The organism is Bradyrhizobium sp. USDA 3240 (genome assembly GCF_054063295.1).
Window position 1 is genome coordinate 5,663,605 of the sequence record NZ_JBSSGD010000002.1, and the last position, 57,671, is coordinate 5,721,275.

The following is a 57,671-nucleotide window of genomic DNA, read 5'->3' on the forward strand; positions in this document are numbered from 1 at the left end:
TTACGCGCGGGTGAAGTCATTGCTGCGAGCCAAGGCGCTAGGCGCTGACATTCGGATGGTTTTACTCGACGATCGACGCTATTCGGCTCGCCGAACAGGCACCGAGCCGGGACGTGGTCTTCTTTGCCACTGGATTTGAGACTACGACGCCACCGACGGCGGTGATGATCCGGATTGCCGAGAAGAAGCGGCTGAAGAGCCTCAGCGTGTTCTGCAACCACGTGCTTACACCGTCCGCCATGCACAGCATTCTCGATAATCCGAAGATCCGCAATATCGGCGGGGGCGCAATTGATGGCTTCGTCGGGCCTGCACATGTCAGCACCATCATCGGTACGCGACCTTACGAACCTCTGGCAGAACAATTCGGTAAGCCGATCGTGATCGCGGGATTTGAACCGCTCGACGTCATGCAGGTGATCCTGATGCTGGTGCGGCAAGTGAACGAAGGCCGCTGCGGCGTGGAAAATCAATACAGCCGTGCGGTTACGCGCGAAGGCAATCCGCGCGCCAAGGACGAGGTCTCTCGCAGATATTCGGACTGCGTGAGCGGTTCGAATGGCATGGACTTGGACTCGTACCCAAAAGCGGACTGAAGCTGAAGCGGGCATGCGCGAGATTTGACGCCGAGGCGCGTTTTGCGGTGCACGAACTGCTTGTCGCTGACAATCTAGCGTGCGAGTGCTGCGCAATTCTGCGCGGAGCCACCGGCCGGTCGACTGCAAGCTGTTTGGAACTGCTTGCACGCCGGAAAATCCCATACGAGCCTGCATGGTCTCATCGGAAGGCGCTTGCGCCGCGTATTGGACGTATGGCCGAGTTCGCGATGATCAGCTGGGACGGTTCATGAGCGTAAAGGCCCATCAACGCAGACTTGATGTCGAGAACGGACGCATTGATCTTTCTCACGGGTCCGGGGGCCGTGCCATGGCGCACCTAATCTCGGACATTTTTCACCGAGCCTTCGGTAACGAATGGCTCGCCCGCTGCAATGATCAATCGGCGTTTGATGTTGCAACAGGCAGAATAGTGATGACGACGGACGGCTATGTGGTTTCATCGCTGTTCTTTCCTGGCGGCAATATCGGGTCACTCGCTGTGAACGGCACGATCAATAATGTCGCTATGGCCGGCGCGCGTCCGCTCTATCTATCGGCTAGCTTTATCATCGAGGAGGGGTTCCGATTTTCGGATCTGCAAACGATTGCGGATTCGATGGGCTTAGCGGCGCGCGACGCCGGCGTTTACATCATCACTGGGGACACCAAGGTCGTCGAGCGCGGCAAGGCGGACGGTCTGTTCATCTCCACGACCGGGCATTGGGGTCCTGGCCGATGCGCTCGATCTCTCGGCCGACAAGGCAAGGGTTGGCGACCGTGTCCTGATTTCCGGTAGCCTCGGCGATCATGGGGTGGCGATCATGTCAAGGCGCCAGAACGTCGCCTTTCAAATAGAGATCGCGCTCGGATTCAGCCGCGCTGCACGACCTCGTAGCCGCCATGGTTGCGGCCGGTGGCCGCGGTATCCGGGTGATGCGTGACCCCACGCGTGGCGGCCTTGCCGCCTCGCTCAACGAGATTGCGCATCAATCGGGCCTCGGCTTCCGTCTGCAGGAAGCCGCCATTCCTGTGAAGCCTGCGGTTGCGGCGACCTGCGAACTCCTTGGGCTTGATCCGATCCATGTCGCTAACGAGGGCAAGCTCGTTGCGATCGTCGCGCCTGATTCTGCCGATGCTGTGCTTGCAGCCATGAAGGCGCATCCGCTCGGGTGCGATGCAGCTGATATTGGAGAGGCGGTAGCTGACGATCACAAGTTTGTGCAGATGGCGACCAGTTTTGGTGGCGGACGAGTTGTCGATTGGCTGTCGGGCGAACAATTGCCTCGGATGTGTTGAACATGTCACGCCCAACTGCGGCGGGCATGAGGGGGCACGCATCAGCGGTTATTAGTCATTCAAAAAATGAGCTAAAGTCTACGACCTGCCCTGCTGGCGGACTGTGATGCTCGCTCTTCCAGAAATTCGGCAAGGCTGGATTTTCATTTGTGGCATTCCCAAGCCGCGAACCCGGTCCCAAGCGTTTTATTCATGCGCCATTCGTCGCTCACCCAAGGTCGTTGCCCCCACTTGACACTTCGAGGTTAAGGTGAGGCGAAAGGCGCTCTTACGAGGCTCTTTACAGCGCCTTGGCTCAAGTCGCGCCGCTTAGTTTGTAGACTAGTGTGGCACAAGAGCAGCTTAGAAATAAGAAATCCTCGATCTGCTCCCCTGAATCTCGGCGGCTTAGGAGAAGGCACTGACACCGAGGTCCGTGCATTCGCCGACCTCGTGCATAGCCAACGCGTGATTCGCAGGTAATGAGATGAGAATAGGTTTGGTCCAGAGCGGAAGGACCCTGTCATCGCGGCGAAGGCAGTTCTGTAGACGTTTTCAAGACGCCCACGGATCCGTTATATGATTTTTCTTCAGCGCGGGTGCCATTGCGGTCGAGAGCCTGTTCGCGTCGGCTGCGGAGGGCTCGATCGTTGAGCTCAGCGAGTATGGTTATCTTAGCCACTCAGCATCTTGCCGCATCTTGTTTGAAATCCTGCGCAGCTGGTCAAAGATCGCTGAATTCCTGCGCTATTGTGGCACTCGCGTCGCAATATCGTTACGCATTTCGGATTAGAAAGCCCCTCCAGGCAGGGAGTTTTCAAATGAAGGTCGGAGTCCTCAAGGAAATCAAGGCGCACGAATATCGCGTGGGCCTTACCCCTGGAGCTGTCCGCGAATACGTGGCGGCGCGCCACCGCGTGATGATCGAGACCGATGCTGGCGCGGGCATTGGGGCGGCGGATGAAGATTATCGCAACGCCGGCACAACGATTCTGGCGTCCGCAGTCGAGGTATTCGCGTCGAGCGAGATGATTGTAAAGGTTAAGGAGCCTCAGCCGTCCGAATGGAGCCAGCTGCGGGAGAGCCAGATCCTCTTCACTTATCTGCATCTGGCCCCGGACCCGAGGCCAAGGGGCTCCTAAAATCTGGGTGGACCGAGATCGCCTATGAGACCGTAACTGATGAGCAAGGTGGCCTTCCGTTGCTGGCGCCCATGAGCGAGGTCGCGGATAGGCTTGCGATTGAAGGGGCGGGTAGCGCCCTGAGGCGTACTGCTGGCGGACGAGGGCTGTTGATCGGTGGAGCGCCCGGTGTTCAGCCGGCCCGGATCGTGGTGATTGGAGGTCGCCTCGTTGGTACGCACGCGGCGCACATGGCGATCGATTTGGGTGCAGAGGTCACCATCATCGACCGCTCGATACCCCGGCTCGAACTGGACGAGCTTGCGCGTTCGGGCCAGAATCTCGACCATCGACGCGGTGGAGGAAGAGGTATTTGCGGCCGATGTTGTGATTGGTGCGGTACTTGTTCCAGGTGCGAGCGCGCCGAAGCTCGTTCGGCGGGGTATGCTGAGTTCGATGCGTAAGAGGGCGGTGATCGTGGACGTCGCTATCGATCAGGGCGGCTGCTTTGAGACATCGCACCCAACCACTCAGGCTGATCCAACCTGCGAAGTGGATGGCGTCATTCATTATTGCGTGGCCAATATGCCCGGCGCGGCGCCGCTGACCTCAAGCCAGGCACTGACTAACGCCACGCTGCCGTTTGGTTTGGCACTGGCCAACAAGGCGTTTGCCGCCGCGCTCGAAAATCCGCACCTGCGCGCGGGCCTCAATGTCCATCGGGGCCGGCTAACTTACAAGGCCGTGGCCGAGAGCCTAGGGTTGCCTTTCTCATCGATCGAACAGGCTGCGGCCTGATCCCGGAGACCCTTACGGGCGTTTCCTCCCTGACTTGGGCCACCCTTCGGGGTGGCTTTTTTCGGCTCGATCAATTTGCTAACCAGCGCGGGCGGATGTTTTGAAACGCGAAGCGAAGCCGGGGAACACCAGATGATCGCGCTTGGCTTTCAGTTGCCCCATGAAGCGAGGCAATGTGCCTTTGCTCGTACAGGCATATGGATGCAGGTTACCGGTCATCTTCGGGGCTTGAAAGCGGGTGCCGCGGCACCTAAACGCCGCGATCATCGGCGTGACTTTGTCTGGCGCGATCGCCGCGACAGTTTCTGGCTCTGCGGTGGAGATGTGCGTCGTTCCGGTGTGACCCCCGCCGGGTGTTCATCGTGGCGCTTTAGTCGAATCCGCCGCCATTCCGGTGAGCAGAACCAATAACATGGGGCCCGGCCGACCTGGCGGCGGAGCACTCGGGAAGAGGCGACCCGATCGCAGCCGCGTGACCGCGGCCATGGGAAGGATCGCGCCATAGGGCTGGCGGACGCAGTTCACGTGGTTGGCTGACCGCCGTCATTGATCGTGCGCCACGGCACCGAGATCAAGCCACTATGATTCCGAATGTAGAGTTTGCGACACGCCGTCGAGGCGGCGACATGCGCTCTGAAAGATAGCCGAGACAAATCAGCCCAGACTGATTGGCACGAGACTTGAAGGCAAGACGCGGTCCCGCACCTTCTGCTTATGGAACCGCAGTGATGGCCTACAAGATAATCGCGTCCCAGTGCACCGTCTGCGGTGCGTGTGAGTTCGAATGTCCCAACGCTGCGATTAGCCTGAAGAACGACATATATGTGATCGATCCGACCAAGTGCTCCCAATGCGAAGGAAATTCTGACGCGCCGCAGTGCGCCGTCGTTTGCCCGGTGCCCGAGACCTGTGTGCCGGCATAGGGAATTAGCTGATGAGTGGGGCCCCGACGCGAAACAGAATGAAGACACCACTGAGAGCGGCAGCCTACCGGCTTCGTCGACCGATTCTCTTACGCGCTGGCCCCGAGTTGGTCCTAACTTGTGGGATCGGTTCGGAGAGGGGGCGCCGGAACTGGTTGGAGTTGTCTTTGCGCGAGCGGAGCAGGCAATGGTAGCTGCAGAAGAGACGGTCGAGCGCGTCCGGCGCATCGACGTCGACCAGTATCGATATGGGTTTGAGACTCAGATCGAGTCCGACAAGGCCCCGAAGGGGCTGTCGGAAGATACCGTCCGCTTCATCTCCGCAAAGAAGAATGAACCGGCCTGGATGCTGGAATGGCGCCTCGAGGCGTATCGCCGCTGGCTGACCATGACCGAGCCGACCTGGGCGCGCGTCGACTATTCGAAGATCGACTACCAGGACATCTATTATTACTCGGCGCCGAAGCCGAAGAAGACGCTGTCCTCGATCGACGAGATCGATCCGGAAATCCTCAAGACCTACGAGAAGCTGGGCATTCCGCTGCGTGAGGTCGCAATCCTCGAAGGCGTCGAGCCGCCGCCCGGTGGACCGCCGTCGCCGAGCCGCAAGATCGCGGTCGATGCCGTGTTCGACTCGGTGTCGGTCGCGACCACCTTCCAGAAGGAGCTGAAGGCTGCCGGCGTGATCTTCATGCCGATCTCGGAGGCGATCCGCGAGCATCCCGAGCTGGTGCAGAAATATCTCGGCACCGTGGTGCCGACCTCGGACAACTACTTCGCAACGTTGAACTCGGCTGTATTCTCCGACGGCTCGTTCGTCTACGTGCCGCCGGGCGTGCGCTGCCCGATGGAGCTGTCGACCTATTTCCGCATCAACGAGCGTAACACCGGCCAGTTCGAGCGCACGCTGATCATCGCCGACAAGGGCTCCTACGTTTCCTATCTCGAAGGCTGCACCGCGCCGCAGCGCGACGAGAACCAGTTGCACGCCGCCGTGGTCGAGCTCGTCACGCTCGATGACGCCGAGATCAAGTATTCGACGGTGCAGAACTGGTACCCCGGCAATTCCGAGGGCAAGGGCGGCATCTACAATTTCGTCACCAAGCGTGGCGACTGCCGCGGCAAGAACTCCAAGATCTCCTGGACCCAGGTCGAGACGGGATCTGCGATCACCTGGAAGTATCCGAGCTGCATCCTGCGCGGCGACAATTCGAGCGGCGAGTTCTACTCGATCGCGATCTCGAACGGCTACCAGCAGGTCGATAGCGGCACCAAGATGATCCACCTCGGCAAGAACACGTCGAGCCGGATCATCTCCAAGGGCATCGCCGCCGGCAGGTCGCAGAACACCTATCGCGGCCTCGTCAGCGCGCATCGCAAGGCCACCAGCGCGCGCAATTACACCGCCTGCGACTCGCTCCTGATCGGCGACAAATGCGGTGCGCACACCGTGCCCTATGTCGAGGCCAAGAACTCGTCGGCGACGTTCGAGCATGAGGCGACGACGTCGAAGATTTCCGAGGACGTGCTGTTCTACTGCATCCAGCGCGGGCTCTCGCAGGAAGAAGCCGTCGGCCTCGTCGTCAACGGCTTCGTGAAGGACGTGCTGCAGCAACTGCCGATGGAGTTCGCGGTGGAAGCGCAGAAGCTGATCTCGATCTCGCTCGAAGGGGCCGTCGGATAGCCAACCGTCCCGCGGGACCTCCCGAGTGCGGCTCACCCGGGATGATGCATTTCAGGAGATAGATCAGAATGGCGCTACTCGAAGTTCGAGATTTGCATGCCGGCACGGACGAGCGCGAAATTCTTCGCGGATTCGATCTTGCGGTCAACGCGGGTGAGGTACACGCGATCATGGGGCCGAACGGCTCCGGAAAGACTACGCTCAGCCACGTTATTTCCGGCAAGCCCGGGTATCAAGTCAGTGCAGGCCAAATCTTGTTCAAGGATGAAGATCTTCTCGCGATGGAACCGGAGGAGCGCGCTGGCAAGGGAATATTTCTTGCATTTCAGTATCCGGTGGAAATTCCCGGCGTGACCACCATGAACTTCCTGCGTACGGCGTTGAACGCTCAGCGTAAAGCGCGCGGGCAAAAGGAATTCTCCACGCCCGATTTTCTGAAAAGGGCCGGCGAGATAGCCAAGTCGCTCAACATCCCACAAGGCATGCTGAAGCGCGGCTTCAATGTCGGATTTTCCGGCGGCGAGAAAAAGCGCAACGAGATTTTGCAGATGGCGCTATTCGAGTCGAGCCTGTGCATCTTGGATGAGATAGATTCCGGCCTCGATATCGACGCGCTGCGCATCGTCTCCAACAGTATCAACGCTCTGCGTTCGCCGGAACGGGCGATGATCGTGATCACCCACTATCGGCGGCTTCTCGACTATATAACACCGGATTTTGTGCATGTGATGTCCAAAGGGCGGGTAAGGAAGCGCGGCGGCAGAGAACTCGCGCTGGAGCTCGAGGCTTGTGGCTACGCTCAATTCGAAGGTGCGGCCTGACATCTCAAGAGATTTCCTGATGAAGCAAGTTTTGGCAAGAGAAGCCGACGCCGGACGTGCAAAGAGCAATCTCTTCACCGCGGCGCACGGACGGCTGCCTGGCTGTGGGCCTGTCGCCCATATCCGTGCGAGGGCATTCGAGGCCTACGAGCGTGCCGGCCTCCCGCATCGGCGCATCGAGGCTTGGAAATATACAGATCTATGCGCCTTGATCGGCGAGGTACTGCCACTCGCTCCGCGACCAGATGCAGCTGCGCTGGTGCGCGCGAAGTCGTCGGTCATGCAAGCGGCTGCCGATCAAGCAGTCAAACTGGTTTTGGTGGATGGAATATTCGCACCCGAGCTATCCGACGTCGGTAGCCTCGAAAATGGGGTCGATGTGCGGTCGTTGCGAGAGATTCTGGAGAATCCGGCCAACAGTGCAATGGCCGGCCTGGTGCTTTCGACCACAACTGATGCGATGATCTCGCTCAATGCCGCGATGGCGACCGACGGCCTGGTGATTACGATCGCCGAGGGCCGCGCTATTAAGCGCTCCATTCAGATCGTTCACGTTGCAACCTCATTGTCGGTGTCCGATTTTACCCGTTCCTACCTGCAGCTAGGTAAGGGAGCGCACGCGGCTGTGGTGGAAACATTCGTCGCGGCTGATGGCGCGAGCCGATATCAAACCAACGATGCGATAATCGTCCTGGTTGGTGACGAGGCGAGCCTTTCGTATATCCGGGTGGCAGCTGATGCCGCTGACGCCGTGAACCTTTCGTCGGGAATCATCGTAGTCGGTACCAGAGCGAGCCTCAATCTCTTCAGCATGACCTGCAGCGGCTCCATCGGTCGCTATCAGGTATTCGTCACACTGGCCGGCGAGGGATCCAGGCTCTCGGCGAACGGGGTCAATCTCATCAGGGAAAAACAGCACGCCGACACAACAATCGTAGTCGACCACGCCGTGCCGCATTGCATGAGTCGGAATAAGTTCCACGCGGTCGTTGACGATTGCGGCCGCTCGGTGTTCCAGGGCCAAGTCGTCGTACGTCCCGCATCGCAGAAGACGGATGCCGCGCTGATGACGCGAGCGCTGCTCCTGTCCGACCAGGCCGAGGCGGACAATAAACCCGAACTCGAAATCCTTGCCGACGACGTGACTTGCGGGCACGGATCGACTTCAGGTGCGCTGGACACCAGTCTCATATTCTATCTGCGCGCTCGAGGTTTATCAGAGAAGGATGCGCAGGCGTTGTTGATTAGAGCATTCATTGGCGAGCCGATCGAGGAGATCCCCGCCGGCAATCTGCGCGAATTTGTGACCGCGCGAGCTGAACACTGGCTGCGGGCGCGATGAGTGTGCACCCCGCGATAGGCAACGGTAGTTACCAGGTCAGCCGTCTACGCGCGGACTTTCCTGCGCTGTCCATGACGGTGTACGACAAGCCGCTTGTGTACCTTGATAACGCCGCATCCGCGCAAAAGCCGAATGCGGTTCTTGACCGCATGATGCATGTATACTCCAATGAATACGCCAACGTACATCGCGGCCTGCACTATCTGGCGAATGCGGCGACGGAGGCGTATGAGGGCGCCCGTGCTAAGGTGGCGCGGTTTGTGAACGCACATCTGAACGAAGAGATCGTCTTCACCCGCAGCGCCACGGAGGCCATCAATCTGGTCGCCCAGACCTTCGGCCGTGAACGGGTCAGCGCCGGTGACGAGATCGTTCTGTCGATTATGGAACACCACTCCAACATTGTGCCGTGGCATTTTTTAAGAGAACGGCTCGGCGCAGTCATCAAGTGGGCGCCGGTTGATGATGACGGCAATTTCCTGCTCGATGCATTTGAGCGGCTCTTGACCCCGCGCACCAAGATGGTTGCGATCACTCAGATGTCGAACGTGCTGGGTACCGTTTTGCCAGTGAAAGACGTAGTGAGGATCGCACATGCACGGGGTATTCCCGTACTGGTCGACGGCTCGCAAGGATGTGTCCATTTGACCGTCGACGTCTGCGACATCGATTGCGATTTCTACGTAATGACAGGCCATAAACTCTATGGTCCGACAGGGATCGGCGTGCTTTACGGCAAGTCAGAGCATCTTTCGTCAATGCCGCCCTTCAATGGTGGCGGCGAGATGATCCGTCAGGTCTCGCGTGCCGGCGTCATCTATGGTGAACCGCCGCACCGGTTCGAGGCGGGGACGCCGCCGATTGTCGAGGCGATCGGTTTGGGGGCGGCTTTAGATTACATCAATTCGATAGGCAAAGAACAGATCCGCAAGCACGAGAACGCGCTGCTCGCTTACGCAAATGAGAAGCTAGGGGACATCAACGCCGTACGAATCATCGGGACGCCGGCCGAAAAGGGGCCGATCATCTCCTTTGATATGAAAGGCGCGCATGTACATGACATTGCCACGGTCGTCGACCGCGCCGGAGTTGCAGTGCGGGCGGGTGGACATTGCGCGATGCCGCTGCTCGAGCGCTTGGGTGTGCTGGCGACGTGCCGTGCGTCTTTCGCACTTTACAACACAAGTGAAGAGATTGATACGCTCGTGCGGGCACTTATCAAGGCGCGACAGCTGTTCTCGTGAGCCCGCGAGCTTGCGGCGTCTGGGCGGTGGAGCATCGAACTCGCGACGATGACGACGTCATAACCGTTGGCATCATCGTCGTCGCTGAAGGCAAGTATCTGTAGATCTCAACAGGCATGGATGGCGTAGGCAAACCCGGGCTCGATCAGCCGGCCTTTGCCGCTCGGTTCGCTTGTTCGGGCGCTCTCTCGAGCGCGGAGCATCGCGATCGGCAGCCGCACATCTGGAATCGTGCGGTGCTACTTCACATATCGCCGCCCCTGTTCCATTTCGAACAGGACCAAACAAAGGGTTCTCCGGGCAAAGCGCGATGTCGCGTTAGCCACAATACCCCGTGCTGCACCACCGAGCGCGCTAACTGATTTCAATCGTTCCGCTTTTTGTGCTCGCGCCGCACTGGCATGCTCATTGCAAAACTCTAGGGCACGAAGCCGCTCTCGCAACAGCTAACCCTCGAAGGACCTCAGCATGAGCCTCGCCTCGACCCAGAGCATCGCAGAAATCAGGGCTCGCAACAAAGAGCTGATTGAGAAGGTGCTGAAGGTCTATCCGGAGAAGACCGCAAAACGGCGCGCCAAGCATCTCAACGTGCACCAAGCCGGCAAATCGGACTGTGGGGTCAAGTCCAACATCAAATCCATCCCTGGTGTGATGACAATCAGAGGCTGCGCCTACGCAGGATCCAAGGGCGTGGTCTGGGGGCCGATCAAGGACATGGTCCATATCAGCCATGGACCGGTGGGCTGCGGTCAGTACTCGTGGGGCTCGCGTCGTAACTATTACGTTGGCACGACCGGGATCGATAGCTTCGTGACCCTGCAATTAACCTCCGACTTCCAGGAAAAGGATATCGTATTCGGTGGCGACAAGAAACTGGTCAAAGTTCTTGACGAAATCCAGGAGCTTTTCCCACTCAACAACGGCATCACCATCCAGTCGGAATGCCCGATCGGATTGATTGGAGACGACATCGAGGCTGTGTCAAGAGCGAAATCCAAGGAGTATGGCGGCAAGACCATCGTGCCGGTCCGCTGCGAGGGCTTTCGCGGCGTCTCGCAGTCGCTCGGCCACCACATTGCCAACGACGCCGTGCGCGATTGGATTTTCGACAAGTTCGAGCCAGATGGTAAACCGAAGTTTGAGTCGACGCCGTACGATGTTGCGATCATCGGAGACTACAATATCGGTGGCGACGCCTGGTCATCGCGAATTCTTCTGGAGGAAATGGGCCTGCGGGTGATTGCGCAGTGGTCTGGTGACGGTTCACTCGCTGAGCTCGAGGCAACGCCGAAGGCAAAGCTCAACATTCTGCATTGTTACCGCTCCATGAACTACATCTCCCGCCACATGGAAGAGAAGTTCGGTATTCCGTGGTGCGAGTATAACTTCTTTGGACCTTCAAAGATCGCAGAGTCGCTGCGCAAGATCGCGGGCTACTTCGACGATAAGATCAAAGAAGGCGCTGAGCGGGTGATTGAAAAGTACCAGCCGCTGGTGAACGCCGTAATAGCAAGATATCGCCCGCGCCTGGAGGGCAAGACGGTGATGTTGTACGTCGGCGGTCTTCGCCCGCGTCATGTGATTGGCGCATACGAGGACCTCGGGATGGAAGTCGTGGGTACCGGATACGAGTTCGGCCACAACGACGACTATCAGCGCACCGCCCAGCACTACGTCAAGGACAGCACGCTCATCTACGACGACGTCAATGGCTACGAGTTCGAGAGTTTTGTCGAAAAGCTCCAGCCCGACCTAGTCGGATCGGGCATCAAGGAAAAATACGTTTTCCAAAAGATGGGTATACCGTTCCGGCAGATGCATTCCTGGGACTATTCAGGTCCATATCACGGCTATGACGGCTTTGCGATCTTCGCGCGCGACATGGACATGGCTGTCAACTCGCCGATCTGGAAGAAGATGAAAGCTCCTTGGAAAGAAGCTTCGAAGGCGAAGCTCTTGGCGGCAGAATAAAGCAATGTATCTGGCTCTTCGTGGAGAGTCGGGACGATCCAATTTCGATAGTGAAGGATCTCAAAAATGGCGCAGAGTGCAGAACACGTGCTCGATCATCTCGAACTGTTTCGCGGTCCAGAATACCAGCAGATGCTGGCTAACAAGAAGATGTTCGAGAATTCCCGCGATCCAGCCGAGGTTGAACGCATCAAGGAATGGACGAAAACGCCTGAATACCGCGAGAAGAATTTTGCGCGGCAGGCGCTGGCGGTAAATCCGGCCAAAGCCTGCCAGCCGCTTGGCGCCGTGTTCGCCTCGGTCGGTTTTGAGGGCACGCTGCCCTTCGTCCACGGCTCGCAAGGCTGCGTGGCCTACTACCGCAGCCATCTGTCGAGGCACTTCAAGGAGCCGAGTTCCTGCGTCTCTTCCTCGATGACGGAAGACGCCGCGGTGTTCGGCGGCTTGAACAACATGATCGATGGACTTGCCAACAGCTACAACATGTACAAGCCCAAGATGATTGCGGTTTCCACGACCTGCATGGCCGAGGTGATTGGCGATGATCTCAATGCGTTCATCAAGACATCGAAGGAAAAGGGCTCTGTTCCGGCGGAGTTCGACGTGCCGTTTGCACACACGCCGGCGTTCGTCGGTAGCCACGTCACCGGATATGACAACGCACTCAAGGGTGTTCTGGAGCATTTCTGGGACGGCAAGGCCGGAACAGCGCCGAAGCTGGAGCGCAAGCCAAACGAGTCGATCAACATCATTGGTGGGTTCGATGGCTACACCGTCGGAAACCTTCGTGAGATTAAGCGCATCTTGGCGCTGATGGGTATCCAATACACCATACTGGCCGATAACTCCGACGTCTTCGATACCCCGACTGATGGCGATTTCCGGATGTATGACGGCGGCACCACGCTGGAAGACGCAGCTAACGCGGTTCACGCCAAGGCGACAATCTCAATGCAGCAGTGGTGTACCGAAAAAACGCTGCGGCTCGTCTCTGAGCATGGCCAGGACGTCGTCTCTTTCAATTACCCGGTGGGCGTCTCCGCAACAGATGAATTTCTCCTGGCGCTATCACGCATCAGCGGCAAGCAGGTCCCGGAGCAACTCGCGCGAGAGCGGGGCCGCTTGGTTGATGCCATCGCTGACTCCAGCGCGCATATCCATGGCAAGAAGTTCGCAATCTATGGCGATCCGGATCTCTGCTATGGGTTGGCCGCCTTTCTGCTCGAACTCGGCGCCGAACCAACCCATGTGCTGTCCACCAACGGCAATAAGGCGTGGCAGGACAAAATGCAGGCGCTGTTTGCAAGCTCACCGTTTGGGCATGCCTGCCAGTCCTATCCGGGCCGAGACCTCTGGCACATGCGCTCGCTCTTGTTCACCGAGCCGGTCGATCTTCTGATTGGCAACACCTATGGCAAGTACCTGGAACGTGACACAGGAACGCCACTGATCCGCATGGGCTTTCCGGTGTTTGATCGGCATCATCATCACCGCTCCCCTGTGTGGGGCTATCAGGGCGGCCTGAATGTGCTGGTGAAGATTCTCGACAAGATATTCGACGAAATCGACCGGAAGACCAACGTTCTTGGCAAAACTGACTACAGCTTCGACATCATTCGTTGATGACGGACAATGCACGTGCCGTCGCCGAAAACACTGGCGATAGCACGAGCGCACGATGGCTCAACTTGCAATTAGTTCGGCTAAGAGGAGAACGGATGAGTTCGCTGTCAGCTACGGTCCAGAATATTTTCAACGAGCCGGGCTGCGCCAAGAACGGCAGTAAGTCGGAGGCTGAGCGCAAGAAGGGATGCACCAAGCTACTGCAGCCGGGTAGTGCGGCGGGCGGCTGCGCCTTCGACGGTGCTAAGATCGCGCTACAGCCGTTTACCGACGTCGCTCATTTGGTGCATGGTCCGATCGCTTGCGAAGGCAACTCCTGGGATAATCGCGGCGCGGCGTCTTCCGGTTCGAATCTATGGCGCACCGCATTCACAACCGATATGAACGAAACCGATATCGTATTTGGAGGTGAGAGGCGGCTCTGGAAGGCGATCAAGGAGATCGTCGACAAGCATGACCCGCCCGCCATTTTCGTCTATCAGACCTGTGTTCCCGCGATGATCGGCGACGACGTCAGCGCGGTCTGTAAGGCCGCCTCGCAAAGGTTCGGCAAACCGGTCATCCCGATCAATTCCCCGGGGTTCGTTGGCTCCAAGAACCTCGGCAACAAGCTCGCCGGCGAGGCTTTGCTGGAACATGTGATCGGAACGCGGGAGCCAGACCGCACCACACCTTACGACATCAATCTGATCGGAGAATACAATCTTTCGGGGGAGCTCTGGCAAGTCAAGCCTTCGCTCGATGAGCTTGGAATTCGGATTCTCTCATGCATCTCGGGCGATGCCAAATATCGTGAAGTCGCGTCATCCCATCGCGCGCGGGCGGCGATGTTGGTGTGCTCAAAGGGCATGATCAACGTCGCGCGCAAGATGGAGGAACGCTACGGAATCCCGTTCTTCGAAGGCTCGTTCTACGGTGTCCAGGATTCAAGTGATTCGCTGCGCCAGATTGCCCGCTTATTGGTTGAGCGCGGCGCACCGCAAGATCTGCTCGGGCGCACCGACGCGGTGATCGCGCGCGAGGAGGCACGGGCCTGGGCCGCGATCAAACCGTACAAGTCACGCTTCAAGGGAAAGAAGGCTTTGCTGATTACCGGCGGGGTCAAGTCATGGTCGGTCGTTGCGGCACTACAGGAGGCCGGGCTCGAATTGGTCGGAACCAGCGTGAAGAAATCGACAAGGGAGGACAAAGAGCGCATCAAGGAGCTCATGGGACAGGATGCGCACATGATCGAGGACATGTCGCCGCGTGAAATGTACGAGATGTTGAAGGGCGCAAAAGCGGACATCATGCTATCGGGCGGCAAATCGCAGTTCGTCGCGCTGAAAGCAGCGACGCCTTGGCTCGATATCAACCAGGAGCGATGCCATGCCTATATGGGCTATGTCGGAATGATCAAGTTAGTGGAGGAGATCGACAAGTCGCTCTCAAATCCGATGTGGGAGCAGGTACGTCGACCGGCACCATGGGAGGCCTTGGCCAGGGCGAAGCTGCATATGCAGTCGCCGGCGGCCGAGATCGCCTGCGAACCGGCGCTCGCCGAAACGGCGCGCCGCGCGAGGAAGATTTGCCACTGTAACACGGTCGATCTCGGCACGATCGAGGATGCGATCTACGGGCATGGTCTGAGAAGCGTCGAGGAAGTCAAAGAGCACACCGATGCGGTCGGTGGTTGCTGCAAGAGGCGCATCGAGGACATCTTGGTGTCCTCGCCATCTGCCATGCTGCAGGCCGCAGAATAGGGGGAATGATGGCCCTCACCACGGTGCCAACAAAAGCCTGCGCGGTCAACCCGCTGAAGATGAGCCAGCCGATTGGCGGCGCATTCGCCTTCATGGGGCTGCGCGGGGCGATGCCGCTTCTGCATGGCTCGCAAGGATGCACTTCTTTCGGGCTCACGCTCTTTGTGCGGCATTTCAGGGAGGTGGTACCGCTGCAGACCACCGCGATGAGCGAGGTCGCGACCGTGCTCGGCGGCTATGAGAACCTCGAGCAGGCGATACTCAATATCTACAACCGAGCCAAGCCAAAGATCGTCGGAATCTGCTCGACCGGCATCACCGAGACTAACGGGGACGATGTGGAAGCTTACCTCAAGCTAATCCGAAAAAAGCATCGGCAACTTGCGAAATTGCCGCTGGTCTATGTCTCGACACCCGATTTCAAGGGCGCGTTCCAGGACGGCTGGGAGAAGGCTGTGACGCGCATTGTGGAGTTGCTGGTGGATGGGCCCAACGTCAACGGCCTGCGCGATTCCTCGAGAGTGAACGTTCTTCCAGGATGTCACCTCACGCCGGGTGATCTTGACGAACTCCGTGCCATCTTGGAGGATTGTGGGTTGCGGCCATCCTTCCTGCCTGACCTGGCAGCGTCGCTCGATGGGCATATCCCCGACGAGTTTACGTCAACGACCATCGGCGGCATCGGCGTCGACGAGATCGCGAGCATGGGCCGCGCCGGGTGGACCATTGCAATCGGCGCGCAGATGCGCCGAGCGGCAGAGGTCATGCAGGCCAAAAGCGGCGTTCCATTTCGCCTCTTCGAGCGGCTGTGCGGCCTCGGTCCGTGCGACGAATTCATGACGTTTGTGAGTGAAATCAGCGGCCGTCCCGTGCCACCGAAATATCGGCGGCAGCGCGGCCAGCTCACGGATGCAATGCTGGACGCGCACTTCCATATTGGTGGTCGCAGACTTGCGATCGCCGCTGAGCCAGACCTCCTATATGATCTCTCCAGTATGCTGTACGAGATGGGGGCGCAGGTGCGTGCGGCCGTAACGACCACACAATCGGCGGTGATCGAGCGGATCAAGACCAACGAGGTGCTAATTGGTGATCTTGAGGATCTCGAAGAGCTTGCCAGAACCGAGAATTGCGACTTGCTGATCACGCATTCGCATGGCAGGCAAGCGGCTGCCCGGCTGAAAATTCCGTTCTATCGTGCGGGTTTTCCGATGTTCGATCGACTTGGCGCAGGGCACCAACTATCGATTGGTTATCGTGGTACCCGCGATCTGATCTTCGATATCGCCAATCTCGGGATCGCGGACCGCGAGGAGAACCATCAACCTACGCCCGATCGATGGCGGGCTCCGGTCGCGCTGCCATCAAGGTCCAGGCATCTCAGTTCCATCGGTGCAGCCGAGAGGTCGACTGCATGAAGGTCGCATTCGCCACTCAAGATCTAAGGCGCGTCGATGCTCATTTTGGTTGGGCAAAGAATATTGCTATCTACGAGGTCGCGCCAAGCGGACACGTGTTTCTCAAAGCGGTTGAGTTTGAGGGCGATCTCAAGGAAGACGGTAACGACGACAAGTTAGCGCCGAAGATCGAGGCGATTAAAGATTGCGCAATTCTTTACGTTGCTGCCATCGGCGGCGCCGGTGCTGCCCGGGTGGTCGCCAACAAGATCCATCCGATCAAGGTAAACAAGCCAGAAAACATTCTGGTGTTGCTCGAAAAGCTCGAGGACGTCCTAAGAGGCACACCACCTCCCTGGCTACGCAAGGCAATGGCAAAGGACCAGCGGAGCACATTCGAGTTCGACGAATGAGATGAAATGACAGCAGAAATAGGGCAGCAGGACAGCTCCGCCGATGCGCTGTTCATCACGGAGCTAGTAAAGATTTGGCGCGCTCAGGACACCACGGGAGCCTGGAAGGCCAGGAGCGATCTCGACCTTCTCGAGCCCTATGTCTTGGACAAGGAAAAGCGGCGTGCGTTGCCGATTGTCGGTGATCCTGGCCCCGATACGCTGTGGCGGCTGGAGCTGTTCTTCAACGCGGTCGCGCTCGCGGTCGAGAGGGAGGCCAGTGTGATGATCCAGCCGATCTTGAAGCTGCATCATGAAGGATTTGGCCGTATCGTGCTGATCGGAGGCCGGCTGATCGCCGTGAACAAGCGGCTGCGTGATGTGCATCGCTTCGGGTTCGATAGCCTCGCAAAGCTCGCGCAAGAGGGAGGCAAATATGTCAGGGAGGGAATCGACCTGATACGGAAGTGTCCGGACGTGGCGAACTATTGAGGATACTGATGAGCGAACGTGAAACACTGAAGGCTGAAATAAAGAAGCTATCCGCCAAAGCGCTACAAGCCAAAATGGATCTGCACGACCTTTCGGAGGAATTGCCCATCAACTGGACCTCGATCATGGTGTTTGCGCAGAAGGCGCACGATGCCTATGCCGAACTTGAGCGCAGAAACCATGATTTGAAGGCGTTGGAAAATACTTAGGAGGGGCCGACTCATGTCACTTACAGCGCGCGATGGCCGCGACTGGACGCCAGACTACCTGACGTCGATTGACGCCAAAAAATGCATCGGCTGTGGCCGCTGTTTCAAGGTGTGTGGCCGAGGTGTCATGGCGTTGAAGGGAATCAGCGAGGACGGCGAACTTGTTGATCTTGACGATGACGATGAGATCGAAAAGAAGATCATGGTTCTGAATGATCAGGGCGCCTGCATCGGCTGCGGCGCGTGCGCCAGGGTGTGTCCGGCCAATTGCCAGGTCCATGTTTCAGCCCCAGCCGAAGCTGCCTGACCGGTGGCCTAGCCCGCTTGCGGCAGGCGCTATATTTGCAATGGAATAGATCCATTGTTGATCACTTGATCTGCGATGGAGATCAGACCCGCATGCTCTGACGGCTTCGGTTATTAAGACACAGCAGCGGAGACGTTGCAGCTAAGACTGTTTGATCGGCAAGGCAAGCGCATACCCTTGGGTGACAACACCGTCTCGAAGATCAGTCTCTTAGCAGTGGGGTCAGCGTTTCGTGCAGGTGTATTGCGATTCAGGTCATAACGCATTGCGCAATGCTGATCCAGATGAGGGAGCACGCTCCTCGGGTGAACGGTACCGTCTTTATTTGTTTGCCTGCTCCCTTGAGGATTGGAAGAGCCTAAATTGGTCGCCTATGCGTCAGGTTATGGTCAGCTAACCTGTATATCATCCTCCGCAGAGCTCGTGCGGCACGAGCTCATACAGCGTGCAATTATGCCGAGAGGAGAGCGAATCTGATGTATGGCAGAATCGTCGGATCGTCCAGCCAGTCTGGAAGCGCCAGCCACGTTGATGAGTCTGGAGGTGAGGGAGAGAGCCCGCGATTTGCGGACACAGTTGCCGGCATGGAGCCCGGTGCGTCGTCGTCGGTGACAACGACGCCATACTCTCTGGCTTCCGATCCGCCGATCATAGAGATCGATCGATCTTCCTTCACGGAGGGTGTGAGGAGATTTTTGGGCGGTGACATCAGGCACATCGCCAGTAACCCAGAAGAGTACTCGGATTTCGTGTCCGGGAAGGCTCGGCGCGCAGGAATGGTTGCTGGAAGCTACCTCCACACTTACGATGATCCAAGCAAGCCAGCACGATTCTACAGCTATCAGTTGGGTGACGAAACTGTCGGGCTTTTAAGAGCAGGTGGGCCGGCTCGAATCAAGGGGGAGCAGTTTCGGCAACAGTTTGGACGCAATGATATCACGTCCGTGGTTGACCTTCGGGTTACTCATCCGTTGGTCGAGAACGCGGGCGATATTCTGCTGGAGCATCAACTGCGACAGGACGGCGACCATCCCTTGGTCTTGTCACGTCCTGGCTTGGAGGGCATGGAACCTCGTCTGGCCGAAATGGGTTTTGTTCACATGGGGCGTAATTATTGGGCGCTTGATCCTAACCAGCACCCCGAAGTGTGGACGAAAAACGAGAGCAACGAGTGGCAGCGAGTAGACAAACCTACGAAGTATCTTACTAAGGTCGAGGATGGTGACACCGCTTCTGAAGCAAGTGTCGAAAGTGCCGAAGCGGCCTCTTCAGATGATGATCCGTCATTCTACTTGGAGCAAGCTCTCGAAGGATTGCGCATGGAGTAGAGCCGCCGCAATAAAGAGACCTGGGCAGGAAATGACGGCTGTTTCGTGAATAGACGCGCCGCCGCGAAGGTCCTAGCGTTACACGAGGGGGGGCGTTCGTTAGCAGCGTGCGGCCCCATTCGCCTGCCTATCCTATTCAGAAAGTAATGATATTCTCGCGCTTGCGGGCCGTGCAGCTGGAATCGATGCAACGAAGATCGAGTACGAATCCGCGCCCCAATCGTGTAGCCAATGCAACGGCGCGTCATGATATGAGCGGGTTGAGGGCGGTATATGCTCAAGGAAGCTTCGGATCAAACTATATGCCAAGGTGACGATCGCGACACAATTCGCCGCGTCATTTGGTCTAGTTGGCGCAAGTGGAAAGGCTGTGGCGATCAGTGAGCAACCACTGCGTTTAGTTCAGTAAGGTGTCGGAGAAGTTGGCGCGCGAAAGTTGCAGCTGCGAATGGGCAGGGAGTAGGCAATAATCCTCGATGCTCGCGCGGAGCCGACCCAATCGTGCATCTGCGCCAATCAGCTGCGCTGCACTGACGAAGCATTAAGGTCGGATCGTCAGAAAGCCGAGCGGTTCTGGCTCTTCTACGGTTCTTGCATGTTTGATCGTCCCACGAAATGAAGAGCGTCCTGCAATAAACGAGCAATGAATGCAGCCAGATGCAATCTATGCGATTTGTGGCATTAACGACATTCCAAGCCGCCGGGCCATGGGTTTCCATCTGATGGTCGTCGATGACGAGGGCGGTCACCGGCCGTGGTCTATCGTTGTAGTGCGGTGGGGCAAGCAGGTGTTTGGTTATGCCAATAAATGCCCGCACAACAGCGTCAATCTGGACTGGAACTGGAACGAATTCCTGGATCCATACGGCATCCGGCTGATGTGCGGCAAGCACGGATCGACCTTCGAGCTCGCCACGGGACGGTGCGTCGAAGGTCCATGTAAGGGGGGCGCGCTCACGCCGATCGCGTTGACGGTTCTGGATGGTGATATCTGTGTCGTCGGTATGCCTCTTGTCGAAGACGATGCGCTTCCCAACGAATGAAGGCTGCGTTCAGACCGGCCGGTTTTCGTTACGGTTTTTCACGGGTTCCATCCTCTTGAGCCCGTCTTCGTACGAGATCTCGTCATAGGATAGCTCAAGATCGGACAGCTCGATGTCGTTTGCCGCATCGAGCAGGTAATCAAGCTTGCCGCCCGCATCGAGCTTCTTGATGTCGTCCTTGCTGACCCCGACCAGGTCCATCATCTCCTTCCAAACGGTGGATTCATCACACGGTAAGACGTGGAAGGTAATATCACCGAGCTTGATTCGGTATTTCGCCAGCAAATCTATGTTGTTGCAGAATATGAAATAGCTGCCATTCGGGCTTAAGGCGCCGTCAAGGACGGCTGCGACGTCAGCCAGATACGCGAAGGAATGCAGATACCCTGCCAGCACCGGAATAGTGCCTTCCTGCGCGATCGTTAGAACCTGCTCGATGGAATAGTCCGGCGGTCGCTTCTCGTCGGCGACCTGGGTCTGGAATTTCAGTGCGACATCGCCGCGAAAGCCGAACCGGCCCGGCTTGGTGGTCCCGCCTTTGAGTACGGCATTGAGCAGGCGCCCCTCCTTCTCAAGTCTGCCGAGTGCGGTGTTTTCGATTGCAGTCATTAAAATCGTCCTCGATCTAAGCTCCTCACCGACGACTTGGCCGGTGCGAATGCAATGCAAAATGCTTGCCGTCGCATGCGTGGCGGCCTTCGGCGTATCTTAGATAAGAAAGGCGTAAGTGGGCTGCGATTGCCTCAAGTAGCTTTGAAAGAAACCCGACACGAGTTCAAAAGCCAACAGGTGCGATCCGGAAAGGTAAGCATCATCAAGCGTCCTCTCGCTGGCACATGACTTGCCCTTCAGCAGGCAAAGCTAAGCAGTTGAGAGAGGCCATGATCAAGCTAACGGATAGCGCAGTGAATGCGGTCAGGGGCGCAATGTCGTCATCGGCGCAGCCAGCAAACGGGTTGCGCATTATGGTCGAGGCAGGCGGCTGCAACGGACTCAAATACATGATGGGTCTGGCCGAGGAGCCGAAGCCTGACGACACGGTGATCGAGTGTGACGGTGTGAAGGTGTTTGTCCACAACAAGAGCCATGACCATCTGGTCGGCACAACCATCGATTTCGTGATGGCGCTGGAGAGCCCAGGCTTCACTTTTAATAACCCAAACGCCACTTCGAGCTGCTCCTGCGGCAAATCGTTCAGCTGATAAGAAAAGGCGTCAAAACATGCTGGCGGAACCCGAACAACTGACGCAATTGACGGCGATCTCGGCCGGCCGAGCGGGACGCATCCCCGCTGTAATTGAGGAGATCCGTGCGAATCTGCAACGCAGTGGCGCCGACTATCAGTTGATTGGAATTGATTGCAGCAAGATCATGGTAGGCGCAACCCGTGCCTGCGCGCTCTTTAAGCTCTTGAGGATGACGCTGGAAGGCGTTCAAGTGCAGCTGGCCGACAGGCTCGTCGAATTCGTCCGCCTGATCACGGTTGTTGTTGCAGGTAAGACGCGGGATTGAATGGGGATCAAATGCCGGTTTATCTAGACAACAATGCGACGACGCGGACCGATCCGTCCGTCGTGCAAGCCATGTTGCCGTTCTTTACCGAGCAGTTCGGAAATGCCTCCTCGGCCCACGCCTTTGGCGGCGAGGCCGCGGCCGCGCTGAAGCAGGCGCGGCGTAGCTTGCAGGCTTTGCTAGGGAATGCCTACGATCATGAAATCGTTTTTACCTCCGGTGGAACCGAGGCCAATAATGCCGCCATTCTTTCTGCGCTTGCCACCCAAGATGGTCGCGACGAGATTGTCACGACCTCGGTTGAGCATTCCGCCGTGCTTGCGCTGGTCGAGCAACTGGCGACAAGAGGTGTCAAGACGCATATCATACCCGTAGATGCCCACGGCTGGCTTGACGTCGAGGCCTTTCGCTGCGCGCTCGGGCCACGCACAGCGATCGCCTCGATTATGTGGGCGAACAACGAGACCGGCACCATTTTTCCCGTGGAGTTTTTAGCCGGCTTGGCACGTGAGGCGGGCGCACTGTTCCATACCGATGCGGTCCAGGCCATAGGCAAGCTGCGCGTCGACCTAAGGGACAGTGCGATCGATATGTTGTCGCTGTCCGCACACAAATTGCACGGTCCCAAAGGAATGGGCGCGCTCTACCTGCGCAAAGGGACAAAATTCCGACCCCTGATCTGGGGCGGATCACAGGAAAGGCGGCGCCGCGGCGGAACGGAAAATATTCCCGGCATCGTCGGTCTTGGAAGGGCTGCGGAGCTTGCTGTGGAGCGGCTCGAGCCGGAGCGCGTTCGCATTGGTGCATTGCGCGACCGTCTGGAGCAGGGGATCTTACATAATGGCGAATGCTTTGCGCTCGGCGATGTCAACAACCGGTTAGCGAACACAGCCAATATCGCTTTCGATCATCTCGAAGGCGAAGCAGTCGTCCATCATCTCGATCGTGCGGGCATTGCCGTGTCGCTCGGATCAGCCTGCAGCTCCGGCTCAATGGTGCCGTCGCACGTTCTGCGCGCCATGCAGGTGCCGGCGTGGAGGATGCGCGGCGCGGTGCGCTTTTCTCTCTCGCGTGAAACCACCGTCGCGGAGGTTGACGAGGTCGTGTGCGCTCTGTCAGAAATTGTTGCTCGCTTGCGTGCCACCTCGCGGGAGTCTGGCGCTCCGCCCAGCTATGCGTCACAGTCGAGGGAGTTGAGCTTGTGAAAATCATGATCCGCCGCTCGTCAGACGCGGGCCTGTCGATCTACGTGCCAAAAAAGGATCTCGAAGAGCCGATCGTGGAATCTGAGTACGAGTCGCTCTGGGGCGGCTGGATCAAGATAGCTAATGGCTGGGTGCTCGATTTACCCGAGATGGCGAGCAACACACCATTGCCGATCACAATCAATGCCAAAAAACGGGGCGAGAACGGGAAAGATCCATGAACATGAGCCCAATCTTCTACATCGGCATTGGAGAGAATTGCTAATATCGTTTCGCTGACCTGCTTGGCCAGGAGGTCGATAGTATCGTTGCCGGGCTTCGGTGTCTCGATCTCGATTCCGATCAGTGCCTCGACATATTGCAGCCAGAGATCAGGAAGCTCTTGGCGGCTGCTCGCTATGGCAGCATCGTGGTTCAGTTGCCAGACGCCATCAAGGAAGGCGGACCGAACGGAGCTTTCTTGCTCTCGCTTCAACTATCGCTATTGCGAAGCAATGCGGCGAAGATCATCAGGCGCTCCTGCCGATACCACGATACAATCGTCGATCCGAGCGTCTTCTCAATGCAACGAGCGCCGTGTTTAGCTCAAGCAAGGCCTGACACCGATTTGGCTCGCTCGCGCGGATAATGCTCATCAATTAACGGCGCTGTGACCGTCGGATCGCCAGAAGTATCGACCCATTTGTGGCCGGCAGCCGCGCGCAAAACCACGCAGATAGAGCAAGGATCCCGGCGCCTAGCGCGAGTATGAATGCACCATCCACGGATCTCTGTGTCTGAATCACGACGTGCCTGCCGCATTTCCAACATGCGCTTCGTTGCTATTCTAGTATCAATATCGATCATTACCGCTGACTGTTTAAGTAGGGCTGCAACGTCACCGTTTCCGCTATGGCATGTGAGTTGCTACTCCCCTCATGAGGCGTTCTCAGGATTGGTCTTGGAAGGCCGATGATGCCTGCACGGGGAGATGAAAATGAACGCGGTCGTTGGGCACGGCAGATATGTCGAAGGTTCATTGGACAAGATGATGCGGCCCACCGCCGAGCACAGGGGCTGCGGCACGTCGGTCAAAACAGGCCAGGCGAGCTGCCGCTCACGGGCGGCCCACGGCGAACTGCCGGCCGAGATTTGGGAAAAGGTGAAGAAGCATCCCTGCTACAGCGAAGGGGCACATCATCACTACGCCCGTATGCATGTCGCGGTGGCTCCGGCCTGCAACATCCAGTGCAACTACTGCAACCGCAAATATGATTGCGCCAATGAATCGCGTCCGGGCGTGGTGAGCGAGAAGCTTACCCCCGAGCAGGCGGTGAAAAAAGTGCTCGCGGTCGCGACCATCATTCCGCAGACGACTGTGCTTGGCATCGCTGGTCCCGGCGATCCGTTGGCCAATCCAGAAAAAACATTCAAGACGTTCGACCTGGTCGCCAAGGCGGCTCCCGACATCAAGCTGTGTCTGTCGACCAACGGATTGGCCCTGCCGGACTATGTTGACACCATCGCCAAGTCCAAGATCGAGCACGTCACCATCACCATTAACACGATCGATCCCGAAATCGGCGCAAAGATCTATCCGTGGATCTTCTTCAGCCACAGGCGCTACGTTGGCATCGACGCGGCAAGGATACTCACCGATCGTCAGCTACAGGGTCTCGAGATGCTTAGCGAGCGGGGTATCCTATGCAAGGTCAACTCGGTAATGATCCCGCATATCAATGACCATCACCTTGTCGAGGTCAACAAGGCGGTGAAGTCGCGCGGAGCCTTCCTTCACAATATCATGCCGCTGATCTCGGCGCCCGAGTACGGCACAGTATTCGGCCTCAACGGTCAACGAGGTCCGACGGCTCAGGCACTGAAGGCACTGCAGGATGCTTGTGAGGGAGGGGTAAACATGATGCGGCATTGCCGTCAGTGCCGCGCCGATGCGGTGGGTCTGGTCGGAGCGGATCGCGGAAGCGAGTTCAACATCGACCGAGTCATGAAAATGGATGTCAAATATGACCCCGAGATGCGCAAAGCTTATCAAGAAAAGGTAGAGGCTGAGCGTGCCGCCAAAGTCGCGGCCAGCCGAGAGGGCCTAGCGGAGTTCGCCGGCGAGATGAGCGAAATCACCGTTCTGGTCGCGGTTGCAACCAAAGGCTCGGGGCTGATCAACGAGCACTTTGGACATGCAAAAGAGTTTCAGGTGTACGAAATTTCCACATCCGGCGCCAAATTCGTCGGCCACCGGCGCGTGGATGTCTACTGCCAGGGCGGCTATGGCGAGGGGGGTAGGCTTTCGACCATCATCCGAAGCGTAAATGACTGCCATGCGGTGTTCGTGGCCAAGATCGGTGGTTGCCCGAAGAGCAATCTGATCAGGGCCGGAATCGAACCGGTCGATCGATACGCGCATGAGTTCATAGAGAAGTCGGCGATCGCTTGGTTCAGGTCCTATCTCGAGAAGGTAAAACGCGGAGAAATCCAGCATGCCCAGCGAGGTGACGCCGACATTCGGTATGGGTCCCTGATCTCTGCGGGGTAAAGGGGGCGTATGTGCCATTCAAGATCATTGCCTCGCAGTGTACGAGCTGCTCAGCCTGCGAACCGTTGTGCCCGAATGTTGCGATCTCGGAGAGCGCGGGGCGCTTCGTCATTGAACCGGCGAAATGCACCGAATGCATCGGTCATTTCGATGAGCCGCAATGTGTCGCGGCTTGTCCCGTCGACGGCACCTGCGTCATTGACACCTCCTTGCCGCGTTACCAGGCGCCATCCTAAAGAATTAGCCCATGATCAAAATGCCAAGAGCTGCTGCTGAAAGCGTCCAAAGCGTCGTACTGCGCGTTAGCGGCGCCGTAGGCGCCGAGGTTCGGGCCTTTCTCAGAAACGGCGGCTGCTCTGAATTGGCCGCTGCCCGCGAGCAGAAAGAACGCTGTGGGCAATTCGTCCCGTGCAGCGCTCCAACGACGTTTCTCGACGCCGGCAGCCGCCTTCCAGGCGGTGCTGTCATCGTCGATGTGGCTGCTGCTGCTGCGCACGCCAGTCCATCATTGGTTGGACCAGGCGCTTCGCGGCGGAGCGTGACGGCGCACACCCAGGAGCACAGCTGCCGATGAACTTAACAGCCAACCCGCCGTCCGGCAGCCAGAGAGCGCTGATCTTGTCCACGCCGACCGGCGATGATCTCCCCGGCGCGACCGAGGCTCGGCTGCGGCAGGCACGGCTGTTCGATCATCTTGACGGGGTTGCAAACCAACATGTAGTCGAAGCGCGTGCGCTCACCTCGGACCGCGCCGCCGCATTGATGATCGAGGCGCGCCGCATCGCGCCGCAGCTGCTCGGTCAGCTGATGAGTGATACGGACGTCAAGTTCTGCGACATGGCGGCGCGCGATGTTCCCTATCAGTGGTTGCCAGCCGTAGTGAACGGCCCAGATGCCTCAGTGGAGTTCGAGATCGCGCGATCGCCCTTGCCAGAGGCGCCAACTGCTCTACGGCACGGCCCTCGGCAGGTTTACCTAGAAGCGGCGAGCTGCATCTCAGATATTGATTTGACAAATCGCGCCGGAGGTGAGGGCGAAGTGATGCGGGACCTCGCCTGCGATGGCTCGGGCATGCCTGCATGTCCGCTTGGGAGAGACGCATGAGCAACATCGTTCGCGACAGCGACGTCGTCGAGCTCAGCGGGCCGCCTGTCTTCAGCTTTGGCGAAAAGGTACGAGCCAATCGCACCATCCGCAATGATGGCACCTATCCCGGCAAGCAGGTTGGCGACATTCTGGTCACGAAGGGAGAGGTGGGTTACGTCGTCTCGATCGGCACGTTCCTGCAGCAATTCTTCATTTACGGGGTCGAGTTTCTGGAAACGGGCTACCGAGTTGGCATGAAGCGCAAAGAGCTCGAGTCGGTGGACACGTGCGAGGAGACCGATGATCTGCCATTGCCGGAAGAGGCTGTGTCATGAGTGAGTTCCGCTTTTCGAAGTGTCGCTGGGGCCAGCGCGTTAAAGCCGTCGTCGACCTCATCAACGACGGCTTTTTCCCAATACGGAGCCCGAGGAGTGCTTGCTCAGCGCCGGAGCGACTGGCGAGATCATCAGGGTGGCCATCCATAACCAAGCGAACGTGCCGATATATACTGTCGATTTCGGTGAACGCCTGCTCATCGGCTGTCTGGAAGAAGAGATCACAGTGCTTTGAAGGGAGGAGTTCGCGATGAATGCCGCGCTGATGAGGAAGGTAAAGACGGGGCTGATTCCTCACCCTAACGAAATCGATCGCAAGCGGATCGAGCGCGGCTTGAGTTCGCGCAAGCGTTTTCTGTATGTTTCACCGAACGTGACGCCGGTGAGGGGTGGCTATCTCATCGAGAGCGCCTGTTGCTCGCGCAATATCGATAAGGATGGCGGTCTGATTGATGTTGCCTTGATTCTTTATGATGCCGTGGGTGGGATCTGGAAGCTGTTTTGCAAGAACCACGCAAAGGGAATCTGGGAATTCTACAGCCTTTACCACCGTCTGACTTCAGCAATCGACGAATTGAACACCGATCCGGAACGTTTGTTCTGGCAATGACGAACGAACTTGACGAGCCATAAGGAGCCACGATGGCGCTCAGTGCGGAGGAATTGATCGAAATCGAGCAGCTGCTTGCGGACGATGGCGCCGATACGGGCTCCTTTGTCGAGCTGCCGCGCCGCTTCCCGCAGCTTGCCTGGGTACGTTGCGATGCGTCGGATGTAGCGGACCAGCCGTTCCGGCAGTTTCCTCATTTCGACCTGCATTTGCTTGATGGCTCGGATCACTGCGTGCGGATTACGGCCGATCCGACACGGGCGACCGGCATTGTACTGGCGAAAAGGAATTGAGGGCGGTGAGCAGCATTAAACTCGCAGCGCACCCCCTTGATTGCGCGGATGGTGTTGAGGCAAATCCATCCTTTATTCCACTGTCCGATCCCGATATCACCTTAGCCGAGCTCTCTGCCGTGGAAACATTGCTATGTTCACCGCAAATCCCCAATGGGCGGACCACTGAGGCGTTCGAGCACGCTTTCGTAGCGTATCTTGGCCGCAAATATGCCGTTGCCGTATCAAGCGACACCATCGGGCTCCTGCTTGCGCTCAAGGCGCTCGGGATCGAATCAGGGCAGGAAGTCATCGCCTCGCCCTATTCTTTTCGCGAGACGGTCCATGCCATCAGTCTCGCAGGCGTAGGGGTGGTATTTTCCGACATCGACCATTGGTCGGCAACATTGGTCCCAGCAAAAGGCCGAGGAACGCATCACGGCAAACACGCGGGCGATTGTCGCCAGCAATTCCAATGGTCATCGGGCGCCATGGTCGGAATTGCGTGCGATTGCCCAACGCTATCGGCGGGGCGATTTCCCGGTTGCGGAAAAGATCGCCGATCGCGCCCTGGCGCTGCCGTTTCACACCCATCTCACGAACGACAAGGTCGAATTTTTCGCCGAAACCACGAAAGAGGCGTCGATCAATGTGGGCGCGGGTGCAGCGATCTACTAAGATGCTGGTCATCCACGACTGAAGGAACAATAGGTTGAGTTGCGATGAGCCGCTGCCATTGCGCTAGATCAGCAACGCGATGGCGGGCCGTCTGTGGCGGCATTTGCGCGCAGATCGCCACCCCGACGAATATGGAGGAGGGCCGGATTCCACATCTTCGTCCGAAATCCCGGAAGAGAAATGCTCTCCGACAGCGATAATGCAAAACACTGGCAAAGTAGCGGAGGCGCCGTCTCCGACCAGAGGGTCCAGGCCCGCGCCAGGGCCTCGGAACCGAGCACGTCATAAATCCAGATCCTCAGTTTCGGTTCGGGTCTTTAGGTTGACCAGTAAGGAATTGCTGTGAACTCGCAACAGGTCATTGTTCACGTCCGCTTCGCTCCGAACGGGAGGGTGGTGCAAATCAGCGAGCGCCCGGCGAAGCTCACGCCGAACTAATGGTTTGAGGTCCTTAACGCCCGTGCCAGCTCAAGCTATCGCCCGATCGCTCGTGGTCGTGGTGTTTTTCGACTGACGCGGACCGCGATCGAAACCTTCAAGCAGGAAACCACGAGGCGGGAATGAGCGAAGGTATAATCGGCAACCTGCTGAGCGATCAGATCGAGGTATTCGCCGTATGTCCCGCTGATGCTATCGAGCGGACTGGCGCCAAGGGCTCTAGTCTGTCGCGCGCGGATCGATGCTAGCGGCGAGTGCCGGCCGCTTCTAATTATTGTGGTGCGCACTTTCGGGAACGATTATTTCGGGTATGTCAACCGTTGTCCGCATGACAGTGCCTGGCTCAACATCGGCTCCGGCGAGTTTTTCTCTCCAGTTCGCTCCATTCTCAGATGCGGACGGCATGGTGCGAGATTCGAGGTCGACACTGGGGTATGCATTCGATGGGCCCTGCAACGGACAAGCGCTTGAGCCGGTCGCACTCACCGTGATAGATGGTGACGTCTGCCTGTGCGGCGTCAAGCTGCTGGCGGATGATCGGCGTGCCGACCTACTCGAGGACAGCGGCGAAACCATTGATGTTATGATCCACCCCGATTAACAGCTGCATCGCTTAGCTATTGCTCGAGTTGCCTTAGGCGTTTGGCGCCGGATAAAGCCTTGTGAGCGTTGGCGCAGGTGCGTGTCGCCGCTTTTTGAACTTGTAAGAGCAGAACGTTTTGAACCCGCAAGTTCAGTGGCACGCATCCGGATCCCTCTCATGCACCCGGCGATCTCCGTGGCACGAAGGAAGGGCTCTGGCGCTAACTCACCAAATGGACCTGGCATGCAAGAACCGCTTCTGGCTGCCGGTGGATGACAATAGGTTCGAGAAAGAAATGCCCTCGGCGGCTGCAAGCCCACCGAGGGCACCGTCTGGGCTGGAAGAATGGGGAGACCTAGACTGACAGGACCATTTGAGCAGAGAAATGACGATCCTGTATCCGATGTTCGCGGGACACGCAACGCGCAACGCACGCCGAACGATCGGATGTCCGCGGGCGCCGCCGGCGTTCGTGTCTGCGCTGCAATTGCAATGCCAACCCCCTGTACATCCGACGCCCATGGCGAATTTCGTCACCTTAATCCACTGACGGCATCGCTCCAGGTCAAATGCATTAACGAGCACGTGCGCGTGGTCATTCTCATCGTTCCGCAAGATGCGGCGAGCGAATCTCGAGTTGAAGCGCTCGAAACGGTTGAGGCAAGCCGACATCGTTGTGTGGGCGGTTTTGCCGCTGCTGCCAATCAGGATTGCGGCAGGCCAGTTCTGTCGCCTCAAACGTAAGCTCGGTGATCACCTGTGCCTCGCTCGGACCCCGTCGCAATTGGGCGCTATCTTTGACGAAAACGCGGGATGAGCAGCGGCACGTGCGCGGCGCTTAGGAAGTTCTTTGGTTCGCGGTCGAACGATGCAATTAGCCGACTCCGCTGGGCAGAGCGCTCTCTTCACTGGCCGATCGCCATACGCGCTCCTCGATAGACGGGACGCAGATCACGACGATCGCGGCTCATTCCGCGAAATGACCGTGCAAGGTCTGAACAGACCGAGCGAGTATCTTCCGTCCAATCGCAGGAGCGGACTGCGGAAAGCTGAAGCTGAAGCTGAAGCGTTGAACATGATGCGACGTTTGTCATGTCCGGAACAGGAGAGAACGACATTGTCGTAACCGCGGCAATGAGTGTCAGTGGCGCCGGAGGCGGGCAAGGGATCGTTGCGGAAACGAGCGTTGCGCATTGGCGTGGAAGTTGCTTGAACATGTTGGATGGTTGAGCAAATGATGCGTGAGCAGAAACGGTCGCGATTTGGGAGAAGGCGTTGAAATTGATCAAGGAGGCCGGTCAGACGCGGAGGTATCTGCTCGCGGATTTTCCGATAACAAGCACGATTAACAAGCACGATGATGTCCGCTCGCTTCGGCTGCTTTCGCGAGCACGAGTCAGCTGCTTCAATTGATCGATCCGGCGTTCAACTGAAGAATAGATTGTGCGGCAAGTACTCCGGCGTTGCCGCTTTTCAGATGAACCCCTTGATTTCAGGATAGGCGCATGAACGCAGAAACCGAATTCGAGCTTCCTCAACTTTACAGGTATCATGTCTTTGCCTGCCATACGCAGCGTCCGCCGAATCATCCGCACGGCAGCTGCGGCGCCTCGGGCGCGCAAGCCCTGTGCGATAGGATGGGCAAGGCGATCGAATCGCAAGGTCTGAACGATGTCGGCTTCACGGTGGCGGGCTGCCTCGGCTTTTGTAACTCAGGCCCTTTGATGGTCGTCTATCCCGACGGAGTCTGGTACCGCGCGACCACGCCCGAGGACGTGGACGAAATCGTAAATTCTCATCTCGTACAAGGCAAACGTGTGGACCGTCTTGTGATGGTGCTCAAGCGAAGCTAATGTCCTGATTCACAAAGTTCGCAATCGTAGATTCGCAATAGATTCGCGTCGCCGTCCCAAGGATGGAGCTGTAGCAGCGACGGAGGATCTGATGGCGGTCCAGCAACTTGCGCCCCTGGCATTGAGCGATGAAGAGCATGCCGAACTGAAGTCGCCGACGATGCAGCGGAAGACAGCGCAGGCGCTGGCTCTGAGAGCCCGGATCGTGCTGACCTGCGCGGAGGGCGGTCAGAACAAGGACGTCGCGGCCAAGCTGTGCCTGGACCGATCGACGGTAGGCAAGTGGCGGCGGCGTTTTGTGGAGCGGCGCGTGGACGGGCTGCATGACGAGCCGCGCTCCGGGGCGCCAAGTACGGTTGACGATGCCCGCATCGAAGCCGTGATCGTGAGGACGTTGGAGAGTTGCCCCGAGAACGCCACCCATTGGAGTTCTCGCGACATGGCGAAGGCCAGCGGCCTATCAGTGTCGCCGGTGCAACGCATCTGGCGGGCCTTTGGGCTCCAGCCGCACCGGATAGAGATGTTCAAGCTCTCGACCGATCCGAACTTCGTGGCCAAAATTCGCGACGTTGTGGGCCTCTACGTCTCGCCACCGGAGCACGCCATCGTTCTATGTGTGCATGAGAAGTCCCAAATCCAGGCGGTGGACTGCAGTCAGCCGATGCTGCCGATGCGTCCCGGCCAGCCGGCCCGAAGAAGCCATGACTACACGAGGCACGGCACCACATCGCTGTTCGCCGCCCTCGACATTGCTAGCGGACGGGTCATCGGCAAGTGCTATGGACGCCACCGTGCTGCTGAGTTCCGCAAGTTCCTCGACGAGATCGAAGCTGCCGTGCCGCGTGAACCGGACGTCCATCTCGTCATGGACAATTACGCCACGCACAAGACCCCCTTGATCCGAAAATGGCTGGCTAAACGGCCGCGGTGGCACGTGCACCTGACCCCGACCAGTTCGTCATGGCTCAACCAGGTCGAGCGCTTCTTCGCGCTCCTCACCGATAAGAAGATCAGGCGCAGCATCTATCGCAGCGTCGCCGCTCTCAGGGCTGACATCACTTCGTTCATCGGCCGACACAACGCCGTTTCCGATGGACCAAATCTGCCGATGACATCCTTGCTTCCATCGAACGCTTCTGCCGGTACAATGCCCCCGGCAAAACACGACCCGATGTCGCGAACTTCTGGTTCAGTACACTAGAGGCTTCGCTTAGCGCCGCTTGGTCCGGGCTATCGGGAATGCACGGCTTTCTGTTCAAAGACTGGGGTCGTTAAGCTGTACGATCGTTCTTAAGGTGACTGGGTGCCCTCACGCCTCAAGGAGGTGCGCAACAGGAGGCCATTGACCTTGTCGCTGTGGCCTTGGATTCAAAAATGTTCGGTGAGAGACGGACTGGTCAGAGTAGTGCGCTTGATCGAGTCCGATGAGGCCCGAGCGTCACCCCTTTGTAGCGCGGTCTATCCCAGAGCGACAACCGATTTGAATTGCCGCCTTTGATAAGCGGCTGGCACTCTGCGGCGTGCAAGGAGGCAGGGAGCTGAATCTAGTCGATCACTATTAGTGATGCAGGCGTTCCGCCACTTCATGCCATCAATTCGTAGCTCACAGAGCGAGCATTGTTGCGCGTGCAGTCCGGCGCTGGCGAGACGGTGCACCTTAAACTCGCCGTCGCGCTCGCATCTGAACAAGCCGATCTCTTCCCTGGAGCTTGTGCTATCGTCATAACTTGTACGTGATTCCGCCGCTGACGAGCCATGGGTCGATATTGGCGCGGCCAGATGACGGCTATCGCATTGTTTACGGTCGCCGAGTAATCCGGCCGCAGCCACAACTTCTTCACGTCGAAGTTGAGGCCCCAGTGACGGTCAAGCATGTAATCGAAGCCGAATTGGACCGCGGCGCCAAACTGGTTGCTGATGCGTACATCCGCCACCGCAAGCCCCGCGAGCGGCGTATTGGCTGCTGATTGGTTGAAGAATGCGGTGTAGTTGATGCCCGCGCCGATATAGGGCTTGAGCGGCCCGAAATCGGTGAAGTGATATTGCAGCGTCAGTGTCGGAGGCAATAGCCAGGCCTTTCCAACATCGAGCCCGTTGAGCGTGCCGCTACCGCTGATGTGATGGCTGGCCACGCCGAGAATGAGTTCGGCGGCAATGTTTTTGTGAAGAAATAGGTGATGTCGAGCTCCGGTATCACTCGATCGCTGATCGACAGGCCGGAGCTTGGTGACGACAGCGGCGGGCTCCCGCGACGCTGACCGAGCTGCCTGCGCTGTCCGGCAAGACGCCGAGCACGCGCAGGCGGATCATCCACGGATTGAAGGGGGCGATCGGGGGCGATTTGTAATAGACCGGTGCCGGCGCCAGATCTGCAGCCTGTACCGAGATGCTGACGGAACTGAACAAGGTCGCGAGCGTGAGCAGCGATGCCGTCGTCAGAAGGGTTCTTGCTTTCATCAAGTTCTCCATTCCAAGTCCGCGCGAAGAGTCGCGCGAGAACCTCTGTCACACATCGCGGATGGAGAAGGATTTGATGCCGATCAAAATGGCTACGGCCGTAGCGCAATTAAGCAGCCAAGTTGCGTAAGCACCACGGCCGTGAAGCGTCGTGGCGCCTGTTCATCGATATTCGACTCAATATTCTGTCTGAGCCGAACTCTACTAGGAACTGGTTATCATCTTATCGATCTGATCCAAGCCAGATGAGTCATGGGGCGATGGAGGCGGTCTAGCTGCAGCGGCCTCTTACACTCCGTGAGCGCGAAAGGGTTGTGTTAACACGGAGCGCAACATGGGCTCCGCTGTGTTACAGACGAGCCACTCACACTTGCTTGTCGGCGAAAAGCGTGTCGGCAGTCCCTGAGGAGTCGGAGGGCGACAACTTCGCTCTTCGCGTCAGCTTCCGCACGATAGCATTCATCATCTCATTACATCTGGAGACAGCCTGGGGCCTTTCCTTCGTGCGGACATCTCTCGAGATCATCTTGCGTCTTCTGGCCAAGCATCGACAATACGGGCTCGTCATCGAATCCGGCGTATCTTGCACCGTCGGCGTTGATCAGCGGGCGTCGGATCAGGAGCGGATCGCGCAGCATCAACGCGAGCGCGCTCGCCGCGTCGATTTCGTCGGGATTGATATCGCCCGACTTGATACGAGGCGCGACTCGGTTGAACCAGGATGCGATCGGCTTATTGCCGAAGAAGAGGCGTAAATCCTCGGCGGTCCATCGCTCCTTCAAGATGTTCTTGGCTATCACGTCATGGCCAGCGGCCTTCAGCGCCTGCATCTGACACGCATTGGTGTCGCAGCCGGGTTTTTGATAAAAGATAATTGTCGCCATGGCCTGCTCCTTATGTAGGTACGCTGCGCTGAACGATCGGGCCGGCGACCGCCGCGTTCCAGATGGCATTCGACCTTTTTTGAGAACCATCTCCAAGGTCAGCGGCTTTACCACCTGCCGCGGCTCATGCCGCCGACCGACTTGGCCTCCTCGAGCGTTTGCAAACGACCAAGATCCGGACATTCTGAAATTGAGCCGCTAACTCATCGATGAGCTCCTTTCGGTCTCGGAAAGAAGGCACCGAGCAGGAGTGCATTTGGCGTCAACCCATGGGGGACGCTTAAAAGGCGTCTTGGGCGGTAAGCTCGTGCGCCCCGATCTGGTTCATGCTGCATTGAATTACAGGTCGCGCGGCAGATCGAACACCACCGGCGAAACACTACCTGCAAGGTTTCGCCGCCAACCTGTATCCTCACTCTCCTCCGATCGCCGACAAGGGGCTTGCAAGAAGAGTAGCAAGATCCGTTCCACACATGATGCATCGGACAAGCGCGCCAGACCGGCTTTTCCGATTGATTGGTTCTGGCCACTTGTTGGTTTCCTGACAGCTGCGCAGATCCTGTCAGGTCCAAAACAGCCAGGATCACGCATCGGCTCGCTGGCGTTTTTCAAAACGTAATCAGGAGCTTAATGCGCGCGGACAGGCGTTGGCATGGTGGTTGCTAATGAGCGGTAGCAACACTGAGTGAGGGCTGAGTGCACGCCGACGCTTAAGACGAGCGATGCGCTCCTTCCCTTGAACCCGTGTGCCCCGTTTCTGAACGAGAACAAGCTGGCGCGTACGAAGCGCGGAACTTTGGCAAATCGGTTGATGGAGAGCAACATGTCTTCACTGAGACAAATCGCGTTCTACGGAAAGGGTGGTATCGGCAAGTCGACCACTTCACAGAACACGCTGGCGGCGCTGGCCGAGATGGGTCAGAAAATCTTGATCGTAGGGTGCGACCCGAAGGCGGATTCGACCCGCCTGATCCTGCATGCCAAGGCGCAGGACACGATTTTGAGCCTTGCAGCGAGCGCCGGCAGCGTGGAGGACCTCGAGCTCGAGGACGTGATGAAGGTCGGCTACAAGGACATCCGCTGCGTGGAGTCCGGCGGTCCTGAGCCAGGGGTCGGCTGCGCCGGCCGCGGCGTCATCACCTCGATCAACTTCCTGGAGGAAAACGGCGCCTATGAGAACATTGACTACGTTTCTTACGACGTGCTCGGGGACGTCGTTTGCGGAGGCTTTGCGATGCCAATCCGCGAGAACAAGGCCCAGGAGATCTACATCGTCATGTCCGGGGAGATGATGGCGATGTATGCCGCAAACAACATCTCCAAGGGCATCCTGAAATATGCCAATTCCGGCGGCGTGCGGCTGGGCGGCCTGATCTGCAACGAGCGGCAAACCGATAAGGAGCTGGCACTGGCGGAGGCTCTGGCCAAGAAGCTGGGCACTCAGCTGATCTACTTCGTGCCGCGCGACAATGTGGTGCAGCATGCCGAGTTACGCCGCATGACGGTGCTGGAGTATGCGCCTGAGTCGCAGCAGGCCGATCATTATCGCAATCTCGCGAAAAAGGTTCACAACAATGGCGGCAAGGGCATCATTCCGACCCCGATCTCCATGGACGAGCTCGAGGACATGCTGATGGAGCATGGTATTATGAAGCCTGTCGACGAATCCATCGTCGGCAAGACCGCCGCCGAGCTCGCGGCCTCGTAAAGGTTGGGGTCGCGGCCTTGTGAAGGCGCGCGACGGATGCCGGTCTCCTCACCTACCCATCCGGGAGACCGGCATTCTGACGAACGACCGTGACCAAGATTAGGATGGGGCAGGGCAAACCAAATCGTGGAATCCATCGATTCATGTCCGAAGCGCACTTTCTTCCTTTTGTGGCTGCTTGTGCCGTTGATGCGAGCAGTCGGATGCACAGAGCAATTGCAACCTACCGTCTACTCACCGGTGTGCCTCCTGAAGATGCCGACATTGCCACTGACAGTAATTTCGATTGCCATGTCCTGGCGTCTATTCTAGCGATTGCCTCGATGGATGGTGGCCCTCTTCCCGAGAAGGCGGGCCTGTCCGGCCACGAGCTAGCGGCCTTGCTGGAGCGGTACTTTCCCTCGGTAGGGGTCAAGCTCGTGGAGCGGCTCCTGTCGGTCGAGTGCGATGAGAGCGACGAGATCGCAATGGTGCGCGATCTTTTGCTCAAGCAGCGCTCGACGGAAGGACATATTGGTCGCTGGCTGGCCGCGATGATCGCGCGCCGCGCCATTGAGCCGGACCACCTGTGGGAAGGCTTGGGATTACGCAATCGTGCCGAACTCTCTCGGCTGCTCAGCCGCCACTTCGCGCCGCTCGCCGCGCGCAATATCAACAATATGCGCTGGAAGCGCTTTTTCTACCGCACGCTGTGCGAGGATGAAGGCCTCGTAATGTGCACGACGCCCGTCTGTACGCAATGTAACGACTTTAGCCTCTGCTTCGGCGAGGAAAGCGGCGAGAGCCGGTTGGCCGAGCGCCGGCGCGACTTTCTGTTGCAGGCGGCTCGCCCGGTTGTCCGCGGCGACTGGCCCATCTGAGTTGCCACAGGAATCTTCGAACGCCTCGTCCGGATTTGGCGGTTCGGAGAGGGGGGCTGGCTAGCGCCACTACAACGCGAGCCCATCATGTATCCAAGGCGATGCCGCGCCCAAGCGCTCCGCGACAGGTCGTGTATCCCGGCGCTCTGCAGTCGAGTTCGAATTGGGCATGGCAACAAGCAAGGTGAGGCGTCTTTTCATCGGTGCTGAGTCGTCACCGGCGAGCCCGTGGGCCGCGGTATTGTGGACGCAGCTTTCCAGGGCCAGGCTTTGGCCGTGGAGAGCAGCCGCGCGAGCTAAGGCCTGCAGCAGAATCGTGGGTGCTGCCACAACTCGTCGAACGTCGACGAACTAACCCAAGGGAGATTTTTGCAATGAGCAACTCATGCTCGCCAGCCGGGATCCTGGATCGGCTCAGCAAGGCCTCGTCGGCGGAAGAGTTCTTTTCGCTGCTAGGCGTCGATTACGAGCCGAAAATCGTCAATGTTGCGCGCCTTCATATCCTAAAGCGCATGGGACAATATTTTGCCAAGGAGCAGTTCGCCGGTGCCGCAGAGCCCGAGATCAGAGCTCGGTGCAAAGCGATGCTGGAGCAAGCCTATGCCGATTTCGTGGCATCGTCACCGATCGAGCAGCGAGTGTTCAAGGTCTTAAAGGAAGCCGTCGCAGACCCTAACAAGTCGGTGGCGTTTGTCCCGTTGAGCGCGCTGAAGTGATTTCGTGCTCCACTGCGGCGTGGTTTGTCCCACCTGGCCGGGTGACGGTGTCTTGTACAGCCTTCGTCTTCATTCAAATCGACCCCTCTGCAGCCTGACGCGAGCCGCGCTGTCGTATTCCCGACCCATGTCTGAGCTGCTGCTCGTGCCCGTGGTGTCAGGGGCCATTTTAAGTGTCTTCCAAGACGTTGCTTTCGCGCGAAATTCCATGGTTCTTTCGACTGGTACGACACTTGCTGTTGTCCTGCCGATCCCGTCTTCGATGCCGACAGATGGTGGCCGTCCGAGATGAGATTTGAAGGAGGACCTATGACATCGCTTCTACTGTCCGCCGAGCGCTGCGGCATGATCTTATGGCTCACGCCAATGCCGTTCGAAATAGCCTTTGACGCGACCGAAGCCGGCATGGACCGCGAGATGGTGGTCAATGGGTAAGTCACCCGTCCACGCTACGCCCGGAGCGGGTATGCACATGGTCGTCCGCATCGCGCAGGCCTCCGGTCATGCGCAGATCCCCATCCGCTCCATGGCCGATGGCAAGATGCCTCAAGAAACGGGGCCAACGTCGGCTCTTATGAGTTGTCGGCGCCGGAGGCAGGGCTGGGATTGCGTGTCAGGAGCGGTGGCCAGATCCCTCTGGCCGTCACAGTCAACGCGGAGCGCGGGGCCGAAAGCGAGACGCCGGTATTGCGCGATCACCGGACTGACTGACCCAAGGCTGGCAGCCGCCGGTCAGATTGACCGCGGCGGCCTGGCCGCCGCGGTGGCGCTCGTCGAAGGGAGCGCGCAAGGAACCAAGGTCGAGCATCTCTACGAAGTCTGGCCCGTCCGCTACGTCTACCGCGGCGGCGCGTCTCGCCGCGTGGTGGGGCGCGCCGAACGGACGAGACGGGCGAGCGGCCGGTCAGGCACTGACCAAAAGTGATCTTCCGTTGAGCGAAGTAGAAAGCAATCCCGTGGTGCGTGCGCGCGTTATTTTGAGAGGATCTAGAGCATGAGCAATGTCATAAAAACGAGCACGCTGGCGGCTGGCGGCCGAGCGGCAGCGAAAAAGGAACTGCCCGAGCACTTTAAAGCATATAGGCATGTCTGGGTCTTCGTCGAGCAGGAGCGCGGCCAAGTGCACCCGGTTTCCTGGGAGCTGATGGGTGCGGGGCGCAGGCTCGCCGACAGGCTGAAGGTGAATCTAGCTGCGGTCGTTATCGGCCCGGAGGGACAGCCCACGCGTAACGCCGCGCTTGAATCCTTTTGCTATGGCGCAGATCTGGCTTATCTCGTGAGTGACAATGTCCTGTCAGATTATCGCAACGAGTCCTATACCAAAGCGCTAACCGAACTCGTCAACACCTACAAGCCGGAGATTCTGCTATTGGGTGCGACGACACTCGGTCGCGATCTTGCAGGTTCCGTGGCGACGACCTTGTCGACAGGGCTCACTGCCGACTGTACCGCGCTCGACGTCGACACCGATGGTTCGCTTGCAGCAACGCGTCCGACCTTTGGCGGCTCGCTGCTCTGCACGATCTATACCTTGAATTATCGTCCCCAGATGGCAACCGTTCGCCCACGCGTCATGCCGATGCCAGAGCGTGTGGTACGCGATGCCGCTCGTATCATTATCCACCCACTTGGCCTCGTTGAAGACGATATCGTCACGAAAGTGCTCTCCTTCATCCCCGATCGCGATTCGGAAACGTCCAATTTGGCCTACGCCGATGTCGTGGTTGCCGGCGGCTTGGGGCTGGGGGCGCCTGACAATTTTCGGCTGGTGCGCGAGCTCGCAACTCTGCTTGGCGCCGAGTATGGCTGCTCGCGTCCTCTGGTGCAAAAAGGATGGGTTACGTCTGACCGGCAGATCGGCCAAACCGGCAAGACCATCCGGCCAAAGCTCTATATTGCTGCCGGAATTTCCGGCGCGATCCAGCACAGGGTCGGTGTGGAGGGGGCGGATCTGATCGTCGCCATCAATACCGACAAGAACGCGCCGATCTTCGACTTCGCCCATGTCGCGATCGTCAGTGACGCGCTGCATCTGCTACCGGCGCTGACAGCTGCGTTTCGGGCGCGGCTTTTGCCGAATTCCCGTGCTCGGATCGCAGTCTAAAGGAGACGATGATGATTGAGGAGAGGTTCGACGCGATCGTGGTCGGAGCGGGTATGGCAGGCAATGCAGCGGCCTTGACCATGGCCAAGTGCGGCCTGCAGGTGCTGCAGCTCGAGCGGGGCGAGTACCCCGGATCGAAGAATGTGCAGGGCGCGATCCTCTATGCGGATATGATGGAGAGGCTGATCCCCGACTTTCGCGAGGAAGCGCCGCTCGAACGTCATCTGGTCGAACAGCGGTTCTGGCTACTGGACGATCGCTCCCACGTCGGCATGCACTACCGCTCGGATGACTTCAACGAGGAGCGGCCGAACCGCTACACGATCATACGCGCGCCGTTTGACAAGTGGTTCTCGTCGAAGGTGCGGGAGGCCGGGGCGACCGTGTTGTGCGAGACGACAGTCACCGAGCTCGTGCGAGACGACCGTGAGAGGGTTGTGGGAGTTCGTACAGATCGCGGCGGCGGCGAAATACATGCCGACGTTGTCGTGCTGGCCGAGGGTGTCAATGGACTGCTCGGGACGCGCGCTGGCCTGCGCGCGCGGCCGACACCCGATAACGTCGCGCTCGCGGTGAAGGAAATGCACTTTTTGCCTCGCGAAACCATCGAGGCGCGTTTCAATCTTAAGGGCGATGAGGGCGTCGTGATCGAGGCGGCCGGAACCATTTCTCGCGGCATGACTGGAATGGGTTTCGTCTATGCCAACAAGGAATGCATTTCGGTCGGCATCGGCTGTCTCGTCGCCGATTTCCAGCGCACCGGCCAGACACCCTACGGCATGCTCGATCATTTCAAGCAGCATCCGTCCGTGGCACCGCTGATCGCAGGTTCTGAAATCAAGGAGTATGCGGCGCATCTCATTCCCGAAGGCGGCTACAAGGCAATCCCGCAGCTCTACGGTGATGGGTGGGTAGTGGTGGGGGACGCGGCGCAGCTCAACAACGCCATCCATCGTGAGGGGTCCAATCTTGCGATGACCTCAGGCCGCATCGCGGCGGAAGCAATCGCCGAGATGAAGTCGCGCCGCGAGCCCATGACGGCGAAAAATCTGTCGCTCTACAGGAAGATGCTAGCCGATTCCTTCGTGATCAAGGATCTCAAGAAGTACAAGGACTTGCCCATGCTGATGCACACCCATTCGCAAAACTTCTTTCTTACCTATCCGCAGCTCATCTCCAAGGCGATGCAGAACTTTGTGCGCGTCGATGGGACGCCGAAGCTTGAGAAGGAGAAGGCGACCCTGAAATCCTTTGTCAAGGCGCGGTCATGGAGGGGCCTGATCGGCGATGCGTCTCGCTTTGCCCGGGCCTGGCGCTGACCGCCAATAATGTGAGGTTCAGCAATGGAAGGTCAAAGCATGAATGTCGAGCCCTCGGTGCGCGTCGAAGACAAGCTGTATTACAACCGATATCTTGTCGACATCGGTCAGCCCCACGTCAAGGTACGCGCGCACACAACGCCGTCGGCGGAACTGCTTGCGCTCTTGAAAGTCTGCCCCGCACGATGCTACGAACTCAACGACAATGGACAGGTTGAGGTAACCGTCGACGGTTGCATCGAGTGCGGCACCTGCCGCGTGATCGCCGAGCCCACCGGCGACATCCAATGGAGCCATCCGCGCGGCGGATATGGGGTGTTGTTCAAGTTTGGCTGAAAGTGAACGAGCATAGCAGTATGATCGCCATGTAAAGGAGGATCTCGCCGTCACAGTTGCGCATTCCGCCTCTCTGCACGGGTTCAAGTTCGAACCGAGGCGCGCACCTCGAGAGGACACCCACAAGACAGACATTGCATCAGGATATCACGATCACTCGGGATGCGCGTAGGAATGGTTGTGGCGCCACTGAACTGCGCCACAACGGTGTCAAACCGGTGGAAAAGGAGGAATCAGCCGGTCGCCTAAGGGGGAGTAGACCCTGCGGCCTCGATAGCAACTGCCACTGACTGCACGATCGCGGCAAAGCGCACGGCGGTCTGGATGGCTTCGGAACTTACGCCAGCGGCCCGCAGCGTCTTCTCGTGGGCGTCAATACAGGCACCGCAGCCGTTTATAGCTGAGACCGCCAACGACCAGAGCTCGAAGTCGGACTTGTCCGCTCCGGGATTGCCGATCACGTTCATGCGCAGCCGTGGTTGCATGGTGTTGGAGACAAGGTGAACGAAGCGGTAGTAAACGTTGTTCATTGCCATCACAGAAGCGGCGGATTTCACGGCGGCGATTGCCTCAGGCGTCATCACGGCGGCCGCAGCCGATTCCATCGCGGCAAATAAGGGCCGCATTGCGGGTGGCAATCGCGGTCGCGAGGATCAAGCCATATTGTCGCTGCGGCGAGAGCGTCTCATCGGCCACCAAGGACGTCAGATTGAGCCTGACGTCCTTGGCACAATCGGGAATCTTCTCGTGCAATTGCTCGATCGACGACACGGGGCCTCATGCAACCTTCAGGGTTTTGCCGCCGACTTCGCGGTTGCAGGGACAGAGCTCGTCGGTTTGCAGCGCGTCCAGAACGCGGAGTGTGTCCTTGGGGCTGCGCCCGACATTGAGATTAGTCGCATAGACGTGTTGGATTGTGTTGTCGGGGTCAACGATAAAGGTGTAGCGATAGGCGACACCCTCGGGTGAACGCACGCCAAGGCCATCGACCAGGGCCCCCTTTGTGTCGGCAAACTGCCAGATCGGTAGGTTGTGAAGGTCGACATGTGAGCGTCGCCAGGCGAGCTTGCAGAACTCGTTGTCGGTTGAACCGCCCAGTACGATCGCATCGCGGTCGGCGAATTCCTTGGACAGCCGGCCAAACTCGGCGATTTCGGTTGGGCAGACGAACGTAAAGTCCTTGGGATAAAAGAAGATGATCTTCCACTTTTCTGGAAAGCTTGTTTCTGTCAGCGTCTCGAACGCACTCTGTCCTTCTTCTTCTTGCGCTTGAAAGCCGGGCTTCACGCCTGTGACTTCGAACGGCGGCAACTGGTTTCCAATTCCAAGCATGCTGTCCTCACGAGTTTGTTTTATGGTAATCGTGCCTCACCGGTGAAGCAAGCTATATGCCATCCGTTCTCAAGACCCGATTGCTGAGACGACGCCAACTAGTGACGTGGCTGCGTGCATTTGATCCATGTTTCGATTGAATCTCACACTCGCTTTCAATCATGCTTTGCGGATGCGCGATGTTCGCGTTGGAGTATCGGTTAGGGCCATGCTATGTGGCGATTGGGTTGCCGCGGTTCCGAAGATCCGCAGCCAGTGCACGGTCCGGGTTCGAGGACTGCAGCAAAGACGGCAATCGGACCTGAATCGACGATCCGTCTTCGATCGACAGGCACTGCAAAACCGACTGAGGGGGTGATGCTAGCGTCGACCGGGTAAAGCACGCGCGCAGCTTGTCGAAGTGCGGCTTCTTGCCGATCAGGGTCCGCAATCAGCACGTTCACAGAGCATCACGGTGGCTCACAATGTTGGGCGGACGCCGGAGCTAAGCTTGCTTTCGTTGTCGGCGAAGTAGCCCGACGGGTAATTTCGGGGTCAACATATCCGAACTACACACATACGTCATCAAGCTGTCCGGTATCATAGCGCCCAAATGGCCGCAGCCGCGACTAACGCCCGGGCGGCGCGCTGGCGGGATGGAGATATCGCGCCACCATTCCTCGACACTAGTAGCAACCTACCAATGTCCCCAGTGAAAGTTTGCCAATCAGCAAGACATGCTCTTGGAACGGCCGTCAAGAGTGGCACACGGCGGGTGATGGCCTCTGTGAATTTGGCGCGCTGGCCGTGGCCAACGGCTTCTTGTCTGGCAAAATGTGCTGATCACAAGGAGATCGACCTTGTCGCAAAGCGCCCGGGAAGCGACAGCTGCGGCTTCGGCAAGTCCAGTCGTATTGAGATTACCGGACGTAGCTCCGCTGCCGAGTGACTGATAAATCGAGATCTCTTGCCCCGTCGCAACGTCCACTGCAAGCATAGGTGCGTACCGTTTGTTGCCCAGAAGCGACGCTGGACGATGCCGTCGACGCGTACGGCTTGCCGCGCAAGATCCTGAACGAAATCGGCGAGCAACCTATCGACGTCGTCTTTCGGCCGGTAGAAAATCGCAGCCACAGCATTCGGATCGATTTCTTCAAGGTTGCCGATCATGGCCGTGGTCCGATTTCTGTTTGTTTCTCGCGTCGACACTTACGTGTCGAGCTTCTCCTGCCGGTGTGGAAGGCGTTACGAGCAACCGCTCGGGGAGCACGGCCGGCAAGGCTCGCGCGACCTCGGCGAATACGCCCGTTCCATTGCTAAGGCCTAGTTCATCAAAGGAGCGGCGTGTGATGCGGGCCAAAAGTGGCGCGCCCGAACGGCCAGTTTCGAGAGCCAGAATCAACGTGACCTCAGCTTCGTCGAACGGCAGAGAGGCCTTGATGCGTGCCGGAAAGATATTGAGCATGGAACTTGCGCGCGGGGCCTCGCGCGCGATGCTGACGTCGCTGGCTGCGATGCGCAGCCGGAGCTGCGCGCCTGGTCTCAAGGGCGGTCCAGGTATCAACAGACGCGCACCTTGGAGGCGGAGGATGATCAGCCCGTAGCGCCCGTCATAGCCGCCGACTACGGTGTCGATGCAGACCGCCGCTTCGCCGCGCACGGCAAGCGCTGGATTGCTCTGTGTGGCATGCAGGGGACCGACCGCAGTCACAACGCCATTTTTCATCATGATGAGATGATCAGCAAAGCGCTCGATGTCAGCCATGTCATGGCTGATATAGATCATCGGCAACGTGAGCTGTTCACGTATGCGCTCGAGAAATGGCATAATCTCGCGTTTGGCGGGGCGGTCGAGCAAAATGAGCGGGTCATCCAGCAAAAGTAGCCGGGGTTGGGCCAACAGCGCGCTGCCAAGGGCAAGCCGCTGTCGCTCGGCGCCCGAAAGGTGTGATGGCGAACTGTCAAGCAGTGACGCCAAGTCGAGCAATTCGACAACACCATCAAAGTCGATCAGTGCTGGCTTGGATTGTTTCGCGTTATACAAAAGGGTACGCTTGACGGACAAATGGGAAAAAAGGACCGGTCGGTGGAATACATACGTGACGGGACGCAGATGGGGCGGCCGAAACGTGGTCTCGTCCTGCCAAATCTCGCCATCGATCGCGCAGAATCCGCTCGGTAGGCGCTGAAAGCCGGCGATGCAGCGCGCGAGCGTGGTCTTGCCGCACCCAGGGGGACCGAAAACTGCCGTGACACCTTTAGCTGGTACGCTGAATTGTGCATCTAGGGGGACTCTTGCGAGAGAGCCGTTGAAGGCGACTTCGATATGGCCAGGTTTTGCGTATCTCACTTGCCTGCACCTCTGCTGTAGCGATCAATCACGGTCGCGGGCGGAATGGCCGCAAGGGAGATGATCACCATGCCGCCGACAATCCAGTCTGTTTGGTTCCAGCGCGCGGTCTCCGCCCCAGGGGAGGCCACTAGGTGGTCGCTGGATTGCAGATTGACGGTGTTACGACAGCCGGCATCTTATGCGTCTCCGCGCCATCGAACATCGCGGCAATCGAACGCTCCCGCGCGCGTTTGCCGATGACACAGGTAAGGTGGGGTTCCAGTGTCGCGCAATTCGTAGCCGGGTTGGCCGGACGGAGATTATCCAATCGTTGAAATGGCATGGCTTCCGTCGTTTCGCTGTGGAGGCGTGGGCTATCGCGCCAGTTCAATACGGCCTCGCGGCTGGCAATCCAATGGCGCCACAGTGTTGATAGCCGAAATTAAAATGTGCGCTGGCGCCGATATTGATGGCTTCCGCTTTTTGCGGAGCAAGCAGCATCAAACTCAGATCGACCAGGATCAATCGGATAAGCCTCATTGGAACTCCGAGGGTGGTTCGCCGCGAGGAGCTTTCGACGCGGCAGCCCCTTGCTCCTTGCCCAGCAATCCGCGTGCCGTTCAAAAATAGGGTGCGCGGCCTGCTCGGCTCATCGTGAACTCGCATAGGTCGGAGCACAGTGTGTGGAATGGCCGCATTGTATCGTTGGGTTTCAGACGTTCGCGTCGCCAACCGGCCATGCAGGGTAGACGAAATCAAAAGCTGAAGATGCTGCGGGCTTGCGTCGAGAAGTGGGCTGGTGACCGCACGGTCGTGACGATCGCTCTTGATGCAAAAGCTTAGATTATCCAATTTGTCGCCCGATCCGGTTAACGATCTATGATGATGGATATCCCCGGTTGCCTCCACAGCTGATCGGGTAAGTTCTCATCGGGTTGATCTATCGGATCCTACGGTCAGCGTAGTCCGCGCTTCCCGAAATCCGAAGGCGACTTGTTTGAGTGATTTGGCAACGGGCGCGACAAATACCTCCCATTCGCAATGACATTCCGGACATTGGTCGCTACAGCTGGCCGACACTGCATGCGTTTTGTGCTCCTCAGACTGGCGCCTTGTTTCAACAATGACCGATCTTGTCGGGTGACGATATCGTAGTCAAAAGAACGCGGAGGTACACTACTCGTTGGCATAGAGTCTGCACGCGATAAGTGGTGTGGAGGGAACACCGTAACGTCGGTGCTGCAGCAATCACAGGCGGATCGCGTGTTGGAGCTATCGCCAAATTTTGGTGACGGCGCGGCCGGTCAGGCGGCGGCGGTTATGGGCTGACGGTCAGTCGGTTTGGCGATGAGCTCGATCCCGTCGTTGAATGTCACACCGAGAACGAGTTTTGGCAACTGGTTGCGGCCATCGAGACGACGCCGGCTTTTCTGCGCGGCCTCAAGCAGTTTGAAGACCATCGCGAGCGCCGTTCTGTTGGACAGGCAGCCCTTCGATCGGATCGTGCGGTGGCGCACGGTAGCGAAGGTGCTTTCAATGGGATTGGTGGTCCGCAGGTGTTTCCAGTGTTCGGCCGGGAAGTCGTAGAACGCCAGTAGCGTGTCCCGATCCTTGCTCAGGCAGTCGGCCGCCTTCTCGTATTTGGGCGTATAGCTCTCGATGAAGGCGTCGAACGCCAGCTCGGCGGCGGCCTTGGTTTCGGCCATCCAGCTCTCCTGCAACGCGCGTTTGGCTTTAGGCTGCTGGCTCTTCGGCAACTTGGCGATCACGTTGGCGGTCTTGTGTACCCAGCAGCGCTGCTCGTGCGTTTTCGGCCAGACCTCGCCGGCGGCCTTCCAGAACCCGAGCGCGCCGTCGGCGATGGTGAGCCGCGGCGGCACGCCGAGCCCGCGCCGCTTCAGGTCGAGCAGCAGATCGCGCCAGTCCTGCGCGCTCTCGCGGGCGCCATCGGTGAAGCCGACCAGTTCCTTGCGGCCTTCCGGCGTCGCGCCGATCAGCACCAGGATGCACTGCTTTTCGTCTTCGAGGCGTGCTTGGAGATGGATGCCATCGGCCCAGATGTAGACGTAGCGCTTCGCCGACAGATCGCGCCTCTGCCACGCGGTGTGTTCGTCAAGCCAACCGTCCTTCAGACGGCCGATGGCGGATGCCGACAACCCGGCAGCATCCTTGCCGAGCAGCGCCGCCAGAGCCTCGGAGAAGTCGCCGGTGGAGATACCCTTCAGGTAAAGGATCGGCAGCAGCGTCTCGATCGATTTCGAGCGGCGCATGTAGGGCGGCAGGATCGACGGAGAGAACCGGATGCGGTCGGGATCGGTAGCCTCCGCCTCGCGATCGCGTACACGCGGCTGGCGGACGCCGACCGGACCGATACCGGTCATCACCTCGCGTTCCGGCAGGTGACCGTGGCGCACGAGCGCTGGTGGCCGTCCGCAGTCCTCAAATCGGCATGCTTGCCGAGAAAGTCCGCGACCTCGGCCTCGACCGCCTGGGCCAACAGAGCACGCGCCCCATTGCGCAAGATTTCGGTGAGTTGATCGTCGACGTTTCCTGGCTGAATCAACTTGATGATGTTATCTTTGGACACGGCATATCGCTCCTTCGGTGGAGAAGTGGAGGCGTCAAGCACCCCCACGATATGCCGCCTTCCCGATTCCCGCCGTCGCCAACTTTCAGCGATAGCTCTGTTCGTGCGGCGATATGCGATGTGGTGGATTGTTTGAGGCGCTTGCAGCTCTGGCGAGCCGCCAATGTCCATCAGAACGCCGAACGGTTCTGTTCTTACCAAAGGCTAGTGCAGGCGTCACTAAAGAATCAAGGGCACGACAAAGGACAGCTGTGTCCACCGGAAATGGCATATCAATCGGGAAGTCACTCAGATTGACTTCAGCCTACAATTAGGAGCGGTGAATAAGAATGTACAAAGTTCTTGCCGTGACGGTGGCGCTGTTCCCAGCAAGAATGCAAGGCAGCGCAGAGCTCCTGCCAGAGGACATCGTGAATGCGCCGCTTGCACAATCCGATTACAAGCGGGCGCTCAGAACGGAGGACCGCTATGCTCGTCTTACTGTCAATGTGCCTGACGTGCCGTTCTGGTTCGGCGAGGGCGACGCGCTCGTCTACCGCCGGACAACGCGAGGCAAGCAGCAGTTCACTCTCGTTGATGCCGGCATTGGGGTAAGGCAGCCGGCGTTTGATCAAGCGCCTCGCGACGGCACTGAACAGGGCGAGCCACAAGCACTATAGGCCAGAGAATCTTCCTTTCGACCATTTCGAGCTGGCCGACAAGGGTGCCAAGATTACCTTCAATATCGAGCATATGCGTTGGAGCTGCGATCTTGTCAGCGATGCCTGCACAGGTGCTGCAATGCAACCGGGCGACAGCCAGCGGAGCCCTATGACGACACGCCACTGGCAGAGAACGATCCCGACGGGACAAGCGCCTCGCCTGACGGAAAATGGCTGGCCTACATTCGCAACTATAACCTCTACCTGCGCAGCCAGGATGGCTTGCAGGACATCCAGTTGACCTGGGACGGGTCCCAAGCCGACTATTATGCTCTCTTCACGCTAAGCTGGTCTCCGGCCTCAACGCACCTGGCTGCCTACCGAGTCCGTCCGGGTCTCCAGCGGGAGGTCCATTACCTCGAACCCTCGCCGGCGGACCAGCTCGAACCCAAGCATTCCACGATGACGTATCCTAAGCCGGGCGATGCCATCACACTACTCCAGCCCGTGCTGTTTGACGTCGCGAGCCGACGCGCGATTGCAATCGATAACGCCGCATTCCAAAATCCGTACAGTCTTTCGGCGGTCCAGTGGTGGAAAGACGGTCGGGGATTCACCTTCGAGTTTAATCAGCGTGGGCACCAGCTCTATCGTCTGATAGAGGTCGACGCCGCCACAGGTCAAGTGCGCTCGCTGATTGATGAGGTGAGCAAGACATTCGTCGACTTCCAGCCATTGGTGATGGACCAGGTGAATACTGGAAAAACGTTCCGCTACGACATCGATGATGGGAAGGAGATCATCTGGGCCTCGGAGCGCGATGGTAACGAGCATCTCGATTTATTCAATGGCAGGACAGGCGAGCTCCAAAACCAGATCACCAGAGGTGATTGGGTGGTCCGCGCGGTGTATCATATTGATCCGATCAAGCATCAGATCTAGTTTGGCGCGAGCGGAATGCACCCCGGCGGCGATCCCTATTTCGTCCATGCCTATCGCATTGAGTTTGATGGGAAGGGACTCACGGCCTCACATCTGAGCCGGCAAATCATCACATCGAATTCTCGCCTAACGGTCGCTACTATGTCGACCTTTGGTCTCGCATTGATGTTCCGCCCCGCATGGTGCTGTACCGCGCAATGATAATACCGAATTGATGCAGGTTGAGAGCGCCGAGATTGCCGAGCTCATCGCCGCTGGCTGGCAGCCACCCGTCAGTTTCAACGCCAAGGGGCGCGACGGCGAGACGGACATATGGGGCGTCATTCATCTGCCCGTTGATTTCGATCGAAACAAAAGATACCGCGTGGTGGAGCATATCTATGCAGGTCCGACAGGTTCCTTTGTTCCCAAATCCTTCTCGGCATCGTTTGAGCCGCTCACGCAGCTCGGCTTTATCGTTGTTCAGATCGATGGCATGGGTACGAATCATCGCTCGCGCGCGTCCCATGATGTTGCTTGGAAAAATCTGAAAGACGCGGGCCTTCACGACCGGATCCTATGGTACAAGGCGGCGAGCGCGAAGTATTCTTGGTACGATGTCGCCAGCGTCGGCATTTTTGGCGGGGCCGCTGGCGGGCAGAACGCGGCTAGCGCGTTGCTTTTCCCTCCCGATTTCTACAAGGTCGCGGTCGCAAACAGTGGCTGCTGCGACAACCGGCTGGACAAGATCTGGTGGAACGAACAGTGGATGGGCTGGCCGGTCGGGATCGAATATTCGCAGTCCTCCGCCATCGATAATGCCCACAGGTTGGAGGGCAAGCTGCTGCTCATTGTCGGCGAAATGGACCGCAATGTTGATCCGTCCGCCACCTTCCAGCTTGCAGATCGGCTCATTAAGGCGGGAAAATACTTCGACATGCTTTATGTGCCCGGTGCAGATCATGGAGTTCCCGGCCGTTATGCGCAGCTCAAGCTCTTGCTTTTCTTCGTCCGCAACATTCTCGAGCAAGCACCGCCGAACTGGAACGCCAGCTCAATCGAGCGGCCGAAGAGCAAGTCAGGCCATGATGGCTGAAGACCTATCGCGAGTCCGTCTAACAGCGCTATACCCGGCAATACCTGCTTCAATCCGGATCGGCGCGCGGCACCTTTCTGACACCGACGATCGAGGACGGATTGACGAGGGCCGCATCAGTTGCGCTCCCCAATCAGGAGCACGAAGGCCGCTCGCGCGACGGCGAGCATCGCGAAGCTGCGCGACATCGTGCTTGGTCCTCGCGACAAATAACAGTCGAAAGGAACTGACGGGCGAGCTGTTCGCGACCCGGATCGTGTGCACCATAATCGGAGCAAAATCCGTCTTGTCGGCCTTGTATCAAACTGCAAGTTCGGTCACGATCAGCGATCGATGACGTTTCACCCATCGTAGGAACGATCGCCTGAAGCGCTTTGACGATCTGGTCACTCGCGCTTGCCAGGTCAGGCGAGGGGGGCTGATGGAAGGAGAGATATAAGAGCTCACGGCACGCTCGGGCAATGTTTGCTTCTATGGCAAAGCCGATGGCACCCGCAGGAACTCGGAGCCGGATTGCTTTTTGCTGTCCAGAGTGTGAGCGAGCTCCAGCTTGAGACCGTGCCTTTTCACTTCGCCGCAGCGAACCGCATTCCTGCGCGACAAGCGCCTGGTTCTGCTGCGGTGATGGCTCTATTTGTGCACGGAGGGCTTAGGCGTTGTGTCGGTACGCGTGGGCAATATCGGATAATCGATCTTAGGCAGCTGCCCGGTGAGTGAATTCAGAAATGCCACGATGTCATCTTTTTCTGTATCGCTAAGCTTCGCGCCGAGTTGACTCTCACTCATTACGCCAACCGCTTCTTTGAGGCTCCAAACCTGGCCGGAATGAAAGTAGGGGGGCCGCAATGCGACGTTGCGCAACGGCGCAGAGCGGAAAACATACTCGTCGCTGGGCATCTTGGTGACGGCGAAGCGGCCCTTGTCGTTTCTCGGCAGTAGGCTTGCGGCGGGCCGCTCCACCGCACCGAAAGCGAAGTAATCCTGCCCACCGACGTTGATACCATTGTGGCAAGACGAGCATCCCTTTTCGATAAACAACTTTAATCCCGCTTTCTGCCGATCGCTAAGGGCATACGCATCACCCTCGAGGTACTGATCAAAAGGGGCGGCGGGCGTGATCAAGGTGGCCTCGAAAGCCTCGATGGCCTTGGCGAAATTTTCAAAGGTAACCGGCGTTGCATCGCTGGGGAACGCCTTACTGAACATAACGATATACTCGGCCATTGAATTCAATGTGTCGACCACGTGAACGGGCGTCGCATTCATTTCGACGCTAGCCTGGACGGGACCTTCGGCCTGCGCTTTGAGGTCTGCCGCTCGACCATCCCAGAACTGCGCCACATTGAAGACGGCGTTGTAGACTGTTGGTGCGCGACGTGATCCCAGCTGCCAGCGATGCCCAACCGATGTCGGGCCAGCATCCACTCCGCCGGTTCCAAGGTTATGACATGTATTGCAGCTAATGACCTCGCTCGCAGATAACCTCGGATCGAAGAACAGAGTCTTGCCGAGTGTGACCTTTTCGTGGGTGATGGGGTTGTCCTTGACCGCGGGAACGATTGAGGGGATCGGCCTGAAAATCCGCCTCGCGGCGCTCATCAAATCATTATCGGCGCCTGCCGCCGACGAAGCCAGGACCCCCGCGGCCAAGACATATAGCGTGCCCACCATGTAAAGCTCGCGTACCGCTGATTTCCTCATACTAAGCCTCACTCTCGTCGCCTTTGCCGGTATTTCGAACATCGGGGTGGGGCATGCGTGCCTGCCCGTCTCGCCCGGCTCGTGTTGCGGCTAGACTGCATACCAGGACTCATCCGCCGTCGTCGGAGTAGCAACCGCCGTGCCAGGGGAGCTTAAGGTCTAAGCTGCTGATCGGTCCAAGCAATTGCAGACTAGCAATAGCAGAAGGCCGCTCGAATCTGCTGAATCGGGCGCCCGTCACAGACCAACAACCACTAGCCCCGACCAAAGGAGTTCTGGTCTACGCTTCGAGCCTGTGTGCTCAGGTCGTGCGCTGTCGGTCCGGCCTTCTTCGACCGTGCAGGTTTCAAGACATTGGTCAGACGCCGAACAAAACGAGCAGCTTTGACGCAATCGGGCGATCGATTCGATGGATCCGCTGTGCCCTTGCGACGCCTTCAATAATACGCTGCGCTATCAACGGTGGGCCGCGATCATCGGCCGACATCAAATGGCGTTTTCGTGCGCGCTGCCGCGTGGAGTGCGCATTACTCGCTCACGTCAAGCTATAAATATTCCAGCCAAGAACGTTGTGACAGTGGCTTCGACGATCAAAGTGCTTGAATCGACCGCAGCGTCAGGTTGTAGGTGTGGGCCTTGCTAAGGAGGATCGGACGCCTTTGCAGAACGGAACATTAGTAAGGAACATAACATCGCGAATGTCTCAAGATCCAGAATGGGCTGCGGGATCTGCAAATGCAGCCAATCTCTATTGTTCTGTGGCCCGCAACAATTCTATTGCGCGTGGTGCAACAATGACTCGCAAGTGTTGCAAGCCGGGTCCACAATAGCAGGAGCGCTGCTACCGTTGCAGTGGCCTTTTCCATATGTTGCGCGTGGCGCAAAGAACGATAGTGAAGGATATGCAGCTTAGGGAGTTCTTGTTGAATCGGGAGCCACTAACGAGTTGGGCTTACCGGGCGCTTCGCTATCTAGCCGGCCTTGCAGCGATTGCGATTGCGGCCACGTGGTGTACAGGGAACGCCCGCGCTCGGGATCTGAGGTCAGAGGAGGTCTTGACGTCTTGCAGACCAGATGTGATGCGCTTCTGTGATCACTTCACAGGACGTGGAGATATAGACGCGGCCATGTTTTGTCTGAAGGACAATTTCAAAAGCTTGCGTATCGAATGTCGCCGAGTGATGCCCACCGCGGCGAAGAGAAGCGGAAGATCGAAACCAGGCGTCAACAGCCAGCTGATCGTCCCGCATCGGGAATGATGCCGCCGGCGCGGCAATTTTGCAATATCAACCACAGTGACGTGCCAGAATTGATAGGGCGCCGGAGCTTTCGCCACGCTGGTTCTCGAAAGTCAATCGGGCTAAAAGCGTCGCCTAGCTGGTTGCATCTGATCTTCCAGCGGGTACGTGCGCGCTACGACGCCATAGGCGTCGCTAGGCAATCAAAGCGCAAGCATGTGCGAGGTTTTAATGTGATCTAAAGATGGTAATTGCGGTGCTGTTGCGCTCGTTATCAGCGCTGCAGTCAATTCGGCGGCGTGCGAGGCCGCAGTAAATAAGCCATCGGTTCGCACCAACTGGTCCGGGGGATCTATCGGATTGCATGTTTGGGTTAGGGTCGCGCGGTTCAACCCATGGCGGTCTTCAACTCAGAGCGCTCCGCGCTCGCCCTTCCCGTCAGCTTTGAAGGGGCTTCTCGAGCACGAGCAGCCGTTCATATCAGCTACCAATCGACATTCCGAAGCGGTCGGTCGATGCCATTGCGGCGCTCTCGATGGGCGCTTCAGTGGAGGCGATTTCGGTCGAATTAACTTCAGAGCATAAAGTCAAGGGAATTGCGACCTGCAAGAGCCGCTTAAAGTCAGAAAGTTGTTCAAGCAGACGCTTCTCAACGACGTCGCGCTCCGCACCGGGCAGCTCCGTTTCGAGCAACCTACGACAGCGCCAGATCTCGTTCCGTATCCACCTGAGCTCACTTAATCGATCGTCAATCGAAATCATCACGGATGTTCACCTGGCATTGGAGTATTAAGTGCACCGTCTGCAGTGCGCAGCCGCTCCATGGCCCCACATTCACGCCGATTGATTGCGTCTGAGAACTTGCGGCTTACTGCCATTCCCCGGCAAAATGTGGTGAGCGATTCAACGTATGCAAGGTTCTTATCAATCGCATATCATCTTACGACGTGCGTGGGACTAGAATTTGCAGCAGATTGCTGCGTTTTCCGGCGTTGAATCGTGTAGGTTGCATTATTTCTGCGTTCCATCTGTGTCCATAGAAGATTTAACAGTGAGGGGCGGCGCTTACCCCATCATGGGATTCGCATAGGGGTGATGTTTTGTCGCAAAGGGAATAAGATGAGCACCCGCAACTCGATCGAGTAAGCGGCACGCGCCGAGCTCGAGCTGCGAGCAGATCGTAAAATGGCATTTAAAATAGTGTTGAACGAGAGAAGATCGGCGGCTGACGCCGTCCGCGTCGCAATGCCGATTTAGCAGCTTGAATCTAGCGTTGCGTCAGGTTGTAACCTCGCAGAGGCGTAAAGACAAAGGCGCGCTTGGCAGGCGTCTACGATTTATTGGCGATAATGATCGGGCAGGATGGCTCACTATTTGCCGATGTTCTCGCTTGGGCGACGGGCAGGAAAATCGGCTGCATCCTCGGCGGGACGACGCCGTTCTGTTATTGTCGATCGGGGTGGAAAGAACGAAGTCGCGATATTGCGTGAGACGATAGAATGCTACGGACAGGAGTGACAACAGCTGCAACCGTGTGTCTCGTCGCAGCGACAGCGAGCTGAGTGAAGAGCCGGGAGCTTGCAAGGAGATGCTCCAATTGCATAGGTGGCATTGCCAGCCAGAGGCGATGATCGGTCACATTGAGCGCGTGGCCGCACGGTGCGCCGTGGTGAAAGCTCGGAGGTCGTATGTCCGCTGAAGCTAACCTGACGACGGCGCTAAGCGAAATTGATCGTGCTCGTGACATCGTTGAATTCTCAACCGTAGTGGTCGCGCGCGACAAGCAGCTCCGCAAGGAAGACCAACTGGTGTTTCTGCAGAAAGCGGCCGTTGAGTTTCAATCTAGATTCCTGCCAAGCTTCGAGGACAGCATCCGTGCCGAAAGATCGTGGGGCTATGCCACGACGTGCAACGCGGTGAGTCGAAAAGCCGGAGGTCAGCCGGGGCGGGACGCTTGCGAAAAGATCGCTTCTCGTGTGTCGCAGATTGACCATGCTCTGATGGCGAAAATCGGAATCAGGGCGCTATCTATCTTTGCAGCGTCATTCGGCCGGCACTCCAGAAGCTCGGAATGTCACTATGGAGCGATCCGAATAGCTAGGCTTTGTCGCGAGGAAAGCAGGTCGCTTCAAGAGCTGAACAATCTGAGCCTGGCAGCGCTGATAAACGGTTTCAGCAAATGGCCAGAAGAGGCCGACTGTCGCCAGGCCGCCGTCGCAATCGCGGGTGAGGTTATTCGCCGTGCGAACCGCCACCACCAGCTCTCTGGCTTTACACAGCAAGGGTTGGTGAGTCTGGTCAACGGTTTCAGCAAATGGCCGGAAGAAGTGACCTCGCGCCAAGCTGCGGCCGCGCTGGCACTTGAAATCGTGCGCCGTCCCGGTCGGCTCCGCGCTTTTGCGCAGCAGGGATTGGCCATCCTGGTGAACGGTTTCAGCAAGTGGCCAGATGAGCGGCCCTACGGTCAAGTTACAGTCGCGATCGCGGGTGAAGTCCTCGGACGTGCCGCCCGGTTTCGTGAGTTTAGCGAGCAGGATCTGGCGAATTTGGTGAATGGCTTCAGTAAATGGCCAGATGACGCGGTCTCTGGTCAGGCGACAGTCGCGATCGCAAGTGAACTCCTGCGCCGTGCCACCCAGCTTCCTCATTATACCCAACAAGGGCTGGCGAACCTGGTGAACGGATTTTGCAAATGGCCGGAAGATGCGGTCTGTCGTAAGGCTACAGTCGCGATCGCTGGGGAGGTTCTTCGCCGTGCTGCGCAACTCCGCGATCTTACGCAGCAGGGGTTGGCAAACCTGGTGAACGGTTTTAGCAAGTGGCCGGAGGAGCTGGCCGTTCGCCGCGCCGCGGTCGCACTCGCTCGTGAGGTCTTGCGCCGTGCTAGCCAGTTAGACGATTTTTCGCAGCAGGGGCTGGCGAATCTAGTGAACGGCTTCAGCAATTGGCCGGAGGAGCTGCCGTGCGCTCAAGTGACCGTTATGCTCGCGGGCGAGGTGCTTCGCCGCACCGAGCGCGGGACCGGGCTCTCAGATTTCTCTGGCCAGGACCTCAGGGGGATAGTGATCGGTTTCAACAGATGGCCGCGAGAGAGCGCCGCTCGCCAAGCCACGATCGCAGTCATCAATGAGGTCCTTGGCCGCGGTATCCGGCTCTTTGACTTTACCAAGCCGGATTCGGAGAATCTGCTGGATGGCTTCAGTAAATGGCCGCAAGACGCTGCCCGCCACGAGGCGATAGCGGAGATCATCAGGCAGCTGAAACTTACGCAAACTGGAGCAGCGCAGCTCCGTACTGAGGAGAAGTAGTCCCAGCAGCCGAGGTAACCGAGCAAAGAAATCTCCCGGTTGCGCTGTTCAATGCGTATCATGCAGCGACTCCGCGACACAACGAATCGACGCGGCGAGCTCCTAATGATGTGATCGGGAGCGTCACATCACACAGAAGTGAGTAAACAATCAGAAGGGACGCAATTGTTGATCGAGGCTGAAAAGGATGTCGTCGACCACATGCTCTCATCATTGACGACCAGCTTGTTGCAGAACCGTATCGTACCCTCCATCGAACAGGTCATGCATCATTTCGGGATCGCCTGCGAGAGTGCGGGACTGATCGCGACCGAAGAGGCGGCAATCCGGATATTGAAGCGCGTCTCACGCGAGATCAGCAACGCGCAGTCGGTGCTTGAGTTCATCGGTCGCGGTGCGGATCGACTGCAGTGACTGGACCTTAAGAAGCACCTATCGCATCGCTGCAGATGCTCAATTGTTGACCTGAACACGCGTGCGATCATGACTCGGGTCATGGGCGTTTGGCGGCCTCTATCTGTGACGCCATGAGCGATGTTGGAAGATCGATCCTCGCGGCTGATGCCAAGCGAGACGGCAGTTCATCATCCAAGAAGACATAGGATAGCTTTTGTTGATTACGTCGAGGGCAGGTGCCGCCTCGTGGTAGGGGTCAGCAACGTTACAGCGGATGAGCTTTGGGTTTTTCAAGAGCTGCGGCAGGTCGCTTCGGCATGCGGTTCCTGTCGCTAGAGCGTTT

At 58.1% G+C, this 57,671-nt stretch carries 48 protein-coding genes and 13 pseudogenes (2 of these 61 only partly in view); 47 read left to right on the plus strand and 14 right to left on the minus strand.

Annotated features, from left to right (window positions below):
• The 19 genes and pseudogenes from hypF to ACVIGA_RS27480 all read left to right on the plus strand — a co-directional run.
• A pseudogene (gene hypF, locus ACVIGA_RS27390) lies at nt 1–11 on the plus strand (carbamoyltransferase HypF); its annotated part reaches 1,898 nt to the left of the window's first position; the annotation flags it as partial.
• 2 nt (nt 12–13) lie between these two features.
• Nucleotides 14–834: pseudogene (hypD, locus tag ACVIGA_RS27395) on the plus strand (hydrogenase formation protein HypD); the annotation flags it as partial.
• Nucleotides 835–846: 12 nt separating this feature from the next.
• Nucleotides 847–1,895 (plus strand): annotated as a pseudogene (hypE, locus tag ACVIGA_RS27400) (hydrogenase expression/formation protein HypE).
• Nucleotides 1,896–2,695: 800 nt separating this feature from the next.
• Nucleotides 2,696–3,793 (plus strand): annotated as a pseudogene (ald, locus tag ACVIGA_RS27405) (alanine dehydrogenase).
• A 728-nt stretch (nt 3,794–4,521) separates the two neighbouring features.
• On the plus strand, nt 4,522–4,716 hold the full coding sequence (locus tag ACVIGA_RS27410; RefSeq protein WP_166073220.1) for a 4Fe-4S binding protein: 195 nt from the start codon (nt 4,522–4,524) through the stop codon (nt 4,714–4,716).
• Nucleotides 4,717–4,903: 187 nt separating this feature from the next.
• Nucleotides 4,904–6,400, plus strand: coding sequence for a Fe-S cluster assembly protein SufB (gene sufB / locus ACVIGA_RS27415; RefSeq protein ID WP_173643890.1), 1,497 nt, complete (start codon nt 4,904–4,906; stop codon nt 6,398–6,400).
• Between the two features lie 68 nt (nt 6,401–6,468).
• Nucleotides 6,469–7,221: a Fe-S cluster assembly ATPase SufC gene (sufC, locus tag ACVIGA_RS27420; protein WP_166073234.1), complete on the plus strand. Its 753-nt coding sequence runs from the start codon at nt 6,469–6,471 to the stop codon at nt 7,219–7,221.
• Nucleotides 7,222–7,240: 19 nt separating this feature from the next.
• Entirely contained in the window at nt 7,241–8,563 is a 1,323-nt protein-coding gene (gene sufD / locus ACVIGA_RS27425) for a Fe-S cluster assembly protein SufD (RefSeq protein ID WP_173643891.1), read from the plus strand.
• Nucleotides 8,560–9,807, plus strand: coding sequence for a cysteine desulfurase (locus ACVIGA_RS27430; RefSeq protein WP_173643892.1), 1,248 nt, complete (start codon nt 8,560–8,562; stop codon nt 9,805–9,807). Before sufD ends, ACVIGA_RS27430 begins: the two co-directional genes overlap by 4 nt.
• Before the next feature lie 468 nt (nt 9,808–10,275).
• Complete coding sequence (gene nifD / locus ACVIGA_RS27435) at nt 10,276–11,778, plus strand: nitrogenase molybdenum-iron protein alpha chain (RefSeq protein WP_173643893.1); 1,503 nt, start codon at nt 10,276–10,278, stop codon at nt 11,776–11,778.
• A 66-nt stretch (nt 11,779–11,844) separates the two neighbouring features.
• Nucleotides 11,845–13,401, plus strand: a complete 1,557-nt coding sequence (gene nifK, locus ACVIGA_RS27440) for a nitrogenase molybdenum-iron protein subunit beta (RefSeq protein WP_173643894.1) — start codon at nt 11,845–11,847, stop codon at nt 13,399–13,401.
• Nucleotides 13,402–13,496: 95 nt separating this feature from the next.
• Nucleotides 13,497–15,143: a nitrogenase iron-molybdenum cofactor biosynthesis protein NifE gene (gene nifE / locus ACVIGA_RS27445; RefSeq protein WP_173643895.1), complete on the plus strand. Its 1,647-nt coding sequence runs from the start codon at nt 13,497–13,499 to the stop codon at nt 15,141–15,143.
• Between the two features lie 8 nt (nt 15,144–15,151).
• On the plus strand, nt 15,152–16,561 hold the full coding sequence (gene nifN / locus ACVIGA_RS27450) for a nitrogenase iron-molybdenum cofactor biosynthesis protein NifN (RefSeq protein WP_456670901.1): 1,410 nt from the start codon (nt 15,152–15,154) through the stop codon (nt 16,559–16,561).
• Nucleotides 16,558–16,953, plus strand: coding sequence for a nitrogen fixation protein NifX (gene nifX, locus ACVIGA_RS27455; protein ID WP_166073337.1), 396 nt, complete (start codon nt 16,558–16,560; stop codon nt 16,951–16,953). Before nifN ends, nifX begins: the two co-directional genes overlap by 4 nt.
• 6 nt (nt 16,954–16,959) lie before the next feature.
• Nucleotides 16,960–17,424, plus strand: a complete 465-nt coding sequence (locus ACVIGA_RS27460; protein ID WP_173643896.1) for a NifX-associated nitrogen fixation protein — start codon at nt 16,960–16,962, stop codon at nt 17,422–17,424.
• Between the two features lie 8 nt (nt 17,425–17,432).
• On the plus strand, nt 17,433–17,633 hold the full coding sequence (locus ACVIGA_RS27465) for a CCE_0567 family metalloprotein (protein WP_166073365.1): 201 nt from the start codon (nt 17,433–17,435) through the stop codon (nt 17,631–17,633).
• 13 nt (nt 17,634–17,646) lie between these two features.
• Complete coding sequence (fdxB, locus tag ACVIGA_RS27470; protein ID WP_166073371.1) at nt 17,647–17,940, plus strand: ferredoxin III, nif-specific; 294 nt, start codon at nt 17,647–17,649, stop codon at nt 17,938–17,940.
• A 476-nt stretch (nt 17,941–18,416) separates the two neighbouring features.
• Nucleotides 18,417–19,268, plus strand: a complete 852-nt coding sequence (locus ACVIGA_RS27475) for a host specificity protein (protein WP_456668650.1) — start codon at nt 18,417–18,419, stop codon at nt 19,266–19,268.
• Nucleotides 19,269–19,915: 647 nt separating this feature from the next.
• Nucleotides 19,916–20,311, plus strand: a complete 396-nt coding sequence (locus ACVIGA_RS27480) for a Rieske (2Fe-2S) protein (protein WP_029084673.1) — start codon at nt 19,916–19,918, stop codon at nt 20,309–20,311.
• 9 nt (nt 20,312–20,320) lie between these two features.
• Here the strand turns inward: ACVIGA_RS27480 and ACVIGA_RS27485 are convergent, their stop codons facing one another.
• Complete coding sequence (locus tag ACVIGA_RS27485; protein WP_166073391.1) at nt 20,321–20,920, minus strand: hypothetical protein; 600 nt, start codon at nt 20,918–20,920, stop codon at nt 20,321–20,323.
• A gap of 272 nt (nt 20,921–21,192) precedes the next feature.
• Between ACVIGA_RS27485 and ACVIGA_RS27490 the strand changes: the two genes are divergently transcribed.
• From ACVIGA_RS27490 to ACVIGA_RS27515, 6 genes are all read left to right on the plus strand, one after another.
• A complete protein-coding gene (locus tag ACVIGA_RS27490; protein ID WP_456668651.1) occupies nt 21,193–21,513 on the plus strand; it encodes a HesB/IscA family protein in 321 nt (106 codons plus the stop codon).
• Between the two features lie 19 nt (nt 21,514–21,532).
• The gene (locus tag ACVIGA_RS27495) at nt 21,533–21,823 is read left to right on the plus strand and encodes a NifU family protein (RefSeq protein WP_456668652.1); all 291 of its coding nucleotides are present in this window, start codon (nt 21,533–21,535) and stop codon (nt 21,821–21,823) included.
• A gap of 11 nt (nt 21,824–21,834) precedes the next feature.
• A complete protein-coding gene (gene nifS / locus ACVIGA_RS27500; RefSeq protein WP_371821710.1) occupies nt 21,835–23,028 on the plus strand; it encodes a cysteine desulfurase NifS in 1,194 nt (397 codons plus the stop codon).
• Nucleotides 23,025–23,249, plus strand: coding sequence for a putative nitrogen fixation protein NifT (nifT, locus tag ACVIGA_RS27505; RefSeq protein ID WP_456668653.1), 225 nt, complete (start codon nt 23,025–23,027; stop codon nt 23,247–23,249). The genes nifS and nifT overlap by 4 nt, the downstream gene beginning before the upstream one ends.
• Before the next feature lie 755 nt (nt 23,250–24,004).
• Nucleotides 24,005–25,558, plus strand: coding sequence for a nitrogenase cofactor biosynthesis protein NifB (gene nifB / locus ACVIGA_RS27510; RefSeq protein WP_456668654.1), 1,554 nt, complete (start codon nt 24,005–24,007; stop codon nt 25,556–25,558).
• Between the two features lie 11 nt (nt 25,559–25,569).
• Nucleotides 25,570–25,794: a 4Fe-4S binding protein gene (locus ACVIGA_RS27515; protein ID WP_029084666.1), complete on the plus strand. Its 225-nt coding sequence runs from the start codon at nt 25,570–25,572 to the stop codon at nt 25,792–25,794.
• Here the strand turns inward: ACVIGA_RS27515 and ACVIGA_RS27520 are convergent.
• Nucleotides 25,791–26,054 carry a hypothetical protein gene (locus tag ACVIGA_RS27520; RefSeq protein WP_456668655.1) on the minus strand — a complete coding sequence of 88 codons (264 nt, stop codon included), beginning with the start codon at nt 26,052–26,054 and terminating at the stop codon, nt 25,791–25,793. The genes ACVIGA_RS27515 and ACVIGA_RS27520 overlap by 4 nt on opposite strands.
• A gap of 74 nt (nt 26,055–26,128) precedes the next feature.
• Between ACVIGA_RS27520 and ACVIGA_RS27525 the strand changes: the two genes are divergently transcribed.
• The 10 genes and pseudogenes from ACVIGA_RS27525 to ACVIGA_RS27570 form a co-directional block, all read left to right on the plus strand.
• Complete coding sequence (locus ACVIGA_RS27525; RefSeq protein WP_456668656.1) at nt 26,129–26,662, plus strand: hypothetical protein; 534 nt, start codon at nt 26,129–26,131, stop codon at nt 26,660–26,662.
• The gene (locus ACVIGA_RS27530; RefSeq protein ID WP_166073524.1) at nt 26,659–26,979 is read left to right on the plus strand and encodes a nitrogen fixation protein NifZ; all 321 of its coding nucleotides are present in this window, start codon (nt 26,659–26,661) and stop codon (nt 26,977–26,979) included. Before ACVIGA_RS27525 ends, ACVIGA_RS27530 begins: the two co-directional genes overlap by 4 nt.
• Nucleotides 26,976–27,214: pseudogene (locus ACVIGA_RS27535) on the plus strand (nitrogen fixation protein NifZ). The gene ACVIGA_RS27530 and the pseudogene ACVIGA_RS27535 overlap by 4 nt, the downstream one beginning before the upstream one ends.
• Before the next feature lie 15 nt (nt 27,215–27,229).
• Entirely contained in the window at nt 27,230–27,589 is a 360-nt protein-coding gene (locus tag ACVIGA_RS27540; protein ID WP_456668657.1) for a DUF3024 domain-containing protein, read from the plus strand.
• A gap of 32 nt (nt 27,590–27,621) precedes the next feature.
• Nucleotides 27,622–27,882, plus strand: a complete 261-nt coding sequence (locus tag ACVIGA_RS27545; protein ID WP_173643904.1) for a hypothetical protein — start codon at nt 27,622–27,624, stop codon at nt 27,880–27,882.
• Nucleotides 27,883–28,001: 119 nt separating this feature from the next.
• Nucleotides 28,002–28,220 (plus strand): annotated as a pseudogene (locus ACVIGA_RS27550) (DegT/DnrJ/EryC1/StrS family aminotransferase); the annotation flags it as partial.
• A gap of 142 nt (nt 28,221–28,362) precedes the next feature.
• The gene (locus tag ACVIGA_RS27555) at nt 28,363–28,539 is read left to right on the plus strand and encodes a hypothetical protein (RefSeq protein ID WP_371821853.1); all 177 of its coding nucleotides are present in this window, start codon (nt 28,363–28,365) and stop codon (nt 28,537–28,539) included.
• Nucleotides 28,540–29,166: 627 nt separating this feature from the next.
• Nucleotides 29,167–29,448, plus strand: coding sequence for a Rieske (2Fe-2S) protein (locus ACVIGA_RS27560; protein ID WP_456668658.1), 282 nt, complete (start codon nt 29,167–29,169; stop codon nt 29,446–29,448).
• Nucleotides 29,449–31,065: 1,617 nt separating this feature from the next.
• Nucleotides 31,066–31,413, plus strand: coding sequence for a (2Fe-2S) ferredoxin domain-containing protein (locus ACVIGA_RS27565; protein ID WP_173643905.1), 348 nt, complete (start codon nt 31,066–31,068; stop codon nt 31,411–31,413).
• 91 nt (nt 31,414–31,504) lie between these two features.
• Nucleotides 31,505–32,553: pseudogene (locus tag ACVIGA_RS27570) on the plus strand (IS630 family transposase); the annotation flags it as partial.
• Between the two features lie 580 nt (nt 32,554–33,133).
• On the opposite strand, the pseudogene ACVIGA_RS27575 reads toward ACVIGA_RS27570, so the two are convergent.
• Both ACVIGA_RS27575 and ACVIGA_RS27580 read right to left on the minus strand, forming a co-directional pair.
• A pseudogene (locus ACVIGA_RS27575) lies at nt 33,134–33,882 on the minus strand (OmpW/AlkL family protein).
• 458 nt (nt 33,883–34,340) lie between these two features.
• The gene (locus tag ACVIGA_RS27580) at nt 34,341–34,754 is read right to left on the minus strand and encodes an ArsC/Spx/MgsR family protein (RefSeq protein ID WP_173643906.1); all 414 of its coding nucleotides are present in this window, start codon (nt 34,752–34,754) and stop codon (nt 34,341–34,343) included.
• An 823-nt stretch (nt 34,755–35,577) separates the two neighbouring features.
• Between ACVIGA_RS27580 and nifH the strand changes: the two genes are divergently transcribed.
• The 7 genes from nifH (at nt 35,578) to ACVIGA_RS27615 (ending at nt 41,797) form a co-directional block, all read left to right on the plus strand.
• Entirely contained in the window at nt 35,578–36,462 is an 885-nt protein-coding gene (nifH, locus tag ACVIGA_RS27585; RefSeq protein ID WP_173643907.1) for a nitrogenase iron protein, read from the plus strand.
• Nucleotides 36,463–36,605: 143 nt separating this feature from the next.
• Complete coding sequence (locus ACVIGA_RS27590; RefSeq protein WP_414643292.1) at nt 36,606–37,322, plus strand: nitrogen fixation protein NifQ; 717 nt, start codon at nt 36,606–36,608, stop codon at nt 37,320–37,322.
• A 374-nt stretch (nt 37,323–37,696) separates the two neighbouring features.
• Nucleotides 37,697–38,038, plus strand: a complete 342-nt coding sequence (gene nifW, locus ACVIGA_RS27595) for a nitrogenase stabilizing/protective protein NifW (protein WP_456668659.1) — start codon at nt 37,697–37,699, stop codon at nt 38,036–38,038.
• Nucleotides 38,039–38,347: 309 nt separating this feature from the next.
• Nucleotides 38,348–38,473 carry a hypothetical protein gene (locus ACVIGA_RS27600; protein WP_256375202.1) on the plus strand — a complete coding sequence of 42 codons (126 nt, stop codon included), beginning with the start codon at nt 38,348–38,350 and terminating at the stop codon, nt 38,471–38,473.
• A 559-nt stretch (nt 38,474–39,032) separates the two neighbouring features.
• Complete coding sequence (locus ACVIGA_RS27605) at nt 39,033–40,142, plus strand: electron transfer flavoprotein subunit alpha/FixB family protein (RefSeq protein ID WP_166103759.1); 1,110 nt, start codon at nt 39,033–39,035, stop codon at nt 40,140–40,142.
• 11 nt (nt 40,143–40,153) lie between these two features.
• Nucleotides 40,154–41,461, plus strand: coding sequence for an FAD-dependent oxidoreductase (locus ACVIGA_RS27610; protein WP_166103756.1), 1,308 nt, complete (start codon nt 40,154–40,156; stop codon nt 41,459–41,461).
• A gap of 39 nt (nt 41,462–41,500) precedes the next feature.
• Nucleotides 41,501–41,797: a ferredoxin family protein gene (locus tag ACVIGA_RS27615; RefSeq protein ID WP_166103753.1), complete on the plus strand. Its 297-nt coding sequence runs from the start codon at nt 41,501–41,503 to the stop codon at nt 41,795–41,797.
• Between the two features lie 245 nt (nt 41,798–42,042).
• Here ACVIGA_RS27615 and ACVIGA_RS27620 read toward each other — a convergent pair.
• The 7 genes and pseudogenes from ACVIGA_RS27620 to ACVIGA_RS27650 form a co-directional block, all read right to left on the minus strand.
• A pseudogene (locus tag ACVIGA_RS27620) lies at nt 42,043–42,568 on the minus strand (carboxymuconolactone decarboxylase family protein).
• 6 nt (nt 42,569–42,574) lie between these two features.
• The gene (locus ACVIGA_RS27625; RefSeq protein WP_173643910.1) at nt 42,575–43,129 is read right to left on the minus strand and encodes a peroxiredoxin; all 555 of its coding nucleotides are present in this window, start codon (nt 43,127–43,129) and stop codon (nt 42,575–42,577) included.
• A gap of 579 nt (nt 43,130–43,708) precedes the next feature.
• Nucleotides 43,709–43,921: pseudogene (locus ACVIGA_RS27630) on the minus strand (DUF2478 domain-containing protein); the annotation flags it as partial.
• Nucleotides 43,836–44,278, minus strand: a pseudogene (locus ACVIGA_RS27635) (DUF2478 domain-containing protein). The pseudogenes ACVIGA_RS27635 and ACVIGA_RS27630, both read right to left, overlap by 86 nt.
• Nucleotides 44,262–45,458 carry a molybdenum ABC transporter ATP-binding protein gene (modC, locus tag ACVIGA_RS27640; RefSeq protein ID WP_456668660.1) on the minus strand — a complete coding sequence of 399 codons (1,197 nt, stop codon included), beginning with the start codon at nt 45,456–45,458 and terminating at the stop codon, nt 44,262–44,264. The pseudogene ACVIGA_RS27635 and the gene modC overlap by 17 nt, the downstream one beginning before the upstream one ends.
• 369 nt (nt 45,459–45,827) lie before the next feature.
• Nucleotides 45,828–45,980 (minus strand): hypothetical protein, encoded by a 153-nt coding sequence (locus tag ACVIGA_RS27645; protein ID WP_456668661.1) that lies wholly within the window; start codon nt 45,978–45,980, stop codon nt 45,828–45,830.
• Nucleotides 45,981–46,744: 764 nt separating this feature from the next.
• A pseudogene (locus ACVIGA_RS27650) lies at nt 46,745–48,027 on the minus strand (IS256 family transposase).
• A 329-nt stretch (nt 48,028–48,356) separates the two neighbouring features.
• On the opposite strand from ACVIGA_RS27650, the gene ACVIGA_RS27655 reads away from it, so the two are divergent.
• The 3 genes from ACVIGA_RS27655 to ACVIGA_RS27665 all read left to right on the plus strand — a co-directional run bounded on the left by ACVIGA_RS27655 (nt 48,357) and on the right by ACVIGA_RS27665 (nt 50,685).
• A complete protein-coding gene (locus ACVIGA_RS27655) occupies nt 48,357–48,686 on the plus strand; it encodes a hypothetical protein (protein WP_231168605.1) in 330 nt (109 codons plus the stop codon).
• Nucleotides 48,687–48,764: 78 nt separating this feature from the next.
• Complete coding sequence (locus ACVIGA_RS27660; protein WP_231168604.1) at nt 48,765–49,610, plus strand: DPP IV N-terminal domain-containing protein; 846 nt, start codon at nt 48,765–48,767, stop codon at nt 49,608–49,610.
• 214 nt (nt 49,611–49,824) lie between these two features.
• Entirely contained in the window at nt 49,825–50,685 is an 861-nt protein-coding gene (locus tag ACVIGA_RS27665) for a prolyl oligopeptidase family serine peptidase (RefSeq protein WP_231168603.1), read from the plus strand.
• Nucleotides 50,686–51,315: 630 nt separating this feature from the next.
• Here ACVIGA_RS27665 and ACVIGA_RS27670 read toward each other — a convergent pair.
• Both ACVIGA_RS27670 and ACVIGA_RS27675 read right to left on the minus strand, forming a co-directional pair.
• Nucleotides 51,316–52,386: a cytochrome-c peroxidase gene (locus ACVIGA_RS27670; RefSeq protein ID WP_166103738.1), complete on the minus strand. Its 1,071-nt coding sequence runs from the start codon at nt 52,384–52,386 to the stop codon at nt 51,316–51,318.
• 1,718 nt (nt 52,387–54,104) lie between these two features.
• Nucleotides 54,105–54,386, minus strand: a complete 282-nt coding sequence (locus tag ACVIGA_RS27675) for a hypothetical protein (protein WP_456668662.1) — start codon at nt 54,384–54,386, stop codon at nt 54,105–54,107.
• A 926-nt stretch (nt 54,387–55,312) separates the two neighbouring features.
• Between ACVIGA_RS27675 and ACVIGA_RS27680 the strand changes: the two genes are divergently transcribed.
• Complete coding sequence (locus ACVIGA_RS27680; RefSeq protein WP_456668663.1) at nt 55,313–56,932, plus strand: hypothetical protein; 1,620 nt, start codon at nt 55,313–55,315, stop codon at nt 56,930–56,932.
• Nucleotides 56,933–57,100: 168 nt separating this feature from the next.
• The gene (locus tag ACVIGA_RS27685) at nt 57,101–57,346 is read left to right on the plus strand and encodes a hypothetical protein (RefSeq protein ID WP_224924204.1); all 246 of its coding nucleotides are present in this window, start codon (nt 57,101–57,103) and stop codon (nt 57,344–57,346) included.
• A gap of 324 nt (nt 57,347–57,670) precedes the next feature.
• Here ACVIGA_RS27685 and ACVIGA_RS27690 read toward each other — a convergent pair.
• Nucleotide 57,671 (minus strand): annotated as a pseudogene (locus ACVIGA_RS27690) (IS630 family transposase) (its annotated part continues 527 nt past the right edge of the window); the annotation flags it as partial.

Coding starts and splice junctions, on each gene's coding strand:
- fdxB (WP_166073371.1), top strand. CDS start 17,647: ATGTCACTTACAGCGCGCGATGGCCGCGACTGGACGCCAGACTACCTG.
- nifB (WP_456668654.1), top strand. CDS start 24,005: ATGAACGCGGTCGTTGGGCACGGCAGATATGTCGAAGGTTCATTGGAC.
- ACVIGA_RS27490 (WP_456668651.1), top strand. CDS start 21,193: ATGATCAAGCTAACGGATAGCGCAGTGAATGCGGTCAGGGGCGCAATG.
- ACVIGA_RS27665 (WP_231168603.1), top strand. CDS start 49,825: ATGCAGGTTGAGAGCGCCGAGATTGCCGAGCTCATCGCCGCTGGCTGG.
- ACVIGA_RS27525 (WP_456668656.1), top strand. CDS start 26,129: ATGAACTTAACAGCCAACCCGCCGTCCGGCAGCCAGAGAGCGCTGATC.
- ACVIGA_RS27675 (WP_456668662.1), bottom strand. CDS start 54,386: ATGATTTCGATTGACGATCGATTAAGTGAGCTCAGGTGGATACGGAAC.
- ACVIGA_RS27485 (WP_166073391.1), bottom strand. CDS start 20,920: ATGACTGCAATCGAAAACACCGCACTCGGCAGACTTGAGAAGGAGGGG.
- nifX (WP_166073337.1), top strand. CDS start 16,558: ATGAAGGTCGCATTCGCCACTCAAGATCTAAGGCGCGTCGATGCTCAT.
- ACVIGA_RS27495 (WP_456668652.1), top strand. CDS start 21,533: ATGCTGGCGGAACCCGAACAACTGACGCAATTGACGGCGATCTCGGCC.
- ACVIGA_RS27540 (WP_456668657.1), top strand. CDS start 27,230: ATGAATGCCGCGCTGATGAGGAAGGTAAAGACGGGGCTGATTCCTCAC.
- nifN (WP_456670901.1), top strand. CDS start 15,152: ATGGCCCTCACCACGGTGCCAACAAAAGCCTGCGCGGTCAACCCGCTG.
- ACVIGA_RS27680 (WP_456668663.1), top strand. CDS start 55,313: ATGTCCGCTGAAGCTAACCTGACGACGGCGCTAAGCGAAATTGATCGT.
- ACVIGA_RS27480 (WP_029084673.1), top strand. CDS start 19,916: ATGCAGCCAGATGCAATCTATGCGATTTGTGGCATTAACGACATTCCA.
- ACVIGA_RS27565 (WP_173643905.1), top strand. CDS start 31,066: ATGAACGCAGAAACCGAATTCGAGCTTCCTCAACTTTACAGGTATCAT.
- ACVIGA_RS27530 (WP_166073524.1), top strand. CDS start 26,659: ATGAGCAACATCGTTCGCGACAGCGACGTCGTCGAGCTCAGCGGGCCG.
- nifE (WP_173643895.1), top strand. CDS start 13,497: ATGAGTTCGCTGTCAGCTACGGTCCAGAATATTTTCAACGAGCCGGGC.
- sufC (WP_166073234.1), top strand. CDS start 6,469: ATGGCGCTACTCGAAGTTCGAGATTTGCATGCCGGCACGGACGAGCGC.
- sufD (WP_173643891.1), top strand. CDS start 7,241: ATGAAGCAAGTTTTGGCAAGAGAAGCCGACGCCGGACGTGCAAAGAGC.
- ACVIGA_RS27645 (WP_456668661.1), bottom strand. CDS start 45,980: ATGAGGCTTATCCGATTGATCCTGGTCGATCTGAGTTTGATGCTGCTT.
- ACVIGA_RS27580 (WP_173643906.1), bottom strand. CDS start 34,754: ATGGCGACAATTATCTTTTATCAAAAACCCGGCTGCGACACCAATGCG.
- ACVIGA_RS27610 (WP_166103756.1), top strand. CDS start 40,154: ATGATTGAGGAGAGGTTCGACGCGATCGTGGTCGGAGCGGGTATGGCA.
- ACVIGA_RS27560 (WP_456668658.1), top strand. CDS start 29,167: ATGCTATCGAGCGGACTGGCGCCAAGGGCTCTAGTCTGTCGCGCGCGG.
- ACVIGA_RS27430 (WP_173643892.1), top strand. CDS start 8,560: ATGAGTGTGCACCCCGCGATAGGCAACGGTAGTTACCAGGTCAGCCGT.
- ACVIGA_RS27625 (WP_173643910.1), bottom strand. CDS start 43,129: ATGCTTGGAATTGGAAACCAGTTGCCGCCGTTCGAAGTCACAGGCGTG.
- ACVIGA_RS27670 (WP_166103738.1), bottom strand. CDS start 52,386: ATGAGGAAATCAGCGGTACGCGAGCTTTACATGGTGGGCACGCTATAT.
- ACVIGA_RS27590 (WP_414643292.1), top strand. CDS start 36,606: ATGTCCGAAGCGCACTTTCTTCCTTTTGTGGCTGCTTGTGCCGTTGAT.
- ACVIGA_RS27410 (WP_166073220.1), top strand. CDS start 4,522: ATGGCCTACAAGATAATCGCGTCCCAGTGCACCGTCTGCGGTGCGTGT.
- ACVIGA_RS27460 (WP_173643896.1), top strand. CDS start 16,960: ATGACAGCAGAAATAGGGCAGCAGGACAGCTCCGCCGATGCGCTGTTC.
- nifS (WP_371821710.1), top strand. CDS start 21,835: ATGCCGGTTTATCTAGACAACAATGCGACGACGCGGACCGATCCGTCC.
- nifH (WP_173643907.1), top strand. CDS start 35,578: ATGTCTTCACTGAGACAAATCGCGTTCTACGGAAAGGGTGGTATCGGC.
- nifK (WP_173643894.1), top strand. CDS start 11,845: ATGGCGCAGAGTGCAGAACACGTGCTCGATCATCTCGAACTGTTTCGC.
- ACVIGA_RS27600 (WP_256375202.1), top strand. CDS start 38,348: ATGACATCGCTTCTACTGTCCGCCGAGCGCTGCGGCATGATCTTATGG.
- ACVIGA_RS27465 (WP_166073365.1), top strand. CDS start 17,433: ATGAGCGAACGTGAAACACTGAAGGCTGAAATAAAGAAGCTATCCGCC.
- nifD (WP_173643893.1), top strand. CDS start 10,276: ATGAGCCTCGCCTCGACCCAGAGCATCGCAGAAATCAGGGCTCGCAAC.
- sufB (WP_173643890.1), top strand. CDS start 4,904: ATGGTAGCTGCAGAAGAGACGGTCGAGCGCGTCCGGCGCATCGACGTC.
- ACVIGA_RS27545 (WP_173643904.1), top strand. CDS start 27,622: ATGGCGCTCAGTGCGGAGGAATTGATCGAAATCGAGCAGCTGCTTGCG.
- ACVIGA_RS27605 (WP_166103759.1), top strand. CDS start 39,033: ATGAGCAATGTCATAAAAACGAGCACGCTGGCGGCTGGCGGCCGAGCG.
- nifW (WP_456668659.1), top strand. CDS start 37,697: ATGAGCAACTCATGCTCGCCAGCCGGGATCCTGGATCGGCTCAGCAAG.
- ACVIGA_RS27615 (WP_166103753.1), top strand. CDS start 41,501: ATGAATGTCGAGCCCTCGGTGCGCGTCGAAGACAAGCTGTATTACAAC.
- ACVIGA_RS27475 (WP_456668650.1), top strand. CDS start 18,417: ATGTATGGCAGAATCGTCGGATCGTCCAGCCAGTCTGGAAGCGCCAGC.
- ACVIGA_RS27655 (WP_231168605.1), top strand. CDS start 48,357: ATGTACAAAGTTCTTGCCGTGACGGTGGCGCTGTTCCCAGCAAGAATG.